The organism is Streptomyces sp. NPDC002838 (genome assembly GCF_040295365.1).
In the GTDB taxonomy this organism is placed as follows: domain Bacteria; phylum Actinomycetota; class Actinomycetes; order Streptomycetales; family Streptomycetaceae; genus Streptomyces.
The window spans coordinates 56,521-114,191 of sequence record NZ_JBEOVF010000034.1; the positions used below are offsets into that span (position 1 = coordinate 56,521).

Sequence of the window (57,671 nt, forward strand, 5' to 3'; positions counted from 1 at the left end):
ACGGCTGGTGAGAGCGAGGAGCTCGCGCGGCTGCGGCGGGAGAACGCGCAGCTGAAGAAGGACAACAAGGAGCTGGCCATGGAGCGTGATGTGCTCAAACGCTGCATGGTCTTGTGGGTGAAGTAGCTGCGGCGGACCCGGCCGCAGTGGTCGGGGCGATCAGCGACTGCAAGACCGAGGAGAACATTCCGCATCGCATCGCCTGCCGGGCACTCGGGGTGTCGGAGGCGTGGTTCTACAAGTGGCGCCGCCGCCCGGCCGAGCCGACGAAGCGCGAGGCCAGAAGGGCTGCCCTGGCTGAGCGGATCCGCTGCTTCTTCGACCGCTCCGGCAAGACGTACGGCTCGCCGAGAAGCTCGCTGGATCTGTGGGAGGAGGGCTGGCAGGTGTCGCAGAACACCGTCGCCGAGATCATGGCCGAGCTCGGCCTGCAGGGCCGCAAGCCGTCTCGCCGACGCCGCTCGCTGACCCGCCCCGGCAAGCGGAAAGCTGCCCCTGACCTGGTGCGACGCAAGTTCGACGCCATCGCGCCCGACGTGCTGTGGTGGGGCGACATGACGGAGATCGACACCGGCGAGAGAAAGCTCTACCTCGCATCCGTCCACGACGTCTTCTCCCGCCGCTCTCTGGGCTACGCGATGGGCGAGCGGCACGATGCCGCGCTGGTCAGCGCCGCCCTGCAGATGGCGATCGCGACCAGAGACGGCCAGGTCGACGGCGTCATCTTTCACACGGACCGCGGCAGCGAATACGCCTCTGAGGCGTTCCAGCAGCTGTGCGGCCGCTGGGGCGTGGTGCAATCGATGGGGCGCGTCGGGTCGGCCCTGGACAACGCCGCCGCGGAGTCGTTCCACTCCGTCCTTCAGCCTGCCGGGTTACCGGACAAGGCGTGCCCTGCTACGGCTCGCTTTCGCTGACGTGCTGCGCGTGCAGTTCTCAATGTCGCAGCGTCAGTCACAGCTCAACGCGGCCAGTTCCCATGCCGAGCGCGCGGTGAAAGGCCTGCCCAGGGCGGCTGTCTGGCGAAAGACGGCGCTCATCACGCTGGCGCGGTGCCGGCTCGACAGCTTCCGGCTGACCGGCAGCCTGCCCGATCTCGATCGCGCGGTCGAGGCGTTCCAGGAAGTCCTCTCCGGCGAGAACTCCGAGGAGCAACTCCCTTACCGGCACACGGCACTCGTGCAGCTGGCCGAATGCCTCGTGCTGAGGTACAGGACGACCGGGGAGAGAGCAGCACTCGACCAGGCCGTCACCAGCCTCGTGAGGTTCGGGACAGAGCTCTCCTCTCTCAGCGTCCCCCAACGTCTGGCCTACGCCACCACATACGCCTCCGCGCTGCTGCCGCGAAAAGGCCGGGACCGGGCGGCGGACCTCGACCGGGCGCTCACCGTGCTGGAATCCGCCCTGCAAAGCGCGGAAGCCGATGAGCGGTACGGCGTCGCCATACAGGCGCCCGCGCTCCTGGCAAGGGCCGTGTCCCGAGACTGCACCTCGGTACCGAAGGGCTCACCTGGCGACATCTGCCGCGCGATCTCGTCACCGACGGGGCGCTGGCCTAACTCTCGGCCTGCGAGACGGCCGGCGACGACCGGGGGTTGGAGAGCGGAGGGTGGACGCTGGCGGCGTACTTCCAGTCGGCCGGCTTCCGCCATGTGATCGCGGCACTGGGCCAGGTGGAGGATGCCGTCGCCTCGCACATCGCGGTCTCCGTGTACGAGGCGATGGTGGACGCCGACGGACGGCTGCGTCCGGAGCACGCTGCCCGTGCCCTGCACAGGGCCCTGCAGGAGGCGCGGTCCACTTCCCGCCGCAGCGCGCTGGCCTTCGCCAGTCTGGTGCACCTGGGTCCTTGAAAGGAATCCACCTCAGGTGAGCCCCGGTTTGCGTCAGGCAGCTCGATCCGCCTCGAGCGTCGTGCAACGGTCCGGGAATTGTCCGCGTGTTGTCACGCTTCCCGCCGCCCCGTTCCGATGAGTTCGCGCCGGGAGCATGGTCTAGCCATTCCCACCAGCCCTCGTGCCCCGCAACCGACGGGACCTCGCTCTCAACGACAACGGCCCAGACACCGGGCGCAGTTACGCCCACGACCAAGTTTGCCTTCTGCCTTCGAGTCATCCGCCCGTCGATCTCGGGCTTTCGCGCGTGTCGAAGGTCAAGCTGTACGCCGCGATCTACTCGCCAGCGCGCGCCACGATCAGCGGCTGGAAGAAGCCTGTCTCCTGCGGCATCCGCCACCCTGGGTCCACAAACCCCGCGTCGGCAGCGAGGCCGGTCAGCCGGTCCCGGCCGAGCGCCCAGTAGGTCGTCCGGCGGACCTGGACCCGCCATTCTCCCGCTGCCGGAAGGAGTTGGAAATGCTCCAAGTCGTAGTGCTCGCCGTCGTCGTGCCAGTGCCAGAGCTGGAAGGTGACGGTCCGTTCTTCGCCGTCGGTACAGTCGGCGAGCCGGTGGACTTGCGGAGGGGCCGAAGCTGGGCGATCGCGCAGCAGGTCGTCGTAGGGGCGTGTGCTGACCAGTAACAGGCCGGCCGGACGCAGCACACGGCGCATCTCGGCCAGGGCGACGTGCACATCTTCTTCCGTCAGAAGGTGGGGCAGCGAGTTGTCGGCGCAGACGACGGCGTCGAACCGGCCGTCGGGAAACGGCAGGCGTCGCATGTCGGCGGAGGCCGTGCGCAGCGTCAGGCTCCGCCGGGCGGCCTCACGGGCAGCGCGGGCGGCAGCGCGAGGGCTGAGGTCAGTCCCGGTGACTCGGTGCCCGCGCAGCGCCAGGCCGATGGCCTGCGTGCCGATGCCGCAGGAACAGTCGAGCACCGCCGCACGGTCCTGGCCGATCAGAGCGTCCAGGGCGTCCCCCTGCCGACGGATGCTCGCGTCCCAGTCTGCGTAGATCAGGTGGTAATCGTCGGCCAGTTCGTCGTAGAAGCGTGCCACCGATGTCTCGGGCATGGCCCGAGGCTACCGTGCCTCATTCCGGTAGGGCACCGGAGGCGCTGGTCACCCCCGTGATCGGCGTGAAGGCCCTCACTAACGACGTTGCCGACATTCCTCGTGAACCGTGCGAGCACACTGATCGCCAACCGCTGCTGAAGCTCATCGACAAACGGCTGCTGCTGAACGCGAACGAAGCCAGCTGTGCGACGGCGCGATCGTCTTCGAAGACACCGGCGAGCCGCTGCCCGACGGCCGGGTCGTCGCACCGCACCGGGTGCCCGTCGAGCGGCTGGCGATCGCCGCCTGATCAGGTCTGTGCGATGAACTCCCGCAGTACGGAGGCGAGTCGCTCCGGCTGGTCCTCGGCGATCAGCGTCCACGCGTCCTCGATCTCCACCAGCCGCCCCTGCGGGAGGAGTTCGGCCAGGCGGCCACCATGGGCTCGGGGCATCATCAGGTCCTCGGTGGCCCATACGACGAGCGCGGGCTTGTCGAGTTCTCTCAATCCCTCGGCTGCTTCGAACAGTTCGCTTCGGCGGATGCGCGTGTTGTAGTGCCGGAAGTCCCGCCGGATCGCCGGGTCCGTGCGCAGCGGGCGCAGCCAGCCGTCGACGATCTCGTCCGGCACGGGGTGTTCGGTGAGGGAGCCGATACCGACGGGCAGCCGCCGGAGCGGCTTCATGCCCAGGGTGCGCACCAGGAGGGGCACCCCGCCGGGCACCTCGCAGGCCAGGCCGATCATCTTGCCCGGCAGGCCCGGCGGGTAGTTGTCGAGGGCCTCGCAGGAGATCTGTACGAGACGCGCCAGCCGTTCGGGGTGCCGGGCCGCCACCGTCTGGGCGCGGCCGCAGTCGCTCTCGACCAGCGTGACGTCCCGGAGGTCGAGGCGGTCCAGGAACTCCACGATCAGGTCGATGACGACGTCCGGTGTGGGTGGCCGGGTCATCGGCCTGCGGTGCGCGCCGTACGGCAGCGTCGGGCCGGATGCTATGCCGTACGGCCGGCTACGGCAGTACGGCGAAGCCGTCGAGTTCCACCATGGCCTGTTCGTCCCACAGGCGTACGACCTCCACGACCGCCATCGCCGGGTAGTCGCGGCCCGCCAACGCGCGCCAGATTCGGCCGAGTTCGGGGGCGTGGGTGCGGTACGCGGCGATGTCCGTGGCGTAGACGGTGACGCGGGCGAGGTCGGCGGGGGTGCCGCCGGAGGTCTGGAGGGCGGTGAGGAGGTTGGTGAGGGCGCGCTCGAACTGTTCGGGGAGGGTGTCGCCGACGATCTTGCCGTCGGTGTCGAGAGCGGTCTGGCCTGCCAGGAAAGCGATGCGGGAGCCTGTGGCGACTACGGCGTGCGAGAAGCCGGTGGGCGGGGACAGGTCGGGCGGGTTGATGCGCTCGGCGGTCACGGGGCCTCCTGGCGGGCGTACAACTCCTTGGCGATGATGCCGCGTTGGACCTCGCTCGCGCCCTCGTAGACGCGCGGGGCGCGCACCTCGCGGTAGAGGTGTTCGAGGAGGTGGCCGCGGCGCAGGGCGCGGGCGCCGTGCAGTTGGACGGCCGCGTCGACGACGTACTGCGCGGTCTCGGTGGCGAGCAGCTTCGCCATCGCGGCGCGCTGCGGGACGTCGGGGGCGCTCTCGTCGTACGCCGTCGCCGCCGCGTAGACCATGAGGCGCGCGGCCTCCGTGCGCAGGGCCATCTCGGCGACCGTATGGGCAACCGTCTGAAGGCCCTTCAACTTGCCGCCGAAGGCGTCTCGTTGGGCGGTGTGGGCGATGGTCGCGTCGAGGGCGGCCCGGGCCATGCCGACGGCGAAGGCTCCGACGCTGGGGCGGAAGAGGTTGAGGGTGCCCATGGCGACCCGGAAGCCGCGGTCCGGCTCGCCGAGTACGTCGTCGGCGGTCACCGGGACGGCGTCGAAGTCGAGGGCGCCGATGGGGTGCGGCGAGAGCATGTCGAGCCCGGTGCCGGTGAGGCCGGGCCGGTCGGCGGGCACGAGGAACGCGGTCACGCCCCGGGCGCCGGCGCCGGGGGTGGTGCGGGCGAAGACGGTGTAGAAGTCGGCCTCGGGGGCGTTGGAGATCCAGCACTTCTCACCGCTGAGCCGCCAGCGGGACGGGCCGTCGGACTCGGCGTCGAGGGCGTCGGCGGGTCGCGGAGCGTCGGACTCGGCGTCGAGGGCGTCGGCGGGTCGCGGAGCGTCGGACTCGGCAGCCGGTGGGACGGGGGTGCGCCTGTTGCCCGGCTCGGCAACCGGCGGGACGACACCGCCCGTGTCACCCGGCCCGCCGATCCGTGGGACAGCAGCCAATCCGTCGCCGGGCTCGGCAACCGGCGAGTCCCCCGGCCGGGACGGCTCCGGATCCGCCCGCAGCGTCAGAGCCGCCGCGTCCGACCCGGCGCCCGGCTCGCTCAGGGCGAAGGCGGCCACCGCCGTGCCCTCGGCCACGCGGGGCAGCCAGCGGTCCCGTTGTGCCGGGGTGCCGTGGGCGTGTACCGGGTGGGCGCCCAGGCCCTGGAGGGCGAGGGCGGTCTCGGCCTCGGTGCAGGCGTACGCGAGGGACTCGCGCATCAGGCACAGGTCGACCGCTCCGGAGGTGAACAGGCGTCCGAGCAGGCCGAGTTGGCCGAGTTCCGCGACGAGCGGGCGGTTGACGTGGCCCGGTTCGCCCTTGTCGGCGAGGGGGCGCAGTCGCTGTGCGGCCTGGGTGCGCAGCTCGGCGCACCAGGCGGTCTGTGCCGGATCGAGCGAGAATGCGGGCATTGCCGGTCCTCCCTCCGCGGAGCCGCGGTGGCCCTTCGTCCGACGGTATCGCGCACCGTTGACTGTCGTCACCAACACGATACGCTCGTTGTGCGAGCCCACCACCGAGCCCACCACGACGCCCACAAGGCGGACCACCTAGGCAAGGGGGCGAACCGCCATGAACGTCTCGGCGCACGTCGACACCTTCGCGCGCGACCACCTCCCGCCTCCCGACCAGTGGCCCGAACTCCGCTTCGACCTGCCGGAGCTGCGCTACCCCGAACGGCTGAACTGCGCCGCCGAGCTGCTCCACGGCCCGCCCGACGACCGCCCGGTCTTCCACACCCCCTCCGGCGACACATGGACGTACGGCACACTCCGCGCCCGCGTGGACCGGCTCGCGCATCTCCTCAGCCGTGACCTCGGCGTCGTCCCCGGCAATCGCGTCCTGCTGCGCGGCCCCACCACCCCGTGGCTGGCCGCCTGCTGGCTGGCCGTGCTGAAGGCGGGCGCGGTCGCCGTCACCGTGCTGGCCCAGCAGCGCCCGCACGAGTTGCGGACGATGTGCGAGATGGCCGAGGTGCGGCACGCGCTGTGCGACATCCGCTCCGTCGACGACCTCGCCAAGGCCGAGATTCCGGGGCTGAGGATCACGGCGTACGGCGGTGACGCCCCCGACGACCTGCTGAACCGGACGGCGCCCGACACCCCGTACCGGACCGTGGACACCGCCGCCGACGACGTGGCGCTGATCGCCTTCACCTCCGGCACCACCGGCCGCCCCAAGGGCTGTATGCACTTCCACCGGGATGTGCTGGCGATCGCCGACACCTTCTCGAAGCATGTGCTCGCCCCCCATGTGGACGATGTCTTCGCCGGCAGTCCCCCGCTGGGCTTCACCTTCGGACTCGGCGGGCTGGTCGTCTTCCCGATGCGCGTCGGCGCCAGTGCCCTGTTCCTCGAACAGGCCGGTCCCAAGCAGCTGTTGCCCGCGATCGCCGAGCACCGGGTCTCGGTGCTGTTCACCGCGCCGACCGCGTACCGCGCGATGCTCGCCGAGATCGACGGGTACGACATCTCCTGCCTGCGCCGCTGCGTCTCCGCCGGCGAGAACCTGCCCGCCGCCACCTGGCAGGCCTGGCACGAGCGCACGGGCCTGCGCCTCATCAACGGCATCGGCGCCACCGAGCTGCTGCACATCTTCATCTCCGCGGCCGACGAGCACATCAGGCCCGGGACGACCGGTGTCGCCGTACCGGGGTGGCACGCGCGTGTGCAGGACGCCGACGGCGCGCCGGTCCCCGACGGGGAGCCCGGGCTGCTGGCCGTGCGCGGGCCGGTCGGCTGCCGGTACCTCGCCGACCCGCGGCAGCGCGAGTACGTGCGCGAGGGCTGGAACATCACCGGCGACACCTACGTCCGCGAGCCCGACGGCTACTTCCGCTATGTGGCCCGCGCGGACGACATGATCATCTCGGCCGGGTACAACATCGCCGGGCCGGAGGTCGAGGAGGCGCTGCTGCGCCACCCGGACGTGCTGGAGGCGGCGGTGGTGGGCCGGTCCGACGCGGCACGCGGGCAGATCGTGGTGGCCTACGCCGTCGTCAGGGAGGGCGTGGCGCGGGACGCCGAGGCGCTGCGCACCTTCGTCAGGTCCGAACTGGCGCCCTACAAATGCCCGCGCGAGATCGTGTTCCTGGACGCGCTGCCGCGCACCGCGACCGGCAAGCTCCAGCGCTTCAGACTGCGCAGCGAAGGTGACCAGCAGTGATGCCGACGAACTAAGATGATCAACGTGTCCGACCAGCATGCACCACGGTCTCTCATCGTCACGCTCTACGGCGCGTACGGACGCCACATGCCCGGCCCGGTGCCCGTCGCCGAGCTGATCCGGCTGCTGGCCGCCGTCGACGTGGACGCGCCCTCCGTGCGCTCGTCGGTGTCCCGGCTCAAACGGCGCGGACTGCTCGTGCCGGCCCGTACGACGCAGGGCGCGGCCGGGTACGAACTGTCGCCGGACGCCCGCCAGTTGCTCGACGACGGCGACCGGCGCATCTACGCCACCGCGCCTCCGCGGGACGAGGGCTGGGTGCTCGCCGTGTTCTCCGTGCCGGAGTCGGAGCGGCAGAAGCGGCACGTACTGCGCTCGCGCCTGGCCGGTCTCGGCTTCGGCACGGCCGCCCCCGGCGTGTGGATCGCCCCCGCACGCCTGTACGAGGAGACCGAGCACACCCTCCGAAGGCTGCGCCTCGACCCGTACGTCGACCTCTTCCGCGGCGAGCACCTCGGCTTCGCGCCGACGGTCGAGGCGGTCGCCCGCTGGTGGGACCTGGCGGCGATCGCCAAGGAGCACGAGGCCTTCCTCGACCGCCACGCACGCGTGCTGCGCGACTGGGAGCGGCGCACGGACACCCCGCCCGAGGAGGCGTACCGCGACTACCTCCTCGCCCTGGACTCCTGGCGCCACCTCCCCTACGCCGACCCCGGGCTGCCTGCCCATCTGCTCCCGGAGGGCTGGCCGGGCGCCCGCTCGGCGGCGGTGTTCCGTGGGCTGCACGAGCGGCTGCGGGATGCGGGAGCCGCCTTCGTCGGCGTGTGATCCCATTCACGCCGGGGAGCCCGAAGACAACCTTCAGGCTCCTCCGGCCTCTTCTCAGGTTTCCTACCCAGCGTCTCTGACCGGCTTAGTGATCCCCGGTGCTGCGCAGGGATATGAGCCAATCGCCTTCGTGCCCGACGTCGCCTGGGCGCCGAGCGTGTGCGTGACGGCATGCCACAGGATCGCTTCGGATCGCCAATCCGACCAGCGAGCCTCCGTGAGGCCGTACGCCGGGGCCGGGCTGGTCTCCGAGGCCGTCCGCAAACGGCACGCGGCCAGCGGGACGCCGTACATCGAGGTGCGTGTCGCCTTCCCCGTCGAGGTGTGCGGCGAGCGGGACGTGAAGGGGCTGTACGCCCGGCAGACCGCAGGGCAGCTCATCGGTCTCGGGGGTCGACGACCCGTACGAGCCGCCGGCCGACCCGGCGCTGGTACTGGAGACGCGGTTCCAGACCCAGCAGGAGTCGGCGGACGCGGTGTACGTGCTGCTGGTGGAGCGGGGGTTGGTATGAGCGCGCTCAACTCCCCAGGCTGAGGCGGGGTTTCGGAGCATCCGTCCGCCCCGTCTGCGGACGGCGGCTGCCCGCCCGGTACGGCGCCGGCCAGACGACGCCCGGCCCCTCGTAGCCCTGCTCGGCCGCCGCGTGCAGCGTCCAGTGGGGGTCGTAGAGGTGGGGGCGGGCCAGGGCGCACAGGTCCGTACGACCGGCCAGGATCAGCGAGTTGACGTCGTCCCAGGAGGAGATCGCGCCGACGGCGATCACCGGGACGCCCACCTCGTGGCGGATCCGGTCGGCGAACGGCGTCTGGTACGACCGCCCGAACTCCGGGCGTTCGTCGGCCACCACCTGCCCGGTCGACACGTCGATCGCGTCCGCGCCGTGCGCGGCGAAGGCGCGGGCGATCTCGACGGCGTCCTCGGCGGTGGTCCCGCCCTCGGCCCAGTCGCTGGCGGAGATACGGACGGTCATGGGCTTCTCCTGCGGCCACACGCTCCGGACGGCGTCGAAGACCTCCAGCGGGAAGCGCAGCCGCCGCTCGAGCGAGCCGCCGTAGGCGTCCGTGCGCAGGTTGGTCAGCGGCGAGAGGAAGCCGGAGAGCAAGTAGCCGTGGGCGCAGTGCAGTTCGAGGAGATCGAAGCCGGCCCGGGCGGCGCGCCCGGCGGCTGAGCTGAACTGCTCGCGGAGGTCGGTGAGCTGGGCGCGGGAGAGTGCGCGCGGGGTCTGGCTGTACGGCTTGTACGGCAGCGGGGACGCGGCCACGAGCGGCCAGTTGCCGTCCTCCAGGGGCTCGTCGATGCCTTCCCACATCAGCTTGGTCGAGCCCTTGCGCCCGCTGTGGCCGAGCTGCACGCCGATCGCGGTGCCGGGGGCCTGCGCGTGCACGAAGTCGGTGATCCGTTTCCAGGCCTCGGCCTGCTTGCCGGTGTAGAGGCCGGTGCAGCCGGGTGTGATCCGCCCCTCTGCGCTGACGCACACCATCTCGGTCATGACCAGTCCGGCGCCGCCGAGTGCCCGTGCGCCCAGGTGGACGAGGTGGAAGTCGCCGGGGAGTCCGTCGGTGGCCGAGTACATGTCCATGGGCGAGACGACGACCCGGTTGCGCAGGGTCAGGCCGCGCAGCCGGAACGGGGTGAACATCGGGGGCGTGCCGGGCGGACAGCCGAACGCGCGCTCCACCGACTCGGTGAAGCGGGCGTCGCGCAGCCGCAGGTTGTCGTGGGTGACGCGGCGGCTGCGGGTGAGCAGGTTGAAGGCGAACTGGCGGGGCGGCTGGTCGAGGTGGAGGCCGAGGTTCTCGAACCACTCCAGGCTGGCCCGGGCGGCGCGCTGGGTGGAGGCGACGACGGGACGCCTCTCCTCCTCGTAGGCCCGCAGTGCTTTCTGCAGTGAGTCCTGTTCCTCAAGACACGCCGCCAGCGCGAGGGCGTCCTCGACGGCCAGCTTGGTGCCGGAGCCGATGGAGAAGTGGGCGGTGTGGGCGGCGTCGCCCAGCAGGACGACGTTCCCGTGCGACCAGCGCTCGTTGACCACCGTACGGAAGGTGGTCCACGCCGACTTGTTGGACTTGAGCGGCCGCCCGCCCAGCGCGTCCGCGAAGATCTTGGCGCAGCGCTCGACCGACTCCTGTTCCTCCAGCTCGTCGAATCCGGCGGCCCGCCACACCTCCTCCCGCATCTCGACGATCACGGTGGAGGCGTCGGCCGCGTAGGGGTAGCCGTGCAGTTGCGTCACGCCGTGCTCGGTCTCGGCGATCTCGAAGCGGAAGGCGTCGAAGGCGAAGTCGGCGGCAAGCCAGATGTAGCGGCAGTGGTGGGCGGCCACATGGGGCCGGAACACATCCGCGTAGGCCTCGCGGGTGGTGCTGTGCACACCGTCGGCGGCGATGACGAGGTCGTGTGTCTCCGCGAGCCAGGCGGGGTACGGGGCCACGGAGCGAAAGCGCAGCTCGACGCCGAGGTTGCGGCAGCGCTCGTGCAGGATTTCCAGGAGCCGCTGTCTGCCCAGTGCGGCGAACCCGTGGCCGCCGGAGGTGTGCCGTACTCCCCGGTGCACGATATGGATGTCGTCCCAGCGCACGAAGTCTTTTTGCAGCGCCGTGTACACCACCGGGTCGGCGTGCTCTATGCCGCCGAGGGTTTCGTCGGAGAGGACGACTCCGAAGCCGAAGGTGTCGTCGGGGGCGTTGCGTTCCCAGACGGTGACTTCGCGGGACGGGTCGAGGCGTTTGAGCAGGGCTGCGGCATAGAGGCCGCCGGGGCCGCCGCCGATGATTGCGACTCGTAGGGGGTGGCTGGTCTCGTCGCGCGGATGCGGGCCGGTGGGGGCTGGTCGCGCCCCGCGGCGGAGCCGCATATCGACACAGCCCCGCGCCCCTGGGGTACGTGCCCCTGAGGTGGGCATTACCGTCCCCGCCACTTCGGTGGGCGCTTCTCCGTGAAGGCCGCGTGGAATTCTGCGTAGTCCTCGCCGTTCATCAACAGGGCCTGGGTCGAGGCATCCAACTCCACCGAGGCGGCCAGCGGCATGTCCAGTTCCGCCGTGAGCAGCGCCTTCGTCTGGGCGTACGCCAGGGCCGGGCCCTCGGACAGGCGGTGGGCCAGCGCCTGTGCGGCGTCGTCCGCCCGCCCCTCCTCCGTCAGTTCGCTGATCAGGCCGATCCGCTCGGCCTCGGGCGCCCGCACCGGTTCTCCGAGCATGAGCAGTCGGGTCGCGTGGCCCAGTCCGACGACCCGGGGCAGCAGGTATGCGGCGCCCATGTCGCCGCCGGACAGTCCGACCCGGGTGAAGAGGAAGGCGAAGCGCGCGGAGGGGTCGGCCACGCGGAAGTCGGCCGCGAGCGCCAGGACGGCCCCCGCGCCCGCCGCCACCCCGTGCACCGCCGCGATCACCGGGAACGGGCACTCCCGTACGGCCCGCACGACCTGCCCGGTCATCCGGTTGAAGTCGAGGAGCTGGGCGGTGTCCATGGCCAGGGTGGCGCCGATGATCTCGTCGACGTCGCCGCCGGAGCAGAAGCCGCGTCCCTCCCCGGCCAGCACCAGGGCACGTACGGACCGCTCCCGGGACAGTTCGGCGAGCAGGTCGCGCAGGTCGGCGTAGGCGCCGAAGGTGAGCGCGTTGAGTTTGTCGGGGCGGGCGAGGGTGACGGTGGCGACGCCGTCGGCGACGGTGACGCGCAGATGCTGCCAGTGGGAGGTGCGGGCGGCGGAGCCGGTGAACGGACTCATGGGGTGCGGCCTCCTCGTGGGAGCGGCGGGCACTGCCTCACGGACTCACGGAGCACTACTCCACGAAGCTATCACCCATCCGTGACTGTCGTCACGAGGGCGCGATACAGCCGGATGTGGCAGACCCCGGTTTGACCCCGATCCGACCCCGCTCCGTCACATCCGTCACGGCTCGTCGACACCCCCGTAACGGCGGGAGCAACCGCGCGAGGCCCGCCGTTCACCCGGGTAAGCCGCCCGGCAACGGGGCCGACGGTCCCGTACGGTGCCCGTCGGACGCCTCTGCCGGGTGGCCCCGTACCATTCATAAGGTTGAAAGCAGGACAGCCTGCTCATGAACGGACCCGCCTTGCACGAACGCCCCTCCGCCTCCGCCTCATGGCGCATCGCGCTGCCGCACTCCGCCGCGGCCGTGCCCGTGGCCCGCGCCCTGGTGCGCACGGCGCTGGCGGAGCTGGAGCACGGGGCCGACTGCGACACCGCGGAACTGCTCACGGCGGAGCTGGTGGCGAACGCCGTGGAGCACACCACCGGCGACGCGCCGATCGAGCTCGTGGTGGAGCTGCTGCCGACCGGCTGCCAGGTGGAGGTGCACGACCCGGACCCGGTGCCGCCCGGCAATCTCACGCGCCCGGCGGAGACCGAGCCCGACCCCTGGCAGGAGCACGGGCGCGGCCTGCTGCTGATCCGCGCGCTCAGTTCGTCCTGCGGCCACCGCCCCACCGAGTCCGGCAAGGCCGTGTGGTTCAGGCTGCCGTCGATCCCGCATCAGCGGCGTCCGGTGTGACCGGCCGCGCGAAGAACGCGAGGAGCAAGGCCTGATCAGGCCAGCGTGGCCACAAGGACCGCCTTGATCGTGTGCATACGGTTCTCCGCCTCGTCGAAGACCACCGAGTGCGCCGACTCGAAGACCTCGTCCGTGACCTCCAGGGACTGAAGGCCGTGGGACTCGTGGATCTCGCGCCCGACCTTGGTGCCGAGGTCGTGGAAGGCGGGCAGGCAGTGCAGGAACTTCACGTCCGGGTTGCCGGTGGCGCGCAGGACGTCCATGGTCACGGCGTACGGGCCGAGCGCGGCGATCCGCTCGTCCCAGACCTCCTTGGGCTCGCCCATGGAGACCCAGACGTCGGTGGCGACGAAGTCGGCGCCCGCGACACCCTCCTCCACGGACTCGGTGAGCAGGACGGCGGCGCCGCTGTCCTCGGCCAGCTCGCGGGCCCGGGCGACGACGTCGTCGCTGGGCCAGTACTGCTTGGGCGCGACGATCCGGACGTCCAGGCCGAGCAGCGCGCCGGTGATCAGGTAGGAGTTGCCCATGTTGAAGCGGGCGTCGCCGAGGTAGGCGAGGACGAAACCGTCGTCGACGAGGTCCTTGCTGCAGTGCTCGGTCATGGTGAGCACGTCGGCGAGCATCTGGGTGGGGTGCCAGTCGTCCGTGAGGCCGTTGTAGACGGGCACACCGGCGTACGCGGCGAGCTCCTCGACCTTGGCCTGACTGTCCCCGCGGTACTCGATCGCGTCGTACATCCGGCCCAGCACCCGCGCGGTGTCCTTCACGGACTCCTTGTGGCCGATCTGGGAACCCGAGGGGTCCAGGTACGTCGTCGAGGCGCCCTGGTCGGCGGCGGCGACCTCGAACGCGCAGCGCGTGCGGGTGGAGGTCTTCTCGAAGATCAGCGCGATGTTCCTGCCCCGCAGGTACTGGGTCTCCGCCCCCGCCTTCTTCGCGGCCTTGAGTTCTGCGGCCAGTTCGATCAGGCCGCGGAACTCGCCCTCGGTGAAGTCCAGCTCCTTGAGGAAGTGGCGGCCGGCGAGGGTGGTCGGGACTGTCGCCATGGGGGGCGCTCCAGAGGGACGAGAACAGGTACGCTGGAAGTCTATACGACGATCAGCATTTCTATACAGCCCCTTTGGGGCCGTTTGGGCTCTATACGGCCTCGCGTTCGACCGGGCAGCTCATGCACCGCGGTCCGCCCCTGCCGCGTCCCAGCTCGCTGCCGGGGATCTCTACCACCTCGATGCCCTGTTTGCGCAGATGCGTGTTGGTGGTGGCGTTGCGCTCGTAGGCGACGACGACGCCCGGCTCGACGGCCAGCACGTTGCAGCCGTCGTCCCACTGCTCGCGCTCGGCGGCGTGCACGTCCTGGGTCGCGGTCAGGACGCGGATCTCGCTCAGCCCGAGGGCGGCGGCGATCGCGCGGTGCATGTGCTCCGGCGGATGGTCGGTGACCTTCAGCTCCTCGCCGACGCCCGGTTCGATGGTGTACGAGCGGAGCATGCCGAGCCCCGCGTACTGGGTGAAGGTGTCGCCGTCGACCATCGTCATCACGGTGTCGAGGTGCATGAACGCCCGCCGCTTCGGCATGTCCAGGGCCACGATCGTCTGCGCGGAGCCGACGGCGAACAGCTTGTGCGCGAGCATCTCGACGGCCTGGGGGGTCGTCCGCTCGCTCATGCCGATGAGGACCGCGCCGTTGCCGATGACCAGGACGTCCCCGCCCTCGATGGTGGACGGGTAGTCGGCCTGCCCCTCGGACCAGACGTGGAACGTTTCGCCGCGGAACAGCGGGTGGTGCCGGTAGATCGCCTCGAAGTGCACGGTCTCGCGCTGCCGGGCGGGCCAGCGCATGGCGTTGATGGAGACGCCGTCGTAGATCCAGGCGGAGGTGTCCCGGGTGAAGAGGTGGTTGGGCAGCGGGTCGAGCAGGAACTCGTCGAGTTCCATGACGTGGAAGCGCACCGAGGTCGGTTCCGCGTGCGCGTCCAGGAACTCCCGCTTGGTCATGCCGCCGACCAGCAGGTCGGCCAGCTCCCGGGCGGGCAGAGGCTCGAAGGCGGCCCGGAGGTGGTCGGTGGCGAGCACCCCGTACTCCTTCTCGTCGAAGACCCGGTCCAGGACGAGCGTTCGGGCCGCCGGGATCTCCAGGGCCTCGGTGAGCAGGTCGCCGAAGAGATGCACGGCGACCCCACGGTCGCGCAGCACGTCGGCGAACCCGTCGTGCTCGGCACGCGCCCGCCGCACCCACAGCACGTCGTCGAAGAGGAGGGCGTCCTTGTTGCTGGGGGTGAGCCTTTTGAGCTCGAGATCCGGCCGGTGCAGGATGACGCGGCGCAGCCGCCCGGCCTCGGAGTCGACATGGAATCCCATGCCTCCATCCTGACCACCCAAGACCGTGTTCACCCGCTGGTCGACCGTTTCCGCACGGCCTTGTTTTCGTCTCCTCGACGTTAATCGGGCCGGACTATCGACTGAGGCGCGCCGCGGGGGTCATCCGCTCGGCAGTGGCTGCTGGAGCAGCTCCGGGCGGGCCAGCATCCGGCGGGAGGTGCGGCCCGGGTCGAGGGCGGCACGGGCGACGATCCAGCCCGCGAGGGCGTGCGGTTCGGCCGGGTCGGCGGCCAGTTCGTCGCCGTACGCGGCGAGCGCGGCGACCGGATTGCCGGCGGCGAGGTGCTCGTCGGCGGTGCGCGGGGCGGCGGGAGGGGTGGCGAAGGCGTGGGTGCGGACGTCCGGCCAGGAGGTGCGGTCGGGGCGGAAGCGGGGGGTGCCGGCCGCGTCCGTGGCGTCGGACACCGGAAGTACGTTGCGCAGGCGCCACTCGGTGCGGTGCAGCGCGGCGGCCGCACGGGCGCGGATCAGGGCGGCCGCGGGGACGGGTTCCCGCAGCCAGCCGTCCAGGGTGCGGGCGAGGGCCGACACCAGGGCACGGCCCTGGGCGGTGAGACGGCCCTCGGCGAGCAGGGTGCGCACCACGAGCCGGCTCTGCAGGCGGCGCAGCGCGAAGTGGTAGCCGGCCTCGTCGGCCGACCGGCCGTCCCGCGCGCCGACCAGGCGGTCCCGCCAGAAGCCCGTGACGCCGGTGAAGGCGTACGCGCCGTGCAGCAGGCCGGTGAGATGGCGCGGGTCGGGACGCCAGGGGGCGTAGTAACGCTCCGCCCGGTCGTCGTCGAGCAGCGGGAAGAGGTGCAGCAGGGCGGCCAGCTTGCTGTGCTGGAACTCGTGGACGAGCGTCTCGGCAAGGGCGAGGGCCCGGGAGGGCCGGGCGATCACCATCGCACCGAAGGAGTCGCCGCTGGACGCGGAGACCAGGACGGCCGGCGGGGCGGGCGGCACGGCGCCGGTACGGCCCCAGGGCACGACGGAGCGGATCGCGGCCGGGTCGATCCGGCCGGGCCCGGTACCGCCCGGCACGGCGAGCACCGCGACGGCCTCCTCGAACAGCCGCTGCCAAGCCCACGCCTCCGCGGCTTCCAGCCGGGCGGGCGGCAGAGGGTCGTCCAGGTCACGGTAGGGATCGAGGTCGTCGAGGGGTATGGGGACGGGTCCGGCGGGGCCAAGGTGGGTGAGGGTGCGCAGGGGGAGCCAGGAGGACGCCGGGCCCACCGGGTCGGAATCCTCTACGACGGCCTGGCCGCCCCCGCTCGGTAAGGGTGCCGTGGCCGGACGGATCGTCACGGACGTCGTACCGCCGCCGCGGCCCGGCCCCGTGAGGGTCAGCTCTCCCCCGCTCGTTCGCGCCTGACCGACCGTCAATCCCACTTTTCCCTGGGGGAGTCGCGCCAGCCCCAGGCCGGGAAGGGAGAGCGCGCCGTCGGTGAGGGGGACCGTCAGGTCCGCCTCCGTGCCGGCGCGCAGGGAGGCCGTGACGGCCAGGGCGCACAGATGGCCCGCCTCGGCCCACAGCGGCGGGCCGGTCGCGGTGCCGTGCGCCCGGCGCAGTACATGGGCGAGCCAGGCGCCGGTCGCCGGGGCGAGCAGCAGCCGGTCGACCGGCTCGGGTGCCCGGGCCGCCGCCTGCTTCAGGACGCGCCAGGCCACGGCGGCCGGGGTCAGGGGTGTGGGCAGCGCTTCGAGGCGGTCCAGCAGCGTCCGCAGGAGCAGCAGTCGGCGCGCCCGCTCCCCCCGTTCGAGGAAGGCGACGGCCTCCGCGGAGCCGCCGCCCGCGGCCAGTTCCGCGAAGAGCCGCTCCGGCATGCGGAACGGGGCGGGGTGCGGCTCACTGGTCATGGGCGGGGACCTCCGGTCGCGGGTGCGGGCATGCGAGGGCCCGAACGGGCGCACGGGCCTCGTCAGGGTCTGCCGTAGGGGCGGGCGGAGTTACTCGGCCCGGGTGCCGCCGCTCTAGGCCCTGTCGTCACATTCCCGTCGTCCGCCCGAAGGGCAGGCGGGAATGTGACGACAGGGCCTAGCCTTCACCTCCGCCCCTGATGCTGCTGCGGGCGCGCAGGACCTCCTCGAGGAGACGAGCGGTCGGGCCGAGCGGGGCGAGACCGTCCACGGCGATCAAGGGCAGCGCCGCGAGGTCCGCCAGATCCGACTCCCAGACGTCGGCATGCCCCTCGGCGGCCGACGCACGAGCGGTGACTGCGGGGTGGTGCAGTGCGGGCGGCTGGTCCAAGATGCTCCCCCTTCTCGCACGGTGGCACGCGATGCCCCGTGCCCGTGTCCTTTTCCATCATGGCCATTCCTGCCCGAGTCGAAAACCGTACGATCACGCCACTCGATCATTTCCGATCGCTCGGGCGCTGCGCCGAGGCCGCGAACTCGCGCAGCGCGAGTTCGAGTTCCGCCTTGCGCTCGGGGTCGTCATCGACGGACACCACGGCGTCGAACAGCTCCCAGAGCGCCTCGGAGTGGTGTCGTGAGAGGGCGTTGAGGATGCCGATAGCGTCGGTGCGGGCCTTGGGGTGACGGGGCAGCATCGCTGTGACACGGGGGTTCAACGCGGCGACCACGGTCTGCCGTTCGGTGGGGTCGCCCATCAGCGGATAGGCGAGCAGTGCCTCCACGGCCCGCTGCAGCGGGGAGGCCGGGCGCCGCTCGGGGGCGGGTGCGGCCGCGGGCAGGATGTCGGTGCGCTCGGGGCTCTGCAGCCGGATCTCCGGATACTGAAGGGTACGTCCCGCTTCCCTGAGGGCCGCGATACGTGTCCTTACGGCCGGAAACAGTTCCTCCGGATCGGGTGGCGCGGGCAGGACAACCGCTCGGGCGGCCAGCAGAGCGAGCATGATCTCGGAGAAGAGCCCGGTGGCGCGCACGGGGTCGTTGGCGGCGGCCCGGCCGCGGCCGGCCGCGCGCAGCAGGGTCTGCTGATGGGCGAGGCTGCGCCGTCCCACGGGCAGCGCGTCGGGCGGCAGCGGCTCCCGGAAGCCGAGGGCCTCCTCGAAGGTCTCGCAGGCGTCCACGATCCACAGCTGCTCGGCGAAGCCGGGCACGGCGTCGCCTGCGTACCGGGCGAGCGCGGAGTCCAGGTCGATGCCCAGCTTGTCGGCGGTGGACGCGTCCGCGCAGAACAGCCGCAGCCGCCCGGCCCGGTCGAGGACACCGTGCCCGCCCCACCACACCCACAGGATGTCGCCCTGGGCCAGGGGGAGTTCACGGACCAGGACGCGGCGCAGCGTGGCGTGGTCGGCGGGCTCGTACGGGACTTCGGGGACGTACGACGGCAACGGCGCGAGGTGCAGCCGGAGTTGGGCGTCCGGCACCCCGGCCGCGCGCAGCAGCCGGTGGAAGGCGACGGCGTCCCGGGCCGGCCCGGGCAGGTCCCAGCCGGAGCCGGCGTCGTAGCTCTCGATGCCGACGATCAGGGCGTGCACGCGGGCGGGGTCCACGCGCGGCGGCATGGGCGGCACGGGACCCGTCACGGCAGACGGTCCACGATGCGGCGGTACACCTCGGGGTTGGTCCAGTAGGCGCTGTGAGCGGCGGGGAACGGCTGGCGGCTGTCGACGGCGACGTCGGTGACCCGGCCCGGGAACAGGTCCGCGCCGAGGTAGGAGAGCAGGTCGTGGGGGTCGTACAGGTTCAGCCAGTCGGGGACGTGCGCGGGCAGCGGGGCGGGGTGGTCGAGGGAGGGCAGGGAGCCGGACTCGTACAGGAAGGGCCCCTGGGATCCGGCCGTCACCAGGAGGCGGACCTGGGGCAGCGGGGCGGAGATCAGGGTGTCCAGGGCGATGATGCCGCCCAGGCTGTGGCAGACGAGCGCGACGGGCGGCTCCAGGCCCGCGACGAGGGCGCGCAGGTCGGCGCGGACGGCCTCGCCGCGGCTGAGGTAGCGCAGGATGTCGGCGGCGGCCGGGTGGGCGGCCTCGGTGAGGGCGCGGCGACGGCGTACGACGGCACGGGACGCGGCGGATCCGGCGGCCCGCAGCAGCAGGGAGCGCAGCCCGCGCTCCGTGCCCCGGGGCGGTGCGCCGAGGGTTTCGGCGAGCCGGTCGGCGACGGCGTCCCGGGTGTCGCCGACGGGGACGAGCGGCGTGTCGGCGTCGAGGGCGTCGGCGATGACGCGGGCGGTCAGGCTGCGGGCGGCGAGGGCCGCGAGCTCGTCCGGGTCGAGGGCGGCGGCGGCCGGGCCGAGCAGCGGATGAGCGGCGAGGTCGGTGGCGGCGCGTGCCAGGCCGGGGCCCGACTCGGCGGCGGGCGCGTCGCCTTGGGCGGCGAGCGCGGCCAGTTGTGCCTGGAGTTTCTGTTCCGGCGGTACGGAGCCGGGCGGGCGTTCGACCACGGGTTGCGCACCGGCCGCGGCGAGGGCGAGTTCGGCGTACGGGTCGGCGTACAGCGCGGCCCAGGCGGCCGTCGTGTCGTCGGTGGCATCCGGGGCGTACGGGGTCTCGGCGAGCCCGCGGGCCGTGGCCCCCGGCTGCGGCGGAAGGCTGGCCCCACCTGCGGCGAGCGTGGCGCCGTGCGTGCCTCCCCAGTAGTACGGCACGATGCGAAGCCCGTCGCGCAGCGCGGTCAGGCCGGCCGCCACGCGCCCCGCGAGCTTCGAGAAGCCTGGTTCGCGCACCCCTGTCCCATGGATGAAGACGACCGCCGTCATGTGCCCCCCGAGACACCCGTGCAGTGTTGTGTACGACTTCCGATACGTCGTCAACTTACCAGTAGCATAGGGAAGTTGGGTCGAGCGCATGCGCGAGGACCCTCACCTGTCCGGACGAACGGCCTCGGCAACTGGACAACAGGGGGACACGGTGAGCCCTGACGCGATGGTCATGCACTTCGTGGGTGCCTCGGCCCTGATCCTGGTGGCCGCGCACGCCGCCGGCTGGCTGGCCCGGAAGCTGAAACAGCCGTACATCGTGGGCCAGTTGACGGCGGGCATAGCGCTCGGTCCCTCGCTGCTCGGCAGTGTGGCCCCGGACGCGCACCGGTCACTGTTTCCCGAGGACATCTCTCCGGCGCTGACCGGGTTCGCGCAGTTCGCGCTGGTGGTGTTCCTGTTCGCGGTGGGCTACGAGCTGGACCTGAAGGTCCTGGGGGCGCGGGCGCGCACGGCGGTGACGGTGGCGCTGGCGGCCTTCGTGGTGCCGATGGCGGTGGGCAGCGGCTGTGCGCTGCTGTTCCGGGAGCAGTTGTACGACCTCGGCATGCCGCGGGACCTCTCCCCCGCGATGGTGGTGTTCGCCGGGGTCGCCCTGTCGATAACGGCGGTGCCGGTGCTGACGGCCATAGTGCGGGAGAACGGGCTGGCGCCCACGGTTCCCGGAGTGGTGGCCGTCTCCGCGGCCGGGCTGCTCGACGTGATCGGGTGGACGGTGCTGGCCGGGACGATGCTGGACGGCGACGGCGGCGGGCACGCGCTGGGCTGGCCGTGGCGGGCGCTGATCGGAGTCGGCTTCACCGCGCTGATGCTGGTGGCGGCACGCCCGCTGCTGCGCAGACTGCTGTGGGGCACGCGGACGCGGATGGAGCCCTCGCTGCGGCTGGCACTGCTCATCGGCTTCGCCCTCGGGTCGGCGTGGGTGACGCACTCCGTCGGGCTGCACGTCATCTTCGGCGCGTTGCTGGCGGGGGTCGTGGTGCCGCGCGAGAAGGGCGGGACGCTGGACCCGGACCTGCTGCGCCCGCTGCACGACGTCAGTTCTCTCCTGCTGCCCTTCTTCTTCGTCGTCTCCGGCCAATCCGTCGCCCTGAACAGCATGGACGCCACGGGATGGGTCGCCCTGCTGGTGGTGACGGTACTGGCGGTGACCACGAAGACCGGCAGCGGCACGGTGGCGGCCCGGCTGGGCGGACTGGACCGTGACGACGCGCGAACGGTCGGCGTCCTGCTGAGCGCCCGCGGCCTCACGGAACTGATCGCCCTCAACGCCGGCCTCCAGGCGGGCCTGCTGAGCAAGCCCCTCTACACGGTCCTGGTCTTCATGGCCCTGACCACGACACTCCTGACCCAGCCACTACTCCTCCTGACCCGCCGCATGTCGGACCGACGCCCACACCCCGCCCCCACGAACCCTGCCCCGGACGGCACGACGACAACACCCGTGGCAGACATGGGCTGACACCCCCGGCGAGGTGTCGGACGGAGCGTTGTTCGCCGGGAGGACTGGTGCCGGTAGGGGCGCGGGGCTGTGTCAATACGCGGCTCCGCCGCGGGGCGCGACCAGCCCCCACCGGCCCGCAGACTCACCACAGCCCCACGACACCCCCCGCCCCCCCGGGCCCCACCGCCGGAGGCTAAAGCGGCATCGGCGCCAAGTCGCACTCGATCCGCCGCCGCTGACGCGCCGCCAGCAGCCACGGATGGTCGGCACGCAGAACACGGCTGAAGCCCTCCACGGCCTTGCGCTGGAGCTCGTCCGCCTCCGGGCCGCGGCCCAGGCCCCGCAGATCCAGCGCGAGGTTGGCCGTGCAGGACAGCGTCAGCGGGTGCTCCTCGCCCGCGGCCTCGGCGAGCCGCGGCAGATTGGCCTCGTCGATGGCGTGCGCCCGCTCGAAGTCCAGGCGCGCGTATGCCGTGTTGGCCTGCCCGAGGGCGACGGTCAGCGTGATGATGTGGTGCTCCCCCACCTGCTCGGCCAGCCGCCGTGCCGCCTCGTCCTCGTGCTCCTGCGCGCTGTCGAGCGCCCCGAGCGCCCGCAGCGTGGCGGCGAGGTTGGCCCGGGTCAGCAGGGAGTACGCGTGGTCGTCGCCCAGGCGCTGCTCGTACCGCCGTAGCGTCGCCTCGGCCAGCTGGCGGGAGCTGTCGAGGTCCCCGGCCAGGCGCTGGTCGACGGCCAGGTTGATCGCCGTGGACAGCGAGTCGAAGTGGTCGGGCCCGTAGCGGGAGGTGAAGCGCCGCAGCGTCTCCTCGGCGAGCTTGCGGGCCTCGGTGAGCGCCCCGTCGCGGCGCTGGCACACCGCGAGGTTGCGGGCGATGCGCAGGGTGAGTGGGTGCTCCTCGCCGAGCGCGGTACGCGCCCGCCGGTGGACGTCCTCCTGGAAGTCCCGGGCACCGGGATAGTCGCCGTTCTCCCGCATGTCGATGGACAGGGCGTTGAGCGTGTTGAGGGTGAAGAAGCTGGCGGGGCCGAACAGCAGGTCACGCAGCCGGGCGTTCTCCTGGTCCAGCGGCAGCGCCTCCTTGAACTGTCCGCACAGCCGCAGGTCGACGACCCAGTTGTGGGTGGCACTCAAGGTGACGGGGTCGTCGGAGCCGAACAGGGATCGGGCCAGCTCGGTGGCCTCCTGGCCCAAGTCCCGCGCTTCCTGGAACCGGCCCTGGTAGCGGCGGGCGTCGGCCATCTGGCTCAGGGAGTGGATCAGTTCCTCGGGCTCGACGTCCTGGCGGCGGGAGGCCTCCAGCGCCTTCTCGTTGAGAGGAATCGACTCGGGTACCTGTCCGATCTGCCGCAACAGGAACGACAGGCTCTTGGTCATGCGAATGACTTGGAGGTCGTCCTCGCCGGAAGCCGCGAGCCAGGCGTTCCAGGCCTGCCGGGCGTAATCCGCGGCACCCTCGTGGTCTCCCCAGTAGTAGAGGAACCACACGGTGTCGGAGACCAGGTCCCGTACCCAGGTGTCGGAGCTGGCCACCGCCTCGGAGGCGAGCACATGGGGCAGCAGCGCCTGGTAGGCGGGCCACTCCAGCGACGAGCCGTAGGGGCCCGGCTTGGCCGCCGACAGCAGCTGGTGCGCGGCGCTGCGCATCCGCTCCCGTTCCTCGGGGTTCAGCTTGGCCAGGAGCACGGTCTGCAGCAGGCGGTGCATCTGCAGGGTGTCGGAGCGCGGGTCCACCTTGATCAGCGAGAACTGGCTGAGGTCGCGCACCGCGCGGTTCAGCCGGATCGACTCGCGCAGCAGCGGGTCGATCTCGGGCGTGATGCTGACGCCCCGGCTGCCGCGCAGCATGGACCGCGGGATGGGCTCGGGGGCCATGCTGGCGCAGATGTCGAGCAGCTGCCGGGCGCCGGGGTTGTTCTGCTGGATCCGCTCCAGCGAGATGTCCCAGGCTGCCGCGACGGAGACCGGGTAGTCGGGGGACGGTTCGATCTCGAGGATCTCCGGGCTGCGCTCGGTGAGCAGGTCGAGGTACTCCCCGACGAGCATGCCGGTGACGCCGAGCCAGGCACCCGCCTGCTCCACCGCGAGCGGCAGATCGCCCAGCGCCTCGGCGAGCCGGTCGGCCTCCTCGGCGCTCAGGTCGGGCGAGCGCTTCTGGAGCAGCTCGACGGACTCCTCCCGGTCGAAGACGTTCACCGGCAACGGGGTGGCGACCCGCTCCCAGGCGCGGTTCCGGGAGGTGACGATGACCTTGCCGGGCCCGTTGGTGGGGAAGTAGTTGCGCACCGCCTCGACGTCCTCCGCATTGTCGAAGACGAGCAGCCAGTTGTCGTACGGCGCTCCGGTGCGCAGCGCCTCCAGTACGGCGGGCACGGCGGTGTTGGCGGCGGGGGCGCCCAGGCTGTCCTGGCCGGTCGGGGCGACGCCCAGCTGGGCGGCCAGGCTGGCGAGGGCGGCCAGGATGAGGCTCTCCCGCTCGGCGGGGATCCAGCAGATCACCTTGTAGTCGTGCTGGTGGGTGTAGATGTACTCCAGCGCGAGCTGGGACTTGCCGACGCCGCCCAGGCCGTGCAGGGCGTGCGGCAGGACGGCCGCGGTGTCCTGGGCGCCCAGCTGCTCCTCCACGAGCCTCAGCAGCGCCCGGCGGCCGACGAACGAGGTGTTCCTCAGGGGAACGTTCACCAGAAGGGCCGGCGTTGCGGTCGTGGTGCTCTGCATGAGCGGCTCAGCCTCCGGGGCTTCGTGTTGGTTCTCGTCGGTTACCAGGCTCGGCACGGGGGGTTCTCCAGGTTCGTCGGGGACGTTCGACGCTGGATCACTGCCTTCTCCGGCGCCGGATGATCCCCCACCGCCCGTGTGGTTCACCTCTGGGAGTGAGCCTGCGGGCAAACTGGCAGCCGCCCGTTCGGCCGTACCGGACCTGAGCCTGGCGAGGTTCGGTTCGATGCGTTTGGCGCGTTCGGAGTACGGCCCCGAGAGTGCGCGCATCACGGCCAGTTCGCTGCGTACCCAGCCGCGCTCGGCCGGGTCGGGCAGCGTGGTGCCCGTCGGGTCGCGCAGGGCGGCGCGCAGGGCGACGCCCCGTTCGCCCGCGGCGGGCAGGTCGCCCACCACGCTGACGGTGCGGGCGAGTTGGCTGCGGGTGGTGGTGGCGAGCAGGGCCTCGCGGACGCCGTCGGCGAATTCGGGGCGGCCGTCGCCGCCGCTGTCCCAGTCGATCAGCCCGCCCATGAGGATCTCGGCCAGGTGGTCCGGGCCGGTCTCCGGCATGGTGCGCCGCCGCAGTTGTTCCACGAGGTCGAACTCGAAGGGAATGGCGGCGAGTTGGGTGGCGAGACGGCGGGCGGCCGGGGTGGCGAGGGTGAAGAAGCGGCGGACGGCGGCGGTGGCGGCGCGCGGGAAGCGAGGGGCGCGCAGTCCGGGCGCGGGGGCCCCCTTGGTGAGGGTGCCGGCCAGGACGACGGGCAGGGCGCGGCGTACTCCCCGCTCCGAGGTGACGAGGTCGGCCCAGGCGGCGAGGGAGCCGGCCTTGAGGGACAGCACGGGCACCGGGACGGAGCCGTCGCCCGCGGCGGGCAGCGGCCGCAGCGGGTCGGGTCCGCCGGGCGGCGCCCAGTGGGCGAGGGCGTCGTTGGGGGCGCCGAAGCCGCCGGCCTCCAGGACCGCCTGGTAGGGGTAGAGCGAGGAGCGGTGGCGCAGATGCGGCGGCAGCAGGTGGACGAGAGCGGTGGGGCCGGCGTGGGCGAGCCGGCCCAGCAGGTCGTCGGCGGTGGACGCGGCCCAGCCGTGGGCGAGTCCGTCGGTGACGACGAGGAAGATGCGGCCGCCCCGTCCGTCGAGGAGTTCGGCGGGGTCGGCGGCGGCCGGGCCGGTGGGCCGGCGCAGGGTGGCGGTCCCGGTGCGCGGCACGTCGACCTTGACCGTGCGTACGCCCCGGAAGGCGCCGCTGTGCTCGGCGGCCTCGGCGAGCCGGGCGGTGGCCTCCTCCCAGATCCGCATGGTGGGGGCGGCGTCGACGAGCAGCACGAGGTCGAAGGCGGAGGTGCGTGCGGGCCGCAGGAAGGGCAGCCACAGGCCGTCGACGAGCCCCTGCTCGGCGGTCGTCTCCTCGTCCAGCTCCAGGGTGTCGCGGGAGGGGATGCGGCGGGCCAGCTGGTGCAGGGCGCGCGCGAGCAGGGCCGTGGCGCGGCCGGGCCCCTGCTGGGGGCGGTCGTCGGGCAGCAGCGGGCGGCCGACGTGCAGGGCGAAGGGCCCTTCGGGGTGGGGTAACAGCCGGGCGGGCACGGCCGGTTCGCCGAATCCGGCGCCGGTCTGCGCCGGGCCGGGCCGGTGGGCGTGGTCCACGGTCGGCGGAGTCCGCAGGCCGGGGGTTCCGGCGTCGGCGGGGGTGCGCCGCGGCGGCCGTACGGGATCGGCGGCGGGCGCGTCCTCGGGGCGGGTCTCGTCGGCCGGGGGCGCGTCCGGGTGTCGTACGTCGTCGGTGTCCGCGGTGTGGGAGGGCCGCTCGGTCGCGGGCACGGTGTCGTGGACCGGTGCGGGGTCCTGCCCGGCGCCGGCCGGGCCGCCGTGGCGGGACCAGTGCGCGGCGAGCCAGACCGCGTCGGCGACCTCCTGCCAGCGCGGCGCGGACCGCTCGTCGGCGTACGGACTGGTGCGGGCCGGTGCGTCCTGTTCCGGGGCGGCGGAGAGCGTCGCTCCGTGCTCTCGCGCGTACTCGACGGACTCTGAGAACGCCGAAGGAGGCGACGACCCCGATGCGGGACCTCCGTCGCCGAGCCCGGACGCGCGCTCCCTGGGAAAGCCGGTCATTCAGCGGCCCTTCGCGAGGTCGCGGAGCAGCATTTCCACGAGCTTACGCCCGTCACCATCCGCCTGGAAACCACCCGCGGTAGTCATCTGGACAGCGTTGAGTAGCTGGTCGAGCGAGTGGGTGCCGCCGGCCTGGACCCGCTGTACGAACAGGTTCACCAGGTCTTCCGTGCCCTGTGGCCGGGCGCCGAGGTGTCCCTCGACCATGGCCAGGAGTTGCTCACGGGTGGGCGTGCGCATCTCCAGCGGCAGACAGCGGCGGCGGAAGGCGGCGGGAAACTCACGTTCTCCGTTGCTGGTGATCACCACGACCGGGAACTCCCGGCACTCGACCCGCCCGCCCCGCACCAGGGCGTGGCCGCCGGGGTCGCTGGTGTGGACGCGCGCGGTGTCCGCGGCATCGCGCACCAGCTCCGGGACGTCATAGCTTCCGTTCTCCAGCACGTGCAACAGGTCGTTCGGCAGGTCGATGTCGCTCTTGTCGAGCTCGTCGACGAGAAGCACACGGGGACGATCGTAGGGCAGCAAGGCGGTGCCGAGGGGCCCCAGGGTGATGAAGTCACCAAGAAACGGGGGCAGTTGACGATCTCTTGACGCGAGCCCGGTGTTGACGGCCGGCTCGGTGAGGTCCTCCTCGCCCGTCTCCGGGGCCGCCGCGTCCCTCAGGCCGGCCTGCCAGGCGGCGATGGCCTGGGCGCGTCCCATGGCGTCATGGACGTACAGCCCGTCGCGCAGTGCCGTACGGCTGACGATGTTCCACTCCAGGACCCGGCCCAGACCCAGTTCGCGGGATATCAGGTAGGCGAGGGTCGACTTGCCGACTCCGGGCGGGCCGGTGATCAGCAGGGGCCGGCGCAGCAGCAGCGCGGCGTTGACGGTGTCGATCTCGTCCGGGCCGAGCTGGGGCGTGATGTCGCCGGGGCCCAGGCGGCGCTGCGCGGCCTGAGGGTCGTCCGGCGGCGTGGGCTGCAGCGGCTCGCCGCGGAACCGGCGCCAGGGCGGCGGCTCCGGCAGCTTGGGCGGGACGGCCGGGGCGCGGCCCGTGGCGTGGAAGACGCGCCAGCCGTTCGGGGACGTCTGCTCGTGCGCGCTCATGCCGGTGCCTCCTCGCCGGCGAGATCGCCGGGGTCGATGTCAACGAGTCGGGTGGGGTCGTCCCAGAAGAAGCCGATGTGCCGGCCGAGGAACCGGCTGGGTCCCTGTGTGTGCAACTCGGCGTTCTGGCGCAGCCGGTGAATGGCCGTCGGGATCTGCGAGGGCGTCGGCACGGCGGCGAACACGGCGGTCACCACCTCCCGGCGCTCCTCGTCGAATACCCCTCTGCGGTCCCAGACCGCGAGTCCGATCCCCTCCGCTATGGCGGCCTTGAGCGCCTCCAGGGCAAAGCGGTCGGCCGGGGCGTCCAGCACCACGGCCGTATGTCTGTTCTCCCCTGCGAGCACCGCCTGCCATGCCTCCGGCCGCCGACTGTCCGGTTCACTCCAGCCGTGCACCGTGACCCCGTGCCGCCGCAGTGTGCGCCAACGCTCCCGCCACTGCTCCCTTACCAGCGCGTCGTCGCTGCGCATCCGCTCCAGGCTGCGCAGGTGCACCCCGTACTTCAGCCCGAGCGGCAACGGGCGTCCGTCACCGATCCGGTACGTCAATCCCGCCACATCGTGGTTGAGCAACTCGTACGGCAGGACGAACTCGATGTACGGCGGTGGCTGCACGCGTCCACTCGGATCCGGCTCGCGCGGGGCGGACCAGAGCCGGGCGCCCTGCCTGAGCGCGCGTTCGACGGCCGTGCCGAGCTGGTCCAGGGTGGTGAGGGACGGTTCGCCGGGCTGGGGGTTCCAGTGGCCGGGCACGGTGTTGAGCCAGGGGCGTACGACGATCTCGCCGGTGCCGTCCCGGGCCGGCTCGACCGCGACGATCAGGCAGCGCGGGACATCGGGGTCGCTCACCACGGCGGCGCGGGCCTCCCGGCGCCGCTTCAGCTCCGCGGTCCGGCCGGCGCGCCGGGCCCAGTCGTCGACCCAGCCGGCCAGGGCCGCGCGGTGGCCGGGCGCGACGGCGACCCCGGCCGCGCGGTCGAGGAGCAGGACGGTGGGCGGCAGGCCGTCCGGTTGCACGTTCCACTCCAGGACGTGCGTGAAGAGCTGCTCCGGGTTGAGCCCGAGGGGCAGGTCGAGGCCGGATAACTCCTGGACCAGGTCGTCCCGCAGCCGGCTCGCGGACAGCTCGCCCTTGGCCAGGACCGCGCGTGCGCTGCTCTCGTCATCGTGGCTGAGCGGGCCGAGCAGCGTATCGGTTTCGGTGCCGGGAGCGGGGGCCGGGGCTTGGTCGGGGGCGATGAGCCGGTCGAGTTCGTCGCCCGCCGGGGCTCCTTCGAGGATGCGGACCACTCCGACGAGTACGTGCTCCCCGCCCGCCACGTTCAGCGCGGCGCGCACCAGGGCGGCCACGTCCTCGCGCTGCCGGACACCGCGTACGTCGACCGGCCGGCCGAGCTGATCCGCGAGGAGCGCGGCGAACTGGACCCGCGCCTGGGCGTCCTCGGTGCAGCTCAGATCGCACAGACCGTCGGTCAGCTCCGCCAGCAGCCGAAGTCCCCGCGGGCGCGCGGAAGCGTCCTCGGGCTTGCCCCACCCCGCGCCTGTCTCCACCGACTGTCCCCCATGAGCCGGTATGCCTGCCTGACCGACCTGCGAAGTTAGCACGGCAACTGGCGGTTAACCAGAGACAGGTGAGACGGGAAGGCGCGAAGTCCGGCCGGGCGCCCCCGAGTTGGGAGACTCGGCCGGAAATCGATCCTCACAGGCTCCTAAAGCCGTCTACAGCCTCGGGTCCACCGGTTCCGACTCCAGCGCCAGCACGCCGAAGACGGCCTCGTGCACCCGCCACAGCGGCTCGCCCTCCGCGAGCCGGTCCAGCGCCTCCAGACCGAGCGCGTACTCGCGGATCGCGAGCGAGCGCTTGTGGTTGAGGAACCGGCCGCGGAGGCGGGCGAGGTTGTCGGGACGCGTGTACTCCGGGCCGTAGATGATCCGGAGGTACTCGCGGCCGCGGCATTTGATGCCGGGCTGCACCAGGCGCCCTTGCTCGCTGCGTACCACCGCCCCGACCGGCTTGACGACCATGCCCTCGCCGCCCCGGCCGGTCATCTCCAGCCACCAGTCGACGCCGGCCCGTACCGACTCGGGGTCGGCGGTGTCGACGTACAGGCGACGCGTGGTCTGGAGCAGGCCGCTGCCGTCGTGCTCCACCAGCCGGTCGAGGAGCGCGAGCTGCTCGTCGTGCGGCAGGGCGGCAAGGCTGCGGCCCTGGACGGCGAGGATCTGGAAGGGGGCCAGGCGTACGCCGTCCAGGCCGTCCGTGGTCCAGCAGTAGCGCCGGTAGGCGTCCGTGAACGCCGAGGCGGCGTCGGCCCGCTGGCGCTGGCGGGCCAGCAGGTCCGAGACGTCGACGCCGCGCGCCGCCGCGCCCTCCAGGGCGGCCAGCGCGCCGGGGAACACCGCGCCGGACGCGGCGCCCACGGACGCGTACTGACTGCGCAGCAGGCCCGCGGCCTTCAACGACCATGGCATCAGCTCGGCGTCCAGGAGCAGCCAGTCCGTGTCGAGTTCGGCCCAGAGGCCCGCCTCGTCGATCGCCGTGCGCACGCGGCCGAGGATGTCCTCGGTGACGGTCTCGTCGTCGAAGAACGGGCGGCCGGTGCGCGTGTAGAGCGACCCGGTGGGGCCGTCGACCCCGAATCGCTTGCGGGCCGCCTCGGCGTCCCGGCAGACCAGCGCCACCGCCCGCGAGCCCATGTGCTTCTCCTCGCACACCACCCGCGCGACGCCGTCCTCCTTGTACTGCGCGAAGGCCTCGGCCGGGTGCTCGAGGTAGCCGTCGACGTGACTCGTCGCCGTCGGTGCCATGGTCGGCGGGAGGTACGGCAGCAGCCGCGGGTCCACCGCGAAACGGCTCATGACCTCAAGAGCAGCCGCCGCGTTCTCCTCGCGGATCGAGACGCGGCCCTGGTGCCTGGTCTCGACGACCCGGCGACCGTGCACGTCCGCGAGGTCCAGCGGCCGCCCGTCGTGCCCGCCGGGCGCCTCGGTCCGCAGCGGCTTCGCCGGCTCGTACCAGACCCGCTCCGCGGGTACGTCGACCAGCTCGCGCTCCGGCCAGCGCAGCGCGGTGAGCTTGCCGCCGAAGACGGCGCCGGTGTCCAGGCAGATGGTGTTGTTGAGCCACGTGGCCTCGGGGACCGGAGTGTGGCCGTACACCACGGCGGCGCGACCCCGGTAGTCCTCCGCCCACGGGTAGCGCACCGGCAGCCCGAACTCGTCGGTCTCGCCGGTCGTGTCGCCGTACAGGGCGTGCGAGCGCACCCGGCCGGAGGTGCGGCCGTGGTACTTCTCGGGCAGGCCGGCGTGGCAGACGACGAGCTTGCCGCCGTCGAGGACGTAGTGGCTGACGAGGCCGTCGATGAACTCCCGTACCCGCTGCCTGAACTCCTCGCTCTGGTCCTCCATCTGCTCGATGGTCTCGGCGAGGCCGTGCGTGTGCTGGACCTTGCGGCCCTTGAGGTAACGACCGTACTTGTTCTCGTGGTTGCCGGGGACACAGAGGGCGTTGCCCGACTTCACCATCGACATCACGCGGCGCAGCACGCCCGGGCTGTCCGGGCCGCGGTCGACGAGGTCGCCGACGAAGACCGCCGTACGGCCCTCCGGGTGGACGCCGTCGGCATAGCCCAACTTGCCGAGCAGCGCCTCCAGTTCCAAGGAGCAGCCGTGGATGTCGCCGACGATGTCGAAGGGGCCGGTGAGGTGGGTCAGGTCGTTGAAGCGCTTCTCGGTGACGACGGTGGCGTTCTCGACGTCCTCCACGCCCCGCAGGACGTGCACCTTGCGGAAGCCCTCGCGCTCCAGATGCCTGAGCGAGCGCCTGAGCTCGCGGGTGTGGCGCTGGATGACCCGGCGCGGCATGTCGGCCCGGTCGGTGCGGGAGGCGTTGCGCTCGGCGCACACGTCCTCGGGCACGTCGAGCACGATGGCGATGGGCAGCACGTCGTACCGCTTGGCCAGGTCGATCAGCTGCCGGCGGGCGTCCTGCTGCACGTTGGTCGCGTCGACGACCGTGCGGCGGCCGGCGGCGAGGCGCTTGCCCGCGATGTAGTGCAGGACGTCGAAGGCGTCCCGGGTGGCGCTCTGGTCGTTCTCGTCGTCGGAGACCAGGCCGCGGCAGAAGTCGGAGGAGATCACCTCGGTCGGCTTGAAGTGCCGGCGGGCGAAGGTCGACTTGCCCGATCCGGAGGCGCCGATCAGGACGACGAGGGAGAGGTCGGTGACGGGGAGGACGCGTTCCTTCTGAGTGGTCGTCATGCTGCCTTCGCCTCCTTCTCGTTGCTGCTCCTGATCGTGAATACGGCCATCTGGGTGGGCGGCCCGACCTCGGGGTCGTCCGGCCCGACGGGTGCGAACTCCACGCCGTACCCGTGCCGTTCGGCCACCGCGCCCGCCCAGGTGCGGAACTCCTCGCGCGTCCACTCAAAGCGGTGGTCACCGTGCCGGACGTGGCCGGCCGGGAGGCTCTCCCAGCGCACGTTGTACTCGACGTTGGGCGTGGTCACGAGCACGGTCCGGGGGCGGGCGGCGCCGAACACCGCGTACTCCAGGGCGGGCAGCCGCGGCAGGTCGAGGTGCTCGATCACCTCGCTCAGTACGGCGGCGTCGTAGCCCTTGAGCCGGTTGTCGGTGTAGGCCAGCGAGCTCTGGAAGAGCTTGACGCGCGAGGCCTGCCGCTCCCCCATGCGGTCCAGCTTCAGGCGCCGGGAGGCGATGGTGAGCGCCCGCATCGACACGTCGACGCCGACGATCTCGGTGAACCGCGGGTCCTTCAGCAGCGCCTGCACCAGCTGGCCCTGTCCGCAACCGAGGTCGAGCACGCGGGCGGCGCCGGACTCCTGGAGCGCGGCGGTGATCGCGTCCCGGCGCTGCACGGCGAGCGGGGTCGGCTTCTCCTCGGCCTCGGTCTCCGCCTCGACGGCGTTGTCGATCTCCTCGACCTCGCTGTCGTCGGCCTCGGCAAGCCGCACCAGTTCCAGGCGCTCCCGGGCCTCGCGGGTCAGCGACCAGCGGCGCGAGAGGTAGCGGTTGGTGATCAGGTGCTGCTCCGGGTGGTCGGGCAGCCAGCCCTCGCCGGCCCGCAGCAGCTTGTCGACCTCGTCGGAAGCCACCCAGTAGTGCTTGGCGTCGTCGAGGACGGGGAGCAGGACGTACAGGTGCCGCAGGGCTTCGGCGAGGGTCAATGCCTCGGATTCCAGTACGAGACGCACGTACCGCGAGTCGCCCCACTCCGGGAACTCGCTGTCCAGCGCCACCGGCTCGGCGGTCACCGTCCAGCCGAGTGGCTCGAAGAGGCGTCGCACGAGATCCGGGCCGCCCCGGGCGGGCAGCGCGGGTACCTCAATGCGGAGCGGCAGCGGCTGGGCGGCGCGCTCGGGCCGGGCATTGCACACGCCGCGCATCGCGCTGGAGAAGACACCGCTCAGCGCCACGGCGAGCAGCGAGGAGGCGGCATACGGGCGGTCGTTGACGTACTGCGCGAGGGCCGCGTCGGGGGCGCCGCCGCGCCCCTTGCCCTTGCCCCGCCGGACCAGTGCCACCGCGTCGACCTCCAGCAACAGCGCCGCCGTGCAGCGCTCGGCGTCCGCCTCCGGGTAGAGGACGTGCGCCTTGCCGTAGGACGTGGAGAACGCCTGCGCCTTCTCGGGATGCTTGTGCAGCAGGTAGCCGAGGTCGGTGGCGGGGCGTTCGGGGGTGCCGGTGGTACTGATCGTCAGGAACATGGGGAGGGCCTCTCCGGCCGGTGGACGAGACGGGTGTCGTACGCGCGAGAGCCCCCAGGGAGGGTGATCCTGGGGGCTCGGCAGGACGACGGTCATACGATCGCACACCCCGGCCGACCGGCGCTTTCGTTTATCCGCGCCGCTCCTCCTCCGGTCGCCAGGGGCTGACTCCCAGCTTCCCGGTGGTCCCGAGGTCGAGGTGGGGTGTCACCGTGACCGGCGTGGCGCCGGACCGCACCCGGACCCTGACATAGGGGACGTTGACGGCGGTGCCGGCCTCGACGGTGTTGCGCCACACCAGTCCGGACCGCGCGCGCTCACCGGGGTTCAGGGTCACCGACCGGGGCGGGTCGTCGAAGCCGGTCACGGCGCTGGAGATGCCGCCGCTGCCGTGGAGGATCCTGACGCCGTCGACGGGCTCGCGGTCCTCGTCGAGGAGGGTCAGCTGCGGGTAGCCCTCGACGCGGTAGTCGCTTTTGCCGCAGTTCTCCAGCCACAGCCCCACGACACGCAGTCCCATCGCGGCGTCACCCTCGTCGGCCGTGACCCGGACCCCGGAGGACGGGCACCGACCCGCCTCGGCCGGCGTCTCGGCCGCGGGGACGCTGGTGACCTCGGAGACCTTCACCTGCGTCACGTTCATGTCCCGGCCGCTCGCCGTCGCGGGCGGCATGTCGACGGTGCCCCGCACGGTACGGCCGGGTCCGACGTCGCGCACGGTCTGCCGGGTGTTGGTCATCACCTGGCCGGTGGCCGTCGTGAAGTCGAACAGGATCGTGTACGTCAGCGCTTCGGAACTGTCGTTGACGACCTCGTAGGCGGCGGTGACCGGGGAGTACGCGGAGACGATCCCGGGCGTCGAGGGGGACGGAAGGGTCAGGCCGGTGATCCGCACGCCGTCCATCCCGGGATCGGAGACGGGGGAGACCGAGGTCCGGGGCGTCGCGCCGGCTCCGCCGCCCGGGGAGCCGGCGCGTTCCGAACCGCAGCCGGCCACGAGCAGGGCGGCGGCGAGGACCGGGAGTAAGGGGGTGGCTCTTCGCATCGGGCCACCCCACCAGCACCTCGCTTCATTCACTTGTGGTGGAGGCCACAGTTCCGGCAACAGGCCTGTCACAGTGGCCTCCCCGCACCCATGGCCGGCCTACGACAGCTGCGACTGCACCTGCGACGAGATCAGCTCCAGGTGGTCCAGGTCGGAGAGGTCGAGGATTTGGAGGTAGAGCCGCTCGCAGCCGACCTCGGTGTAGCGGCCGATCCTGTCGACGATCTCGGCCGGGGTGCCGGCCAGGCCGTTGTCCTTCAGCTCCGGGACTTCGCGGCCGATCGCGGCGGCGCGGCGGGCGACCTCCTGGTCGTCCTTGCCGACGCAGACGACGAGGGCGTTGGAGTAGGTGATGTCGTCCGCCTTGCGGCCGGCCTCCTCCGCGGCGGCGCGGACCCGGCCGAACTGGCGCTCACAGCCCTCGATCGAGCCGAACGGCATGTTGAACTCGTCGGCGTACCGCGCGGCCAGGCGCGGGGTGCGGGTCGCACCCTGGCCGCCCACGAGGACGGGGATCTTCTCCTGCGCGGGCTTGGGCAGCGCGGGCGAGTCGGCGAGGTCGTAGTACGTGCCGTGGAAGTCGAAGGTCTGGCCGGCCTCCGTCGCCCACAGACCGGTGACGATCTCCAGCTGCTCCTCGAGGCGGGCGAACTTCTCCTTCGGGAAGGGGATGCCGTACGCCGTGTGCTCCTCCTCGAACCAGCCCGCGCCCAGGCCCAGCTCGACACGGCCGCCGGACATCTGGTCGACATTCGCGACCTGGATGGCGAGAACGCCGGGCAGGCGGAAGGTGGCGGCGGTCATCAGCGTGCCGAGCCGTATGCGCTTGGTCTCGCGGGCGAGGCCGGCGAGGGTGATCCAGGCGTCGGTGGGGCCGGGGAGGCCGTCCACGGAGCCCATCTTGAGGTAATGGTCGGAGCGGAAGAACGCGTCGAAACCGAGGTCCTCGGTGGCCTTGGCGACGGTGAGAAGGGTGTCGTAGGTGGCGCCCTGCTGGGGCTCGGTGAAGATGCGAAGGTCCATGCCCTCCATCCTGCACGTCGGTGCATCGGTCAACCGCAGCGGTCCCTCCGGTCACGGCCGTCCCCGGCCGGGGTGAAAATACGTCAATGCGGCAGTGCGGGCGTGACCTCGCCAGTGACCCGCTCCGGTGGAGATCGTTGGCTCGGGCGGAGCCGGACCGTCCGGAGCCCGCACCGGACGGTCGTCGCCGGGGCGTCAGCCGTCAGCCGCGTCGGCCTCCCTGGGGGCCTTGGGCCTAGGAGGCCGTCATGTCCGAAGAAACCGTGCCGCTCCCTGCGGGGGCTGGGCAGCCGAAAGGGTTGTTGCAGCAGATGGAGGAGCTGATGGCGGCGTTGAACGCGGATCTGTCGGCGTTGGATGCGGATTTGCAGTCGGCCGGGGGTGCGGAGAGAGGCGTGGCCGGGGAGGGGGACTGAGGTTTCGGGTTGATAGCCGGGCGGCGTGGGGGCTGGGCGGGGTGGGTCGCGCAGCCCGGTGCTACGGGGTGCCGCCCTTCTGTGGGTCGGGAGCCGCCCCAGCGGCACGACTGCCCGCGGCTACGCCGGCATGCGACCACCCCACGGCTACGCCGGCAACGCCTCATCCCGATCCGCAAGCCTCCTGAGCATCTCCAGCACCCGGTCCCTCGATTCGTCCGCCGCGTCGATGGCCTCCATGCACTGCCAGTACGTGCTCTCGTCGTCCGCGGCGGAGGCGAGGCCGACGAGGGCGATGCTCACCTCGCCCAGGAGACCGCCGAGGTACATCAGGGCCTGGCGGGCGTCGCCCAGTTCGGTGAGCTGGGCGGCCCGCAGGGCCTCGGCGTCGATGTCCGGGCGGTCCAGGACACCGCAGCCTCTTCCCGCCAGCTCGGTCAACCCCAGTGCCTCGCCCCGGAGTTCCGGCGGGCCGGAGACCGCGAGGCGGCTGCCGATCGCCTGGGCCAGGGCCTGCGCCTGCCACACCTCCGCCATGACGTCCGGCGGGTCGCCGCTCCCCGCCAGGGCCCGCCTGTTCGTCACGATGAGCCGCACCGCGTCCATGGGGTGCCCCCGTCTGTCCCGACGTCCATCCGCTACCGGTCCACTACCCAGAGTGAGAGACGTTGAGACAAGAAGACAGAGGAAGACGGAAATCTGCGGACAAGTAATCGGTTTCAGGCGGCGATTCGATTACTGAGGGTGATAGCGGAGGTTGTTGCTCTACGGCGCCGGAAACCTCCGCTCGTTCCGGTCGATCTTCGCGTCCAGCGCCGCCAGCGGGTCGATGCCGAGCACCTCGCACAGCTGGAGCAGATACGCGAGCACGTCGGCGACCTCGTCCGTCACGCGGTGCGCGCTGTCGGGGTCGTCCATCACCCGGGCCGACTCCTCCGGCGTCAACCACTGGAAGATCTCGACGAGTTCGGAGGCTTCCACGCTGAGCGCGGCGACGAGGTTCTTGGGGGTGTGGTAGGGCTGCCAGTTGCGCGCGGCCGCGAACTCGGCCAGCCTGCGCTGCAGTTTCGCCACGTCGAGAGGTTCTGTCACGGCTTCAGGTGTACCACCGTGACCCCGTCCGTCCCGGCGGCCCACGTCGCGTCGCTCACCGCGCCGACCAGGCGGATGTGGCCGCGCTCGCACATCCGGGCCGCGAGCCGCAGCAGTTCGCCGCGCTGCCCGGGGTCGAGTCCCCGGTCGAGGCCGTCGGCGAGGACGGTGAGCGTCTGGAGGGCGGCGGGCACCTCGCCGGCCGGGTCGAGCTCGAGCACGCCGGGCCCGGTGAGCAGCACCAGCGCGAGCGCGACGTATCTCAACTCCCCGTCGCCCAGCCGCCCGAGTTCCGTCCGGATCCCGTCACCCCGGTCGAGCAGCGCCCGCACCGTCCCGTCGGCGAGCGGCTCGGCGAGCACGTCCGCGACGGGGCCGGCGCACCCGGCGCGCACCGCGGCGACGAGCAGCGAATGCCGCCTGCAGCACTCCGCGCGGGTGCGCCACAGCACGTCGGCGAGGTTGTCGCAGCCGCCGAGCAGGCGCCCGGAGCCGGTCGGCACGGGGGCGCGCATCCGGCCGGGCGACGGATCGCAGGCGAAGACCGAGCGCAGGGCGACCACCATCTGTTCGGCGGCGGCGAGCACCCGGCGCTGCCCGTCCGTCTTGCCGGCCACGCGCAGCGGGATCAGCGCGGTGCCGAGCCGGTCGTCGGGCAGCGGGGCTCGGGTGACCGGCGCCTGTCCCGCCGTGTGCCAGGCGGCCTGCACCTGGCGGCGGCTCGGGTCGCGCAGGGCGGTCTCCAACAGGACGAGCCCGTCCGCCGCCAGCCGCTCCCCCACGATGCGCAGGTCGGGCTCGGCCTGTACGGCGATGTCGAGGCGGATCGGGCCTTCCGGACCGTCGGCCGTGCAGCCGATGCGGAAGCCGCGGCGGCCCTGGGCGTCGGGCCGGGCCCGCTCGGGCACGCAGGCGACCGGGTCGGGGAACACCTCGCCGAGGCCGGCCCCGCCGCCGAGCCGGGCGAGTGCCTCGTAGGCCCGCAGCGCGCTCGTCTTGCCGCAGCCGCTGGGCCCGGCGAACAGGGTGAGCGGTCCGAGCGGGAACCCGGCGCGGCGGTGGCCGGCGAAGGCGGACAGCCGCAGTTCGGTCAGGCGCGGCCGGTCCGGACGGTACTCGTCGTCTCCGGGCGGCGCCGGGGACGGGCGGGAGGACGCGGGGGACGTGAAGGACACGATCATGTCCGGACCGTAGGACTCCGCAGGTCAGGCGAACCGTTCCAGCTCCGGGGCCTTCCTACGATCGGGCGACGGGCGAGGCGAGGGCCGGCGTGGCGGCCCGGGGCGCGCCCGGGACCGCGGGCACGGCGATGGGCGGCCCGCCCGACGGCAACCGCCTCGCGACCGGCTCCGCCCCGCACGCCCGACGGCTCACACTCCGGGAACCCCCGCCCCCTCCATCAGCCCCGTCACCTCGGTTCCGGCCGGCGTGAGAAGGAACACATTGCGGTCGACGCGGTGCATCCCGCTCGCCAGGCCGAAGACGACACCCGTGCTGAAGTCCAGGATCCGCTTGGCCACCTCGGTCTCCGCACTGGTCAGGTCGAGCAGCACGGGGACGCCCGCCATCAGCGTCTCGGCGACCTCGCGGGCGTCCGCGAACACCTGGACGCGCAGGACGACGAAGCGGCGCCGGGCCTCGGTCTCCGCCTCCGGTATGGACCGGTGGTCGACCGCGGACGGCCAGGCGTCCCGGCCCCGCAGCGGCACGACCTGGGCGAGCCCCTCCCACTGTTCGTCGGTGACATCGTGGCTGTTCACCGGCATGCTCCGTCCTTGGCTCGCACTGCTGTCTGCATCGGGCAATTCTTACGCAAGGTCACCCGTTCGGCCTATCAGCGACACGCTCCGCGATCGCGATCCCCTCACATCCGTCCCTCTCGTCGGCCCCTCACACCGGCGACGGGACGGCTGTGCAGCGGGCGTAACCCCTGATGATCAAGTCGTGTCACACAGGCGTAATGGGCATTTCGTACCGTCGACGGCATGACGACGACCCCACAGACGCAGCAGACGCGGCAGGTGCGCACCGTCTGCTCCTACTGCGGTGTGGGCTGCGGCATGGTGCTCGACGTCGGGATGGGGCCGGACGGGCGGCGTACGGTCCTGAAGGCGTCCGGCGACAAGGCGCACCCGGCGAACGCGGGCCGGCTGTGCACCAAGGGCGCGACCACGGCCGACATGCTCGCCGCGCCCGGACGGCTGACGAGTGCGCTCGTGCGGGACGACCGGGGCGAGGAGCCGGTGCCCGCGCCCGTGGCCGACGCGATCGCCGAGACCGCGCGGCGGCTGCGCACGATCATCGACGAGCACGGGCCGGACGCGGTCGCCTTCTATGTCTCCGGGCAGATGAGCCTGGAGGCGCAGTACCTGGCGAACAAGCTGGCCAAGGGGTTCGTACGGACCAACCAGATCGAGTCGAACTCGCGGCTGTGCATGGCGAGCGCGGGCGCCGGATACAAGTCGTCGCTGGGCGCCGACGGGCCGCCGGGGTCGTACGAGGACTTCGACCGGGCGGATCTCTTCCTCGTCATCGGGTCGAACATGGCCGACTGCCATCCGATCCTGTACCTGCGGATGATGGAGCGGGTCAAGGCGGGCGCGAAGCTGATCGTCGTCGATCCGCGGCGCACGGCCACGGCTGCGAAGGCCGACCTGTTTCTACAGGTCAGGCCGGGGGCCGACCTCGCCCTACTCAACGGGCTACTGCGTCTGCTGGTCGAGAACGGGCACACCGACCCCGCCTTCATCGCCGCGCACACCGAGGGCTGGGAGGCGATGGAGGAGTTCCTCGCCGACTACGCGCCGGACGCCGTCGCGGAGATCACCGGGCTCGCCGAGGACGACCTCCGGGAGGCTGCGCGGCTGATCGGCGAGGCCGGCGAGTGGATGAGCTGCTGGACCATGGGGCTCAACCAGTCCACGCACGGCACCTGGAACACCAACGCCCTGGTCAACCTGCATCTCGCCACCGGCGCCATCTGCCGTCCGGGCAGCGGTCCCTTCTCCCTCACCGGCCAGCCGAACGCGATGGGTGGCCGTGAGATGGGCTACATGGGACCGGGGCTTCCCGGCCAGCGGTCGGTGCTCGTCGACGAGGAGCGGGCGTTCGCCGAGGACGTGTGGGAGCTGTCGCCGGGGACCCTGCGGAAGGACGGCGTCGGCAGGGGCACCGTCGAGATGTTCCAGAAGATGGCCGACGGGGAGATCAAGGCCTGCTGGATCATCTGCACCAACCCGGTCGCCTCGGTCGCCAACCGCCGTACCGTCATCGAGGGCCTGGAGGCCGCCGAGTTCGTCGTCACGCAGGACGTCTTCGGCGAGACCGAGACCAACGCGTACGCCGACGTCGTCCTGCCCGGCGCGATGTGGACCGAGGCGGAGGGCGTCTTCGTCAACAGCGAGCGCACCCTCACGCTGACCCAGGCCGTGTCCGACCCGCCCGGGGAGGCGATGGCGGACTGGCGGATCATCGCGGCCGTCGCGCGGGAGATGGGGTACGAGAAGGGGTTCTCCTACGACAGTGCCGAGCAGGTCTTCGAGGAGATCCGGCGCTTCTGGAACCCCGTCACGGAGTGGGATCTGCGCGGGGTGTCGTACGAGCGGCTGCGCTCGACGCCCGTGCAGTGGCCGGCCGCGTCGGAGGGCGGGCCGGAGCGCAACCCCATCCGGTACGTGGGGGGCGGTGAGCTCCGATTCCCGACGGCGAGCGGGCGGGCCGTCTTCCACGCGCGGCCGCACCTGCCGGCCGCGGAGATGCCGGACGACGACTATCCCTTCGTACTGAACACCGGGCGGGTGCAGCACCAGTGGCACACGCTGACGAAGACGGGGAAGGTCGCCAAGCTCAACAAGCTGAACTCCGGGCCGTTCGTGGAGGTGCATCCCGAGGACGCGCGGGAGTTGGGGATCGCCGACGGCGACCGGGTGGAGGTCGCCTCGCGGCGGGGGCGGGCGGTGCTGCCGGCGGTGGTCACCGACCGGGTGCGGCCGGGGGCGTGTTTCGCGCCGTTCCACTGGAACGACCTCTTCGGCGAGTATCTGAGCGTCAACGCTGTGACGAGCGACGCGGTGGATCCGGTGTCCTTCCAGCCGGAGTTCAAGGTGTGTGCGGTGTCGCTCGCGAAGATCGCAAAGGTCACAGAGCCCGCGGCGGCTCCGGCCGAGGTGATCGTCCCCACCGCCGTCACGCCGGGATCGAACCCCTTCGGGCTGGACCCGGCCCCGCCGCCGGTCCTGACGGCTCAGGAGCGCCTCTACCTGACCGGCTTCCTCGCGGGCATCGACTCCGGCGCCCCCGGCATCCCGGTGCTTCCGCCGGACGCGCCCTTCAGCCCCGAGCACGCGATGTGGGTGAACGGCGTCCTCGCCGGGATGTACTCACGGACGGCGGCCGAACCCCGGGAGCAGCACGGCCGTGAGGTCGTCATCCTGTGGGCCTCGCAGACCGGGAACGCCGAGGAGTTCGCCGGTGCGGTCGCCGACCGGCTGTCCTCCGGCGGGCACCGGGCGACGCTGGTCGGCATGGACGACACCGACCCGGGCACGCTGCCCACCGGCGCCGATCTGCTGCTGATCACCAGCACCTTCGGGGACGGCGACGCGCCCGACAACGGCTCCGGCTTCTGGGAGGCGATCGCCGGGCAGCGGGCCCCGCGCCTGGACGGGGTCCGCTACGCCGTGCTGGCCTTCGGCGACTCCTCGTACGACGACTTCTGCGGGCACGGGCGCCGGCTCGACGCGCGGCTGGACGAGCTGGGCGCGGTGCGGCTCGCGCCGCGCACGGACTGCGAACCCGACTACGAGACGGAGGCCGGGGCCTGGCTCGACCAGGTGCTCACGGCGCTGGGCACCAAGACGGAGACCGCCCCGAGCACCGCGCCGGAGGCCGCCCCGAAACCCGCCCGGTCCGCCAAGCCCGCCCCCACCACCGCCCGCCTCGTCGGCAACCGGCTGCTCAGCGGGCCCGGCGCGGGCAAGGAGGTCAGGCGGTTCACCTTCGACACGAGCGGGTCCTCGCTGACGTACGAGGCGGGAGACGCGCTCGGGGTGCGGCCGGTCAACTCGCCCGCGCTGGTGGAGGAGTGGCTCGCGGTGACGGGGGCCGACGGATCGACGACCGTGTCCGTGGAGGGAGTCGGCGAGGTCCCGTTCGCCGAGGCCCTGCACCGGCATCTGGACATCACCCGGATCACGCCGGACCTGCTCCGCTTCGTCGCCGAACGCGTCCGCGACGACCGGGAGTTGCGCAGGCTGCTGCGTCCCGACAACAAGGACGGGCTCGCGAAGTGGAGTTGGGGGCGGCAGGCGGTGGACGTGCCGGCCGAGCATCCGGTGCGGGCGAGCGCGCAGGACTGGGCGGACGTCCTCAAGAAGCTCCAGCCGCGCCTGTACTCGATATCCTCCAGCCCGCTCGTCGACCCGCACCTCGTCTCGCTGACGGTCTCCGTGGTGCGCTACGAGAACCTGCACGGCAGGCCGCGGGGCGGGGTCTGCTCGCCCTTCCTCGCCGACGCCGAGCCGGACCGGGAGGTGCCGGTGTTCGTGCAGCGCTCCCCGCACTTCCGGCCGCCCGCCGACCCCTCGACGCCGATGGTGATGGTCGGCCCCGGCACGGGCGTCGCGCCCTTCGTCGGCTTCCTCCAGGAGCGGCTCGCGCTCGGTCACCGGGCGCCCAACTGGCTGTTCTTCGGCGAACAGCACCGCGCCACCGACTTCTACTACGAGGACGAGCTGACCGCGCTGCTCGACGCGGGTGCCCTGACCCGCCTCGACACCGCGTTCTCCCGGGACCAGCGCAACAAGGTGTACGTGCAGGACCGGATGCTGGAGCACGGCCCCGAGCTGTGGCGCTGGCTCCAGGACGGCGCCCACTTCTACGTCTGCGGCGACGCCTCCCGCATGGCCAAGGACGTGGACCGGGCCCTGCGGGCCATCGCGGTCGCGCACGGCGGTCTGGAGGAGGCCGAGGCGTCGGCCTGGGTGAAGCAGCTGGCGGCGGCCAAGCGGTACGTACGGGACGTGTACTGACATCAGCCGCACCTCGGTGCAAACAATGTCTTCTTACCCCACTCACACCGGACTCTTCACCTCCGTCGGCGGCCCGCTCACCGGGCACGATTACCGTCCGGTGCCGTGCTCCTGACAGATACCCGGCTGCCGGCACCCGTCCGGCGGACGCAGCCGGCGGTGTCCGCCGCCTGGGAACCCCCCGCGCAGTGGCATCGCGTGCTGACCCTGCTGGCCGACATCAGTCTCTTCATCGGAACGCGGTCGGTCTGGGCGCAGGCGGCGAGCCATCGGCTCGTCGTGGCCGCGGTGATCTCCGTGTGCTACGCCTCGATCCTGGTGTGCGGGGTGCTGGCCCTGGTCGTACGCCGGGAGCGCTCGCTGGCGCGCGTGGACCTGTGCGTGCTGGTGACCGCGGTGACGCTCGCCCTGTGCGCGTGGGCCATGAACCACAACGGCTCCGACGAGGCGGACCTCACCGCCCAGGCCGCCCGGGAGCTGGTCGCCGGGCACGCCGTCTACGGGCAGCCGTGGCCCTGGCTCTTCGGTCACACCGTCGCCCTCACCCCGACGGTGACCGGCGGCTACGACCTGACGTACGGCTATCCCCCGCTGGCCCCGCTGCTGACCGCGCCCCTGCTGTGGCTCGGGCACGGCGGTGTTCCGGCGACGGCGCTGAGCACGGGTGCGCTGATCGTCGGCGCGGTGGTGCTGTGGCGGCTGCTGCCCGGGCCGTGGCGGCCGACGGCGACGATGGTGTGCCTCGGCTTCGGGATGCTGGCCTCGTACGGAAGGCTCGGCTACCCGGCGATTCTGGCCCTGGCTCTGCTGGTGCCGGTGGTGGTGCGCTGGCCCCGGATCGGGCGGGGCGGGCGGCTCGGGCCGGCCGGGGTGGCGCAGGCGGCCTGTCTGGGCGCGGCGTGCGCGGCACAGCAACTGCCGTGGTTCCTGGCGCCGTTCCTGCTGGCCGGGATCTACGCGGTGCGGCGCGGGGAACTGGGGGCGCGGGCGGCGGGGCTGGTGCTGCTGCGGGTCGTCGGGGTCGCCGCCACCGTATGGCTGCTGATCAACACGTACTTCATCGTGAGCGAGCCGGGCGCCTGGCTCGACGGCATCGCGCTGCCGCTGACGCAGGGCGCGGTGCTGCACGGGCAGGGCCTGGTGGACGTCTCGCTGTACCTCACGAACGGCAGCGACCGGCTCGGCTGGTACTCGTACGCGAGCCTGCTGCTGCTCGGCGGCCTGCTGGCGGTGTTCGTGCTGTTCGTACGACGGCTGGGACCCGCCGCGACCGTCCTGCCGTGGCTCGCCTTCTATCTGGCGACCCGTTCGCAGGACGGCTACTACCTGATGATGACCCCGCTGTGGCTGGCGGCGGTCACCGCGCCGCTGCCGGAGTTCGCGGGCGCGTGGCAGCCGCGCCCGCGTCCGCTGTCCGGGCCGCACCGGCGTCCGGCGCGGATCGCGGCGGCCGCCCTGCTGCTCTCCCCCGCCGTGGCGAGTGCCGCGCTGGCGGCGACGGGGACGCCGCCGCTGCACATGGCGGTCGCCTCGGTGGGGCGGGCGGCGCCGACCGCCGTCTCCCGGCTGACCCTCCGGGTCACCAACTCCGGCGACAGCGCCCTCACGCCCCACTTCACGCTCACGAGGGGCCAGGGCATGGACCCGTACTGGTCGGTCGTACGGGGCCCGGCCACCCTGCCCGCGCACGCGACAGCGACGTACGAACTACGGCCGCCGACCGGGACGTTCACGCTTCCGCGCCGAGGGGCGCGGGTCCGGCTGCGCGCTTTCACGCCCTCGCCGCAGACACTGTCGAGCACCTACATCAGGCTGCTGCCGTCCGCGTGAAGCGCAGCGTGGCGGCGACCGTGGTCAGGCCGCGGATCATGCCGAGCTGGTTCCAGACCATGCCGAACTGTTCGCGGTCCACGCTGAATTCGGCGTCCAAGGTGAGCGCGTCGGCACTCGCGTCACGGAGGCCCGCGGTGAAGGACAGGGGGCGGCTGACGCCCCGCACGGTCAGCTGACCGACGACGTGCACCGCGTCGCTCCCACGGAGTTCGGCGCTGCGGACCGCGAACGTGATCTCGGGGTGGTTGTCGGCGTCGAAGAAGTCGGCGGACCGCAGGTGCGTGTCGCGCTTGGCGCTCTTGGTGTCCAGGGAGGCGACGTCCAGGGTGAGGGTGCCGACGGCCGAACCGTCGGGCCGCACCTCGCCCTGTCCGGCGAAGGTGGCGAAGGTGCCCTTCACCGTGACCAGGTTCCACATCGTCTTGTGCCGCAGGGCGACGGTGGAGGCGGTGCGGTCGAGCTGCCAGGTCCCGGTTTCCACGGCGACGGTCATGATCTGCCCCTGTTCCCAGTTGGTTCAAATTTGGAGAATCTCACCGTAGCCCGTTATCCAAATCTGAACAACCCCCTGATTCAAAATTGGACAACAGGTACACTCAAGACCATGGCCGCCCCCGACGAGCACCCCGCCGACCTGCCCGAATGCACCTCCGCGCAGGGCGACGGACTGCTGCCCGCCGAGTTGCGGGCCTGGATGGTGATGCGGGCCGCGACGGGGGCTGTGGAGCGGCGGCTGCACGCGGTCGTCAAGGAGCGGCTCGACGTCTCGCACGACGAGTTCCTGATCCTGTGCCTGCTGGCCGAGCAGCCCGGGGGCGTCAGGATGACGCGGATCGCGGAGCTCCTGGGCCGTCCCAAGACCCGGCTCACCTACCAGATCGCCTGCCTCCAGCACGCCGGACTCGTCACCCGCAAGTCGGTGTGCGGGGACAAGCGGGGCGTCGAGGTGGCCCTCACCGACAAGGCGCGGCACCTGCTGGAGGATGCCTCCGGGCAGTTGGCCGAGACGGTCGCCCGGGAGCTCACCCGGTTCATGGGCCCCGCCCAGTGCGAGGCGATGCGTGCGCTGGTGCCGCACCTCGCGGAGGAGCAGCCCGCCGAGTAGGAGCCCGTGTTGTCGGTGCGGCCGTGGGGTACCCGGCCGTCCCGTGCCTCGGGCACGGCCGCCGCTGCCGCCGCGCCGACAACCGAAGGAGGGCTCCATGGGCGTGCCGAACCTGCCCGATCCCGTCATCCTCCCCACCGGGTCCCCGCCGTCGGCCGACACCAGGGAACTTCAGGCCGCGCTGCGTGAGCGGGTCGACGGCGAGGTCCGCTTCGACGCCGGGAGCCGGGCCGCGTACTCCACGGACGCCTCGAACTTCCGGCAGACCCCGATCGGCGTGGTCGTCCCCCGTACGCCCGAGGACGCCGCGGCGGCGGTGGCCGTGGCCCGTGAGCACGGCGTGCCCGTGCTGTCCCGGGGCGGCGGGACGAGCCTGGCCGGGCAGTGCGCCAACACCGCCGTCGTCATCGACTGGTCGAAGTACTGCGACCGGCTGGAGTCCGTGGACGCCGACGCCCGCACCTGTGTCGTGCAGCCCGGCATCGTGCTGGACGAGCTGAACCGGCAGCTCGCGCCGACGGGGCTGCGCTACGGCCCGGAGCCCGCCACCCACGCGAACTGCACCATCGGCGGCATGATCGGCAACAACTCCTGCGGGGCCACCGCGCAGGCGCACGGCAAGGTCGTCGACAACATCGCCCGCCTGGAGGTGCTGCTCTACGACGGCACCCGCTTCTGGTGCGGCGAGACGAGCGACGAGGAGTACGCCGAGATCGAACGGCAGGGCGATCTGCGCGCCACCGTGTACCGGCGGCTGCGCGCCCTGCGCGACACCTACGCCGACGAGATCCGCCGCCGCTTCCCGGACATCCCGCGCCGGGTGTCCGGCTACAACCTCGACTCGCTGCTGCCGGAGCACGGCTTCGACGTCGCCGGACTGCTGGTCGGCAGCGAGTCCACGCTGGTCACCGTCCTGCGCGCGGAGCTGGAGCTGGTGCCCGTGGTCGAGGAACGCACGCTGATGGTGATGGGGTTCCCGGACATCGAGACGGCCGCGGACGCGGTGCCGACGGTGCTGCCGTACGAACCGATCGCGCTGGAGGGCGTCGACTCCAAGCTGATCCGCGACGAACAGCTGAAGAACCTCAACCCCAAGGCGATCGCCGAACTCCCCGCAGGACGCGCCTTCCTGATGGCGCAGTTCGGCGCGGACACCATCGAGCGGGCGGAGGACCAGGCGCACCGGATGCTGGACGCCCTCCACGAGTCCGAGCACGACCCCGAGGTCGCCTTTTTCGACGACCCGGTGCGCGAGGAGGAGTTGTGGCAGGTCCGCGAGGCCGGCCTCGGCGCCACCGCGCACGTCCCGCACCGGCCTGACACCTTCGAGGGCTGGGAGGACTCCGCGGTCCCGCCCGACCGGCTCGGCGACTATCTGCGCCGACTGCGCGGCCTGTACGAGGAGTTCGGCTACCTCAGCGACACCGGGCCCAGCCTCTACGGCCACTTCGGGCAGGGCTGCGTGCACACCCGGATCCCCTTCGACCTGTACTCCGCCGACGGGGTGGCCGCCTACCGGCGGTTCATGGAACGGGCGGCCGACCTGGTCGCCGAGTTCGGCGGCTCCTTCTCCGGTGAGCACGGTGACGGTCAGAGCCGGGGTGAGCTGCTGCCCCGGATGTTCGGGCAGGAGATGGTGGAGGCCTTCGGGCGGTTGAAGGCCGTGTTCGACCCGCTGGACCGGATGAACCCCGGGAAGGTCGTGGCGCCGTACCGGCTGGACGAGAACCTTCGGCTGGGCGGTGACTGGGCGCCGTACGACCCCCGCGACCTCCACTTCCGCTTCCCGGAGGACGGCGGGTCCTTCGCGGAGGCCGCCAACCGGTGCGTGGGCGTGGGGAAGTGCCGGCAGCACACCACCAAGGGCGGCGCGGTGATGTGCCCCTCGTACCAGGTGACCATGGAGGAGGAGCACTCCACGCGCGGGCGGGCCCGGCTGCTGTTCGAGATGCTCGACGGGCACGGCGACAGCGCGATCCGGGACGGCTGGCGGTCGGAGGCGGTGCGCGACGCGCTCGACCTGTGCCTGGCCTGCAAGGGGTGCAAGAAGGACTGTCCGGCCGACGTGGACATGGCCACGTACAAGGCGGAGTTCCTGTCCCATCACTACGAGGGCCGGGGGTGGCGGCGTCCCCGCGCCCACTTCTCCATGGGCTGGCTGCCCGCCCTCGCCCAGGCCGTCGGCCGCGCGCGGCTCGGCCCGGTCGTCAACGCGCTCACCCACACCCCGCCGCTGTCGAAGGCGGCCGTCGCGGTCGCGGGCGTCGAGGACCGGGAGGTGCCGCTGTTCGCCGGGCAGACGCTGCAGCAGTGGTTCGCGCGGCATGAGCCGTACGGCGATGGGGCACGTGGGACCGTCATGCTGTGGCCGGACACCTTCACCAACCACTTCCATCCGCACGTCGGGCAGGCGGCCGTACGGCTGTTGGAGCACGCGGGGTGGCGGGTGGTCCTGCCCGACGAGCCGCTGTGCTGCGGGCTGACCTGGATCTCCACCGGGCAACTGGCCGTCGCCGAGCGCGTGTTGAGCCGTACCGTGCGCCATCTCGCCGACCACGTACGGGCCGGTGGTCTGGTGGTGGGCCTTGAGCCCAGCTGTACGGCCGTGTTCCGGTCGGACGCGGGCGAGTTGTTCCCCGGCGACCGTGATGTGCGCAGGCTGCGCGAGCAGACGGTGACCCTGGCCGAGCTGCTCACCGAGCACTCCCCCGGCTACGAGCCCCCGCACGTGCCGGACCGTTCCGCGCGGGCGGTGGCCCAGGTGCACTGCCACCAGCACGCGGTGCTGGACTGGACGGCCGACGAGCGGCTGCTGCACCGTGCCGGCGTCGACGTCGAGCGGCTGGAGTCCGGCTGCTGCGGGCTCGCCGGGAACTTCGGCTTCGAGCGCGGGCACCTGGACGTCAGCGAGGCGTGCGCGGAGCGGGTGCTGCTGCCGCGGCTGCGGGAGGAGGCGTCGGAGACGGTGGTGCTGGCAGACGGCTTCAGCTGCCGTACCCAGATCCACGAGTTCGACAGCGGCGGCCACGAGGCGGTGCACGTCGCGGAGCTGCTGGCCTCCGCGCTGCCCGACAGCGCCCGTTCCGACGCGGCCCGTTCCGGCGCGCTGGGCAGCGCGTACGGCGTCGCACCCGGCGTCCGGCCCGCGCCTCCGGGGCGCCCGGCCAAGGCGCTCGCCCTGGCCGGGACGGGCCTGGCCGGCCTGGCCGCGGCGGGTACGGCGGCCAGGCTGGCCCGGAACAGGCTGACGCGCTGAATCAGGCCGCCAGTACGGTCGACCCCTCTTCGCCACTGCCTAAAGGGCGTGGGAGGTGCCCCCATCGGCCAGCAGGTCGATGAGCGTCTCCCGTGCCCGGGCCACCCGCGAGCGCACCGTCCCGATGGGGCAGTCGCTCAGCTCGGCGGCCTCCGCGTAGGGCAGGCCCAGCAGTTGGGTGAGGACGAAGGCCTTCCGGCGCTCGTCGGGCAGCGTGTCCAGCAGGTCGAGCAGTGCGACACCGTCGTCGAAACCGGGCAGGCCCTGCGGCTGGGCGCGCTCGACCGCCAGCTGCCAGTCCGGCACGTCGCACGGGCGGGGCCGGGCGGCGGCACAGCGGTAGCCGTCGATCACCGAGCGGCGGGCGATCGCCAGCAGCCAGGCCCGCGCCGAGGAACGTCCTTCGAACCGGTGCAGGCTGCCGAGCGCCCGCAGGAACGTGTCCTGTGCCAGGTCGTCCACGGCCTGGGGGTCGGCGCTCAGGTGGGCGACGTAACGCAGGACGTCACGGTGCAGTGCGCGCACGAAGTGCTCGACGGCGACCGCGTCACCGGTGCGGGCGGCGAGCGCCCAGGCGGTGGCCGACGCGTCTATGGAGTCCCTTGATTCCCTCGGGTCCCGTTTGTCCTGGCTGTGGGCAGGGGCGGGCAGGGTAGGAGTGATCACCTGGTGTCCTTCTCGGGTCAGCGGTGGCCCCGGTGGGGGGTGGGGAGTCGGCCGTACGACGCCTGTGCGGGCGTACGGCAGAAGCCCGAGGCGCCGTACGGGCTGCCTCGGGCTACCAGCTGTCTTCAGACGACAGCCGTCCCCAGGGGTGGACCCCGATGGGTGATCGCGTGGACGAGAAGGAGCAGGCGCGGTGCCCGATCCGAGCTGCTGGCACGCACGCGCAGGCGCGGGGGATGCGGCGGGGCGGGCAGCGCGAGCAGCAGCCGCAGAGGCGCCGCCAGCCATCCGCCGACGGCCCGCAGGATGCGGAACGCGGCCCGTTCGCCGTACGCCAGCCACAGGCCGCACAGCAGCGCGGCCAGCAGGTGGGCGGCGAGCATGCCGGACGAGGAGGTGCCGCCGCCGGTGGAGTGAGCCATGTCCCCCATGTGATCCATATGGCTCGTGCCCATATGGCCCATGGCCCCGGAGTCCATGCCTTCCGTGCCGCCCATGTGCGTCGAGCTCATGGGCACCGACCACACGGTCGCCGACTGGGCGACCGAGAACGCCGAGTGGAGAAGGGTCTGGGCGCCGACCACGACGGCCACGATCAGCGCAGGCCCGCGCTCACGACCGGTCAGACACCAGCCGGCGGCGCCGGTCACGGCCAGGCCGGCGGACAGCACCCACGCGGGTGCGTGGCTGCCGGACATCATGACGTGGCCCAGGGCGGCGAGCAGCACACAGACGGCCGCGAACACCGCGGCCCGTACCGTGCGCGAACACCGCCCAGCTGTCATGGCGCCTCATCCTCGCATCAACGCGCAGTTCGTCACGCCTGGGTACGGATAGCCCCCCTGGCCCGGACTCATCCCCACACATGTGATCCACACCACGTCACTGCGGGCGGTCGGTCGGCCGGTCGTCGCCAACCCACCCAAAGGGAGTACATTACCCCTAGGGGTATGACTGAGGAGTGATGGTGGATCTGGAACTCGCGGGCACGGAGCTGAAATCCGTACTGAACCGACTGCGCAGGGCTCAGGGCCAGATCTCCGGAGTGATCCGCATGATCGAAGAAGGCCGCGACTGCGAGGACGTCGTGACGCAACTGGCCGCTGCGTCCCGGGCCCTCGACCGGGCGGGCTTCGCCATCATCGCCACCGGCCTCCAGCAGTGCCTGACGGACACCGACGGCGACGGGAACCCCGGCGAGAACCGCGAGGAGATGCGCGCCCGCCTGGAGAAGCTGTTCCTCTCGTTGGCCTGAGCCGTCGTGGCCCGCGACAGAACGCGTCAGCAGGGGCCGGGCGCGTGTGTGCCCCCATGGCAAAATGGATCTGCTGTTCGCCCCGCTTCGCTGTTGTCCGTACTGATCCATCGAGGTTCCTTCCGTGACCAAGCCCGTGGGCCGCGAACCGGTGCGACGCAATGCGCGGTCCAACCGGGCGCGCATCCTGAGCACCGCCCGCCGGGAGCTCGGGCGCGATCCGGACGTCACGCTGGAGGAGATCGCGCGGGCCGCCGGTGTCGTACGGCGCACCCTCTTCGGTCATTTCCCCGGACGCGCGGCCCTGTTGGAGGCCCTGACCGAGGAGGCGTCCGAGACACTGCGGGAGGCGGTGGTGCGCGGGTCGCGGCCCGAGGAGCCGGCCGACCGGGCGCTGGCGTACTTCGCGTTCGCGATGTGGCCGGTGGGCGACCGCTACCGGATGCTGCTGGGGCTGGCCCGGCGCGACCTGGGCGCGGAACGGGTGGCGGAGGTCCTGTCCCCGGCCCGGGACGCGGTCACGGCCGTCCTGGAGCGGGGACAGCGCGAGGGCGTCTTCCACACCCACCTGCCCGCCCCCGTGCTCAGCGCCGGCCTGGAGGCGATGACGGTCGCCCTGCTGGAAGAGGTCAACACCGGGGCGCTGCGGGACGACGGCACCCGCACCGCCATCGCCACCCTCATCGCGGCCGGAGTGCCGGAGCAGCAGGCGAGCGCGGTGGCCGACGACGTGGCCTCCGCCGTGGTCACGGACACCGCCCCCGACGCCTGAGACGACACCGGCGCACCTCTCGGGCTCCCCTCGTGCTCCGCCGTTCGCGGCGGTCGGCTCCCCGGCGGGCGCAGTGGCCCCGACCTGGACGGTGACGAGGCCGCGGCGAACCCGGCGGAGTTGGTCCTGCGCATGCTGGGCGTCACTCCGGACGACGCCCGCGAGGCCGCCCGGCGTCCGCTGCCCGACCTCGACCGACGAGGGCCTGCCCGGCATGATCCGCCGGACAGGCCCTGGGAGGACAGAAGCCCTACCGGGTGCCGGAGTACTCCTCCGCGGCCGCCTCCGTCTCCTGCGACCGGCCCTCCGGCCGGCCCTTCGCGGCCGCGCGGCGGCCGGGCAGCACGGCGAGGACGATCATCGTGCCGGCGGCCATGGTGATCCCGCCGACCAGGCTGGTCTGCGCGACACCGTGGGCGAAGGCCTCGTGGACGGCGTCCACGACGGCCTGGGCCTGCTGGGGCCCGCCGGAGGGAGTCTTGGCGATCTGCTCGGCGACGGCCAGGCCGCCGCCGACCGAGTCCTGGGCGGTCTCCAGCGCGGCCGCCGGCAGCCGGCCGCCCATCAGGTCGGTCAGCTCGTCCCGGTAGGCCGTTCCGAGGAGTGAGCCGAGCACGGCGATGCCCAGGGAGCCGCCGAGTTCCAGCGCGGTGTCGTTGGCGCCGCCGCCGACGCCCAGTTCGGACTCGGGGAAGGAGTCCATGATGGTGTCGGTGGCCGGGGACACGGACAGGCCGATCGCGAAGCCCAGCAGCAGCATCGGCGTGAGGAAGTCGCCGTACGCCGAGGCCTTGTCGACCTGCGTGAGCAGGAAGACGCCCACCGTGCCGATCACCATGCCGGCGGTCACCATGGCCTTCACGCCCAGCTTCGGGGTGAGCCGGCCGGTCGCCGCGGCGCCGGCGAACACGGCCCCGGCCAGCGGCAGCAGTCGTACGCCGGTCTCCAGTGCGTCGTAGCCGAGGACGAACTGCAGGAACTGGGTGGAGTAGTAAATCGCGCCGAAGGTGCCGAAGAAGAAGAACAGCACCGCGAGCATCGACCCGCTGAACGGCCGCAGCCTGAACTTGCGCACGTCCAGCATGGGGTGCGGGTGACGCAGCTCCCAGACCACGAAGGCCAGCAGGCCCACGCCCGCGACCACGGCCGCGGTGACCGGGCCGGCGCCCCAGCCGAAGTGCGGGCCCTCGATGGTGGCGTACACCAGGGAGCCGACGGAGACGATCGAGAGCAGGCCGCCCACGTAGTCGATCCGGCCCATGCCCTCCGCCTTCGACGGCGGCACGAGGGCCAGCGCGCCGACGACGGCGACGACCGCGATGGGGATGTTGATCAGGAACGTGGAGCCCCAGGCGTAGTCCTCCAGCAGCCAGCCGGCGACCAGCGGGCCGACGGCGATGGCGAGGCCGGAGGTGGCGGTCCAGGCCGTGATGGCCTTGGCGCGCTCGGCCCGGGGGAAGATCGCGACCAGCAGGGACAGCGTGGCCGGCATGACCACGGCCGCGCCGACGCCCATGATCGCGCGGGCCGTGATGACCAGTCCGGTCTCCTCGACCAGGCTGCCCATGACCGAACCGCCCGCGAAGATCACCAGACCGGTGATGAGGGCGCCGCGGCGACTGTACTTGTCGCCGATCGAGCCCAGCACCAGCATCAGCGCGGCGTACGGGACGGTGTAGCCGTCGATGACCCACTGCAGGTCGCTGCTGCTCAGGCCCAGGTCCGTGGTCATGTCCGGGGCGGCCACGATCAGCGACGTGTTCGCCATGACCACGATCAGCAGGCTCAGGCAGAGCACCAGCAGGGCCCACCAGCGCCGGGCGTACGGGCCGGCCATCTTGTCGACGGAGGTGGTGGCAAGGAAGGGCATCGGGGGCTCCTAAGGGACACGAGGACGAGTTAATTGCCCATCGATGTGCAGGCTAGTTTATTGCTCGCCGGTGTGCAAATATCTCGACGGGCGAGCCGTCCGCACGTTGCCCCCTTCGCCCGCCCCTCCTCCACCCAGCCCTTTCGCCCGACGCGCCGAGGTACCCGATGTGAACAGCCGACCGGCCCCGCCCCCACCACTCCCGCCCCGCCGCCGCAAGGCGGCCACCACCCGCACCCGCATCCTGGAAGCGGCCCGGCGGGAACTGGGCCGTAGCCCCGACAGCAGCCTGGCCGACATCGCCGAGGCCGCCGGGGTGGCGCGTCGTACCGTCTACGTGCACTTCGCCGGGCGGGCCGCCCTCGTCGAGGGACTCGCGGCGGACGCCGGGGAAGCGATACGGCTCGCGGTCACCGTCGCCCGCGCTCCGGCCGCCCCGGACGCCGCGACCGCCCTGGCGCGCTTCGTCCTCACCCTGTGGCCGGTCGGCGACCACTACCGCACGCTGCTCACCCTGCCCCGCCATGACCTGGGACCCGACCGGCTGAGCGAACTCCTCGCCCCCGCCCGCGACACGGCCGCCGGGATCCTCGCCCACGGCCAGCGACAGGGCCTCTTCCACACCGGCGTCCCGTCCGGCCCGCTCAGCCGAGCCATCGAGGCGCACCTGCTGGCGCTCCTGGACAGCGTCAACTCCGGCATCTGGACCGACGACGGGACGGGCGCCGCGACGGCGGCCCTCATCGCCGCGGGCGTCGACAGCGACATCGCGGCCTGCGAGGTCCGCCGGCTGCACGGCACCGGGCCGAGTCGTACGAAGTCACGGTGCGGGATTGGGCCGTACTGAAGGATCTCGACGGGGCCCAGTCGCGCGCTCCGAGAGCCGGGCCGTTCTCCGCCACGAAACGGTCAGTGGAGCCGGGCGGTCAGGTGGTACCGGCCGGACGGGATCCGGTACGTGGACACCCCGTCCGCGTGGCCGAGGAAACGCACCCTGCGACGTCCCGTCGGCGTACCGGACCAGCAGCCTGGCCTTGACCGCCAGGGCGTTGCCGTCCTCCGAGTAGTACGTACTGCGGTCGGATACGCGGCCGTTGTACCAGCCGTTGCCCAGCACCACCGCGAGGGTGACGTCCGGCTCCCGCGTCACGAGGTCCGTGACGTCATAGGTCAGGTAGTTGACGCGCGCGTCGTAGTTCGTCCAGCCAGGGGGAAGCAGCTCGACCGTGGTGGAGCCGTCCTGCGGAGAGGTAGAGCCGCGCCTCGCGGACCTCGCTCCGGCTCTTGCCTGGACCCGCGGTCCTGAGGGCCGCCTCCTTCCGCAGCATCGGCGCTCCGGGCGAGTTGGGGGCCTTCCCCTTCATCCCGATCCACCGCGCGCCGTCCCATCCGCCGACGCCGTCAGTGCTCATCAGGCCGGTCTCGAAGACGGGCGACATCGACAACGACGGCTACGACGACCTGGTCTACGGCGGGCCGGACCGCCCCGACGACCACCACGAGCCCCTCACCGGCGGAGTCGTCGGCGTCTACTTCGGCAGCGAGGAGGGGGTGAAGGGCGTCAACGAGCACGGCACCGTGGCCCAGGTGTGGACACAGGACAGCGGCGGCGTCCCGGGCACCGGCGAGCTCGGCGACGGCTTCGGCGCGGACGTCTCCCTCGCCGACATCGACGGCGACGGCTACGCCGACCTGGCCGTCGGCGCACCCGGCGAGGACATCGGCACCGTCGCGGACGCGGGTGCGGTGTGGCTGCTGCGCGGCTCGGCCACCGGGCTGACCGCGGCCCGAGCCACGTCCTTCAACCAGAACTCGGCGGGCGTACCCGGCACGGCGGAGCGGGGAGACCGCTGGGGCGGGCAGGTACGGCTCGCGGACACGGACGACGACGGCCGCTCCGAACTGCTGGCCGCGGCGCCCGGCGAGAACACCTCCGACGGAGTGGTCTGGGTCCTTCCCGCGGCCGCCACCGGGACGGTGGCCGACGGCTCCTGGTCGTACGGCGGCGGCTCGCTCGGCGCGCCCGGCACCGATGCGCGGTTCGGCGCGGCGATCGACGAGTGATCCGACACGTATGACGCAACCTGACCGACCCCGGACACCGGTGTGGAGTCCGCTGCCGGAGACTTCCCGCCGAACCCGGGACCGTCTGCCTGGGAGCGAAAGTGGACGCTTTGCAGCCGACGAGCGGTCATTGCCGGAGGCGTGATGCGACGATGCCGGCGTGGAATGGGTCGGGAAGCCTCTCTTGTCGGCGTCGCGCGCTCGGGGGGACATCGGTGGCCGCCCCCGGCCCTTGCCTCGCGTGTTCTCTCCTGCCGTCACGTCTGACGCCCGCCCCGCGCCGTGTGGCTCGCGGCCGGGCGCACCTGGGCTCCTGGCGGTTCCGGCCCACCGCCGGGACCGGCCCGTCTCCGCGCCGTCCCGGCCGGACATCCGTCCCTACCAGTGAGGTGATAGCACCATGAGCATCGTCGACCTGGCCGCGCTGGGTGAGTCCTTCACCCGCGACCCCTACCCTGTGTACGCCCGGTTACGGGCCCAGGGCCCGGTCCACCGCATCCGGATGCCGGAAGGGGGCGCTTCGGCCTGGCTCGTCGTCGGATACGAGGCCGGGCGTGCGGCCCTCGCGGACCCCAGGCTCTCGAAGGACTGGAGCAAGGCGTCCCCCTCCCTGCCACTGGGTGCCGTCTCCTCCGGTCCGCACATGCTCAGGGCCGACCCGCCGGACCACACGCGGCTGCGCAAGCTGGTCGCCCGTGAGTTCACCGCACGCCGGGTGGAGGAACTCGCACCGCGCATCCAGAAGACCACCGACGCGCTCCTGGACCGGATGCTCACCGCACCCGACGGGCGCGCCGACCTCGTCGAGGCGCTGTCCTTCCCGCTGCCCATCTCCGTGATCTGCGAACTCCTCGGCGTACCGGACCTGGAGCGCGAGTCCTTCCGGACGTGGTCGAACGACGCGCTCGGCGCCACCGCCCCCGAAGACCGCAAGGCCGCGGCGGCCTCGATGGCCCGGTACATGGCGGAGTTGGTGGAGGGCAAGCGGCAGCGGCCCGGCGACGACCTCATGAGCGCGCTGATCCACGGCTCCGGCACCGACGGCGACAGGCTGTCCCACGAGGAGCTCCTCGGCATGGCCTGGCTGCTGCTCGTCGCCGGCCACGAGACCACCATGAACCTCATCTCCAACGGCGTCCTGGCCCTGCTCACCCACCCCGGGCAACTGGCCGCCCTGCGCGCGGACCTCTCCCTCATCGACACCGCGGTCGAGGAGATGCTGCGCTACGAGGGCCCCGTGGAGACCCCCACGTACCGCTTCACCACCGAGCCGGTGACGATCGGCGACACGGTCGTCCCCGGAGGCGGCGAACTCGTCCTCGTCGCCCTGGCCGACGCCAACCGCGATCCCGTGCGCTTCCCCTCCCCCGACCGCTTCGACATCTCCCGTGACGCCCGCGGCCATGTGGCCTTCGGCCACGGCATCCACTACTGCCTGGGGGCGCCGCTGGCCCGCGTCGAGGCGCGCATCGCCATCAGGACGCTGTTGGAACGCTGCCCCGACCTGGCCCTGGACATCCACCCGGCAGCGATCACCTGGCGCCCGGGGATGATGATCCGCGGTCCGCGGAGCCTGCCCCTACGGTTCACCCGGTAGGCCGACGACAGGCCCGATCGATCCCAGCCACACGATCAGGAAGTGGGAAGGCGCCATGTGGTGAGGGGATCGGTGGTGGGTCGGGAGGAGCCTGTGCTTGGTTCGACGGTGATGGCAAGTGAGGCGGCGGTACCGGGCGGGGGGAGGGACACGGCCTGGAGGCCGGGTTTGGCGGGGAGGAGCCCGGCGGGGCGGACTTCGTCTCCGGGGTCGGCGTACCACAACTGGTAGGTCCTGTCGGGGGGCAGGGGAGCGAGGTCCTGGCAGAAGTAGGCGGCCTGGTTCAGGTGGCGTGAAACCACGACGGTGCCGGAGCCGCCGTAGGCCGTGCTCTTCTGGACGACGGTGGTGTCGGGGGCCGCGAGGAGCCGAGCGAGGTCGGCGGCGTCGCTCTCGGCTTCCTGGCGTGTCTGCCGCGTCTCCTGGTACTGCCAGGCCGCCAGGCCGCCGAGCGCGGCGGCCGCGGCGAGACTGGCGGCCAGCGCGAGGCGCAGCAGACGTGGCGGGGACCGCCGGCTGCGGTGCTCATCCGCCTGACCGGGGAGCGTCGGTGGGAGCTGCGGAGTCCGGGCCACCTCGGCGAGGACACGTTCTTTCAGACTCGGCGGCGGGGTGCGGGCTGCCGCGAGGGCGAGCCAGGCCGCGGCCTCCTGCTGGCGAGCGGTCTCGTGGACGCAGTCGGGACAGTCGGCGACGTGCCGCCGGAACCCCTCCCGCTCCTCCCGCGTGAGGGCGTCCAACGCATAGGC

Annotated in this window: 43 protein-coding genes and 6 pseudogenes (2 of these 49 only partly in view); 20 read left to right on the forward strand and 29 right to left on the reverse strand. The window is 72.3% G+C overall.

Features of this window, described 5'->3' with window-relative positions; translation table 11 throughout:
- The 3 genes and pseudogenes from ABT063_RS34315 to ABT063_RS34325 form a co-directional block, all read left to right on the forward strand.
- A protein-coding gene (locus ABT063_RS34315) for a hypothetical protein (RefSeq protein WP_351063964.1) crosses the window boundary here: on the forward strand, positions 1–126 show its 3' portion. It extends 36 nt beyond the left edge of the window; the window shows 126 of its 162 coding nt (coding positions 37–162); its start codon lies off the left edge, out of view; it ends in the stop codon at positions 124–126.
- Positions 114–917 carry an IS3 family transposase gene (locus ABT063_RS34320; protein ID WP_351063889.1) on the forward strand — a complete coding sequence of 268 codons (804 nt, stop codon included), beginning with the start codon at positions 114–116 and terminating at the stop codon, positions 915–917. The genes ABT063_RS34315 and ABT063_RS34320 overlap by 13 nt, the downstream gene beginning before the upstream one ends.
- 654 nt (positions 918–1,571) lie before the next feature.
- A pseudogene (locus ABT063_RS34325) lies at positions 1,572–1,853 on the forward strand (CHAT domain-containing protein); the annotation flags it as partial.
- A gap of 318 nt (positions 1,854–2,171) precedes the next feature.
- On the opposite strand, the gene ABT063_RS34330 reads toward ABT063_RS34325, so the two are convergent.
- Positions 2,172–2,948 (reverse strand): class I SAM-dependent methyltransferase, encoded by a 777-nt coding sequence (locus ABT063_RS34330; RefSeq protein ID WP_351063891.1) that lies wholly within the window; start codon positions 2,946–2,948, stop codon positions 2,172–2,174.
- Between the two features lie 130 nt (positions 2,949–3,078).
- Here ABT063_RS34330 and ABT063_RS34335 point away from each other — a divergent pair.
- Positions 3,079–3,240: pseudogene (locus ABT063_RS34335) on the forward strand (DUF5999 family protein); the annotation flags it as partial.
- On the opposite strand, the gene ABT063_RS34340 reads toward ABT063_RS34335, so the two are convergent.
- The 3 genes from ABT063_RS34340 to ABT063_RS34350 are packed head-to-tail and all read right to left on the reverse strand — an operon-like array spanning position 3,241 to position 5,694.
- Entirely contained in the window at positions 3,241–3,879 is a 639-nt protein-coding gene (locus tag ABT063_RS34340; protein ID WP_351063893.1) for an alpha/beta fold hydrolase, read from the reverse strand.
- 58 nt (positions 3,880–3,937) lie between these two features.
- Entirely contained in the window at positions 3,938–4,336 is a 399-nt protein-coding gene (locus tag ABT063_RS34345; protein ID WP_351063895.1) for a RidA family protein, read from the reverse strand.
- Positions 4,333–5,694, reverse strand: coding sequence for an acyl-CoA dehydrogenase family protein (locus ABT063_RS34350; RefSeq protein ID WP_351063897.1), 1,362 nt, complete (start codon positions 5,692–5,694; stop codon positions 4,333–4,335). Before ABT063_RS34350 ends, ABT063_RS34345 begins: the two co-directional genes overlap by 4 nt.
- 160 nt (positions 5,695–5,854) lie before the next feature.
- Here ABT063_RS34350 and ABT063_RS34355 point away from each other — a divergent pair, with 160 nt between their 5' ends.
- The 3 genes and pseudogenes from ABT063_RS34355 to ABT063_RS34365 all read left to right on the forward strand — a co-directional run.
- On the forward strand, positions 5,855–7,447 hold the full coding sequence (locus tag ABT063_RS34355) for an AMP-binding protein (protein ID WP_502990937.1): 1,593 nt from the start codon (positions 5,855–5,857) through the stop codon (positions 7,445–7,447).
- Positions 7,448–7,462: 15 nt separating this feature from the next.
- The gene (locus ABT063_RS34360; RefSeq protein ID WP_351063899.1) at positions 7,463–8,275 is read left to right on the forward strand and encodes a PaaX family transcriptional regulator; all 813 of its coding nucleotides are present in this window, start codon (positions 7,463–7,465) and stop codon (positions 8,273–8,275) included.
- Positions 8,276–8,492: 217 nt separating this feature from the next.
- Positions 8,493–8,787: pseudogene (locus ABT063_RS34365) on the forward strand (adenylyl-sulfate kinase); the annotation flags it as partial.
- 6 nt (positions 8,788–8,793) lie between these two features.
- Here ABT063_RS34365 and ABT063_RS34370 read toward each other — a convergent pair.
- Both ABT063_RS34370 and ABT063_RS34375 read right to left on the reverse strand, forming a co-directional pair.
- Positions 8,794–11,130, reverse strand: coding sequence for a bifunctional salicylyl-CoA 5-hydroxylase/oxidoreductase (locus ABT063_RS34370; protein ID WP_351063901.1), 2,337 nt, complete (start codon positions 11,128–11,130; stop codon positions 8,794–8,796).
- A gap of 47 nt (positions 11,131–11,177) precedes the next feature.
- A complete protein-coding gene (locus ABT063_RS34375) occupies positions 11,178–12,005 on the reverse strand; it encodes an enoyl-CoA hydratase family protein (protein WP_351063903.1) in 828 nt (275 codons plus the stop codon).
- A gap of 334 nt (positions 12,006–12,339) precedes the next feature.
- Between ABT063_RS34375 and ABT063_RS34380 the strand changes: the two genes are divergently transcribed.
- Positions 12,340–12,792 (forward strand): ATP-binding protein, encoded by a 453-nt coding sequence (locus ABT063_RS34380; protein ID WP_351063904.1) that lies wholly within the window; start codon positions 12,340–12,342, stop codon positions 12,790–12,792.
- 35 nt (positions 12,793–12,827) lie between these two features.
- Here ABT063_RS34380 and argF read toward each other — a convergent pair whose 3' ends face one another.
- From argF to ABT063_RS34410, 6 genes are all read right to left on the reverse strand, one after another.
- The gene (gene argF / locus ABT063_RS34385; protein ID WP_351063906.1) at positions 12,828–13,841 is read right to left on the reverse strand and encodes an ornithine carbamoyltransferase; all 1,014 of its coding nucleotides are present in this window, start codon (positions 13,839–13,841) and stop codon (positions 12,828–12,830) included.
- Positions 13,842–13,932: 91 nt separating this feature from the next.
- Positions 13,933–15,153, reverse strand: coding sequence for an arginine deiminase (locus ABT063_RS34390; protein WP_351063908.1), 1,221 nt, complete (start codon positions 15,151–15,153; stop codon positions 13,933–13,935).
- A 120-nt stretch (positions 15,154–15,273) separates the two neighbouring features.
- On the reverse strand, positions 15,274–17,013 hold the full coding sequence (locus ABT063_RS34395) for an HEXXH motif domain-containing protein (protein ID WP_351063910.1): 1,740 nt from the start codon (positions 17,011–17,013) through the stop codon (positions 15,274–15,276).
- Positions 17,014–17,191: 178 nt separating this feature from the next.
- The gene (locus ABT063_RS34400; protein WP_351063912.1) at positions 17,192–17,404 is read right to left on the reverse strand and encodes a hypothetical protein; all 213 of its coding nucleotides are present in this window, start codon (positions 17,402–17,404) and stop codon (positions 17,192–17,194) included.
- Positions 17,405–17,510: 106 nt separating this feature from the next.
- Positions 17,511–18,629, reverse strand: coding sequence for an effector-associated domain 2-containing protein (locus ABT063_RS34405; RefSeq protein ID WP_351063913.1), 1,119 nt, complete (start codon positions 18,627–18,629; stop codon positions 17,511–17,513).
- A gap of 17 nt (positions 18,630–18,646) precedes the next feature.
- On the reverse strand, positions 18,647–19,825 hold the full coding sequence (locus tag ABT063_RS34410; RefSeq protein WP_351063915.1) for a hypothetical protein: 1,179 nt from the start codon (positions 19,823–19,825) through the stop codon (positions 18,647–18,649).
- A gap of 151 nt (positions 19,826–19,976) precedes the next feature.
- On the opposite strand from ABT063_RS34410, the gene ABT063_RS34415 reads away from it, so the two are divergent.
- The gene (locus ABT063_RS34415) at positions 19,977–21,287 is read left to right on the forward strand and encodes a cation:proton antiporter (protein WP_351063917.1); all 1,311 of its coding nucleotides are present in this window, start codon (positions 19,977–19,979) and stop codon (positions 21,285–21,287) included.
- 175 nt (positions 21,288–21,462) lie between these two features.
- Here the strand turns inward: ABT063_RS34415 and fxsT are convergent, their stop codons facing one another.
- The 7 genes from fxsT to ABT063_RS34450 all read right to left on the reverse strand — a co-directional run bounded on the left by fxsT (position 21,463) and on the right by ABT063_RS34450 (position 34,967).
- A complete protein-coding gene (gene fxsT / locus ABT063_RS34420) occupies positions 21,463–26,076 on the reverse strand; it encodes an FxSxx-COOH system tetratricopeptide repeat protein (protein WP_351063919.1) in 4,614 nt (1,537 codons plus the stop codon).
- Positions 26,077–27,171 carry an AAA family ATPase gene (locus tag ABT063_RS34425; protein ID WP_351063921.1) on the reverse strand — a complete coding sequence of 365 codons (1,095 nt, stop codon included), beginning with the start codon at positions 27,169–27,171 and terminating at the stop codon, positions 26,077–26,079.
- Positions 27,168–28,724 (reverse strand): VMAP-C domain-containing protein, encoded by a 1,557-nt coding sequence (locus ABT063_RS34430; protein ID WP_351063922.1) that lies wholly within the window; start codon positions 28,722–28,724, stop codon positions 27,168–27,170. The genes ABT063_RS34425 and ABT063_RS34430 overlap by 4 nt, the downstream gene beginning before the upstream one ends.
- Positions 28,725–28,892: 168 nt before the next feature.
- Positions 28,893–31,433 carry a polynucleotide kinase-phosphatase gene (locus ABT063_RS34435; protein ID WP_351063924.1) on the reverse strand — a complete coding sequence of 847 codons (2,541 nt, stop codon included), beginning with the start codon at positions 31,431–31,433 and terminating at the stop codon, positions 28,893–28,895.
- Positions 31,430–32,899 carry a 3' terminal RNA ribose 2'-O-methyltransferase Hen1 gene (locus ABT063_RS34440; RefSeq protein WP_351063926.1) on the reverse strand — a complete coding sequence of 490 codons (1,470 nt, stop codon included), beginning with the start codon at positions 32,897–32,899 and terminating at the stop codon, positions 31,430–31,432. Before ABT063_RS34440 ends, ABT063_RS34435 begins: the two co-directional genes overlap by 4 nt.
- A gap of 130 nt (positions 32,900–33,029) precedes the next feature.
- Positions 33,030–33,944 (reverse strand): DUF4232 domain-containing protein, encoded by a 915-nt coding sequence (locus tag ABT063_RS34445; RefSeq protein ID WP_351063928.1) that lies wholly within the window; start codon positions 33,942–33,944, stop codon positions 33,030–33,032.
- 99 nt (positions 33,945–34,043) lie between these two features.
- The gene (locus ABT063_RS34450; protein WP_351063930.1) at positions 34,044–34,967 is read right to left on the reverse strand and encodes an LLM class F420-dependent oxidoreductase; all 924 of its coding nucleotides are present in this window, start codon (positions 34,965–34,967) and stop codon (positions 34,044–34,046) included.
- A gap of 248 nt (positions 34,968–35,215) precedes the next feature.
- Here ABT063_RS34450 and ABT063_RS34455 point away from each other — a divergent pair, with 248 nt between their 5' ends.
- Positions 35,216–35,383, forward strand: a complete 168-nt coding sequence (locus ABT063_RS34455) for a hypothetical protein (RefSeq protein ID WP_351063932.1) — start codon at positions 35,216–35,218, stop codon at positions 35,381–35,383.
- Positions 35,384–35,530: 147 nt separating this feature from the next.
- Here the strand turns inward: ABT063_RS34455 and ABT063_RS34460 are convergent, their stop codons facing one another.
- From ABT063_RS34460 to ABT063_RS34475, 4 genes are all read right to left on the reverse strand, one after another.
- The gene (locus ABT063_RS34460) at positions 35,531–35,989 is read right to left on the reverse strand and encodes a DUF6099 family protein (RefSeq protein ID WP_351063934.1); all 459 of its coding nucleotides are present in this window, start codon (positions 35,987–35,989) and stop codon (positions 35,531–35,533) included.
- Between the two features lie 159 nt (positions 35,990–36,148).
- On the reverse strand, positions 36,149–36,475 hold the full coding sequence (locus ABT063_RS34465) for a nucleotide pyrophosphohydrolase (RefSeq protein ID WP_351063936.1): 327 nt from the start codon (positions 36,473–36,475) through the stop codon (positions 36,149–36,151).
- Positions 36,472–37,656: an AAA family ATPase gene (locus ABT063_RS34470; protein WP_351063937.1), complete on the reverse strand. Its 1,185-nt coding sequence runs from the start codon at positions 37,654–37,656 to the stop codon at positions 36,472–36,474. Before ABT063_RS34470 ends, ABT063_RS34465 begins: the two co-directional genes overlap by 4 nt.
- Positions 37,657–37,845: 189 nt before the next feature.
- Complete coding sequence (locus ABT063_RS34475) at positions 37,846–38,241, reverse strand: cell division protein SepF (protein WP_351063939.1); 396 nt, start codon at positions 38,239–38,241, stop codon at positions 37,846–37,848.
- A 219-nt stretch (positions 38,242–38,460) separates the two neighbouring features.
- On the opposite strand from ABT063_RS34475, the gene ABT063_RS34480 reads away from it, so the two are divergent.
- Together ABT063_RS34480 and ABT063_RS34485 are read left to right on the forward strand one after the other, a co-directional pair.
- Positions 38,461–42,504 carry a bifunctional nitrate reductase/sulfite reductase flavoprotein subunit alpha gene (locus ABT063_RS34480; protein WP_351063940.1) on the forward strand — a complete coding sequence of 1,348 codons (4,044 nt, stop codon included), beginning with the start codon at positions 38,461–38,463 and terminating at the stop codon, positions 42,502–42,504.
- Between the two features lie 159 nt (positions 42,505–42,663).
- Entirely contained in the window at positions 42,664–44,334 is a 1,671-nt protein-coding gene (locus tag ABT063_RS34485) for a hypothetical protein (RefSeq protein ID WP_351063961.1), read from the forward strand.
- Here ABT063_RS34485 and ABT063_RS34490 read toward each other — a convergent pair.
- Positions 44,312–44,830, reverse strand: coding sequence for a YceI family protein (locus ABT063_RS34490; protein ID WP_351063942.1), 519 nt, complete (start codon positions 44,828–44,830; stop codon positions 44,312–44,314). The two genes, ABT063_RS34485 and ABT063_RS34490, sit on opposite strands and share 23 nt — an antisense overlap.
- A 111-nt stretch (positions 44,831–44,941) precedes the next feature.
- On the opposite strand from ABT063_RS34490, the gene ABT063_RS34495 reads away from it, so the two are divergent.
- Entirely contained in the window at positions 44,942–45,442 is a 501-nt protein-coding gene (locus ABT063_RS34495; protein ID WP_351063944.1) for a MarR family winged helix-turn-helix transcriptional regulator, read from the forward strand.
- Positions 45,443–45,539: 97 nt separating this feature from the next.
- Entirely contained in the window at positions 45,540–48,698 is a 3,159-nt protein-coding gene (locus ABT063_RS34500) for an FAD-binding and (Fe-S)-binding domain-containing protein (protein ID WP_351063946.1), read from the forward strand.
- Between the two features lie 39 nt (positions 48,699–48,737).
- On the opposite strand, the gene ABT063_RS34505 is transcribed toward ABT063_RS34500, so the two are convergent.
- Positions 48,738–49,364, reverse strand: a complete 627-nt coding sequence (locus ABT063_RS34505) for a sigma-70 family RNA polymerase sigma factor (RefSeq protein WP_502990938.1) — start codon at positions 49,362–49,364, stop codon at positions 48,738–48,740.
- Between the two features lie 125 nt (positions 49,365–49,489).
- Positions 49,490–50,149: a hypothetical protein gene (locus tag ABT063_RS34510; protein ID WP_351063948.1), complete on the reverse strand. Its 660-nt coding sequence runs from the start codon at positions 50,147–50,149 to the stop codon at positions 49,490–49,492.
- Between the two features lie 182 nt (positions 50,150–50,331).
- Between ABT063_RS34510 and ABT063_RS34515 the strand changes: the two genes are divergently transcribed.
- The 3 genes and pseudogenes from ABT063_RS34515 to ABT063_RS34525 all read left to right on the forward strand — a co-directional run.
- The gene (locus tag ABT063_RS34515) at positions 50,332–50,619 is read left to right on the forward strand and encodes a metal-sensitive transcriptional regulator (protein WP_351063963.1); all 288 of its coding nucleotides are present in this window, start codon (positions 50,332–50,334) and stop codon (positions 50,617–50,619) included.
- A gap of 124 nt (positions 50,620–50,743) precedes the next feature.
- Positions 50,744–51,391: a TetR/AcrR family transcriptional regulator gene (locus ABT063_RS34520; protein ID WP_351063950.1), complete on the forward strand. Its 648-nt coding sequence runs from the start codon at positions 50,744–50,746 to the stop codon at positions 51,389–51,391.
- 78 nt (positions 51,392–51,469) lie between these two features.
- A pseudogene (locus ABT063_RS34525) lies at positions 51,470–51,583 on the forward strand (TetR/AcrR family transcriptional regulator); the annotation flags it as partial.
- Positions 51,584–51,641: 58 nt separating this feature from the next.
- Here ABT063_RS34525 and ABT063_RS34530 read toward each other — a convergent pair.
- Complete coding sequence (locus tag ABT063_RS34530; protein WP_351063952.1) at positions 51,642–53,261, reverse strand: MFS transporter; 1,620 nt, start codon at positions 53,259–53,261, stop codon at positions 51,642–51,644.
- 169 nt (positions 53,262–53,430) lie between these two features.
- On the opposite strand from ABT063_RS34530, the gene ABT063_RS34535 reads away from it, so the two are divergent.
- Entirely contained in the window at positions 53,431–54,108 is a 678-nt protein-coding gene (locus ABT063_RS34535) for a TetR/AcrR family transcriptional regulator (RefSeq protein WP_351063954.1), read from the forward strand.
- A 129-nt stretch (positions 54,109–54,237) separates the two neighbouring features.
- Here ABT063_RS34535 and ABT063_RS34540 read toward each other — a convergent pair.
- Positions 54,238–54,688 (reverse strand): annotated as a pseudogene (locus ABT063_RS34540) (alpha-L-rhamnosidase N-terminal domain-containing protein); the annotation flags it as partial.
- Here ABT063_RS34540 and ABT063_RS34545 point away from each other — a divergent pair.
- Positions 54,678–55,325 (forward strand): annotated as a pseudogene (locus tag ABT063_RS34545) (FG-GAP repeat protein); the annotation flags it as partial. The pseudogenes ABT063_RS34540 and ABT063_RS34545 overlap by 11 nt on opposite strands.
- A gap of 400 nt (positions 55,326–55,725) precedes the next feature.
- Positions 55,726–56,922: a cytochrome P450 family protein gene (locus tag ABT063_RS34550; protein WP_351063955.1), complete on the forward strand. Its 1,197-nt coding sequence runs from the start codon at positions 55,726–55,728 to the stop codon at positions 56,920–56,922.
- Positions 56,923–56,957: 35 nt separating this feature from the next.
- Here ABT063_RS34550 and ABT063_RS34555 read toward each other — a convergent pair whose 3' ends face one another.
- Positions 56,958–57,671 carry the 3' portion of an anti-sigma factor gene (locus ABT063_RS34555; protein WP_351063957.1) on the reverse strand. 33 nt of this gene lie beyond the right edge of the window, so the window shows 714 of its 747 coding nt (coding positions 34–747); the start codon falls outside the window, past its right edge; the stop codon is at positions 56,958–56,960.

Bases quoted from the DNA above. Each gene is read 5' to 3' on its own strand.
- ABT063_RS34475 (WP_351063939.1), bottom strand. From the start codon at position 38,241: ATGCCGGTGAACAGCCACGATGTCACCGACGAACAGTGGGAGGGGCTC.
- ABT063_RS34350 (WP_351063897.1), bottom strand. From the start codon at position 5,694: ATGCCCGCATTCTCGCTCGATCCGGCACAGACCGCCTGGTGCGCCGAG.
- ABT063_RS34440 (WP_351063926.1), bottom strand. From the start codon at position 32,899: ATGTTCCTGACGATCAGTACCACCGGCACCCCCGAACGCCCCGCCACC.
- argF (WP_351063906.1), bottom strand. From the start codon at position 13,841: ATGGCGACAGTCCCGACCACCCTCGCCGGCCGCCACTTCCTCAAGGAG.
- ABT063_RS34530 (WP_351063952.1), bottom strand. From the start codon at position 53,261: ATGCCCTTCCTTGCCACCACCTCCGTCGACAAGATGGCCGGCCCGTAC.
- ABT063_RS34480 (WP_351063940.1), top strand. From the start codon at position 38,461: ATGACGACGACCCCACAGACGCAGCAGACGCGGCAGGTGCGCACCGTC.
- ABT063_RS34395 (WP_351063910.1), bottom strand. From the start codon at position 17,013: ATGACCAGTGAGCCGCACCCCGCCCCGTTCCGCATGCCGGAGCGGCTC.
- ABT063_RS34490 (WP_351063942.1), bottom strand. From the start codon at position 44,830: ATGACCGTCGCCGTGGAAACCGGGACCTGGCAGCTCGACCGCACCGCC.
- ABT063_RS34455 (WP_351063932.1), top strand. From the start codon at position 35,216: ATGTCCGAAGAAACCGTGCCGCTCCCTGCGGGGGCTGGGCAGCCGAAA.
- ABT063_RS34450 (WP_351063930.1), bottom strand. From the start codon at position 34,967: ATGGACCTTCGCATCTTCACCGAGCCCCAGCAGGGCGCCACCTACGAC.
- ABT063_RS34460 (WP_351063934.1), bottom strand. From the start codon at position 35,989: ATGGACGCGGTGCGGCTCATCGTGACGAACAGGCGGGCCCTGGCGGGG.
- ABT063_RS34355 (WP_502990937.1), top strand. From the start codon at position 5,855: ATGAACGTCTCGGCGCACGTCGACACCTTCGCGCGCGACCACCTCCCG.
- ABT063_RS34470 (WP_351063937.1), bottom strand. From the start codon at position 37,656: ATGATCGTGTCCTTCACGTCCCCCGCGTCCTCCCGCCCGTCCCCGGCG.
- ABT063_RS34435 (WP_351063924.1), bottom strand. From the start codon at position 31,433: ATGACGACCACTCAGAAGGAACGCGTCCTCCCCGTCACCGACCTCTCC.
- ABT063_RS34500 (WP_351063946.1), top strand. From the start codon at position 45,540: ATGGGCGTGCCGAACCTGCCCGATCCCGTCATCCTCCCCACCGGGTCC.
- ABT063_RS34370 (WP_351063901.1), bottom strand. From the start codon at position 11,130: ATGCGGCTCCGCCGCGGGGCGCGACCAGCCCCCACCGGCCCGCATCCG.
- ABT063_RS34550 (WP_351063955.1), top strand. From the start codon at position 55,726: ATGAGCATCGTCGACCTGGCCGCGCTGGGTGAGTCCTTCACCCGCGAC.
- fxsT (WP_351063919.1), bottom strand. From the start codon at position 26,076: ATGACCGGCTTTCCCAGGGAGCGCGCGTCCGGGCTCGGCGACGGAGGT.
- ABT063_RS34390 (WP_351063908.1), bottom strand. From the start codon at position 15,153: ATGGGATTCCATGTCGACTCCGAGGCCGGGCGGCTGCGCCGCGTCATC.
- ABT063_RS34510 (WP_351063948.1), bottom strand. From the start codon at position 50,149: ATGACAGCTGGGCGGTGTTCGCGCACGGTACGGGCCGCGGTGTTCGCG.
- ABT063_RS34425 (WP_351063921.1), bottom strand. From the start codon at position 27,171: ATGAGCGCGCACGAGCAGACGTCCCCGAACGGCTGGCGCGTCTTCCAC.
- ABT063_RS34340 (WP_351063893.1), bottom strand. From the start codon at position 3,879: ATGACCCGGCCACCCACACCGGACGTCGTCATCGACCTGATCGTGGAG.
- ABT063_RS34375 (WP_351063903.1), bottom strand. From the start codon at position 12,005: ATGAGTCCGTTCACCGGCTCCGCCGCCCGCACCTCCCACTGGCAGCAT.
- ABT063_RS34410 (WP_351063915.1), bottom strand. From the start codon at position 19,825: ATGACGGCGGTCGTCTTCATCCATGGGACAGGGGTGCGCGAACCAGGC.
- ABT063_RS34495 (WP_351063944.1), top strand. From the start codon at position 44,942: ATGGCCGCCCCCGACGAGCACCCCGCCGACCTGCCCGAATGCACCTCC.
- ABT063_RS34330 (WP_351063891.1), bottom strand. From the start codon at position 2,948: ATGCCCGAGACATCGGTGGCACGCTTCTACGACGAACTGGCCGACGAT.
- ABT063_RS34380 (WP_351063904.1), top strand. From the start codon at position 12,340: ATGAACGGACCCGCCTTGCACGAACGCCCCTCCGCCTCCGCCTCATGG.
- ABT063_RS34445 (WP_351063928.1), bottom strand. From the start codon at position 33,944: ATGCGAAGAGCCACCCCCTTACTCCCGGTCCTCGCCGCCGCCCTGCTC.
- ABT063_RS34405 (WP_351063913.1), bottom strand. From the start codon at position 18,629: ATGCCGCCGCGCGTGGACCCCGCCCGCGTGCACGCCCTGATCGTCGGC.
- ABT063_RS34360 (WP_351063899.1), top strand. From the start codon at position 7,463: ATGATCAACGTGTCCGACCAGCATGCACCACGGTCTCTCATCGTCACG.